The sequence below is a fragment of the Hyphomicrobium denitrificans ATCC 51888 genome (genome assembly GCF_000143145.1).
GTDB lineage: Bacteria > Pseudomonadota > Alphaproteobacteria > Rhizobiales > Hyphomicrobiaceae > Hyphomicrobium_B > Hyphomicrobium_B denitrificans.
Genome location: NC_014313.1, coordinates 2,728,126 through 2,785,002, shown reverse-complemented (window position 1 = coordinate 2,785,002; position 56,877 = coordinate 2,728,126). Strand labels below are relative to the sequence as shown.

Here is a 56,877-nt window from a genome sequence, read left to right as displayed (position 1 = left end):
AACGGAAGCTTCGGTAAATCCGTCTGCGATCGTCTGCCCCGGAGCCATCTTGAGGCGTTCGACAATGGCGTCGGGAAGGATGTTTCGCAGGACCGTTTCGGTTTCCGCCTTGGCCGTCTCGACGAGGCCGAACGCATAATAGACGCACGCCGCGATCAGCCCGAACGTCGTGATCGCACCCTGCACGTAAAGGGAATCGATGACCTTCTGATCGGCGTGCAGCCGCGCGGCTTCCATCGGAAACTGGAACCAGGCGATGAGATGCAGCACAAGCGCCGACACCACGATGACGAAGACGAGCCAGAACCGCCGCGCTTCGAAAATCACGAAAGGCGCCGCTGCCGCCACGACGTACTGCAGCGGCGCGCCGCCCAATCGTCCGAAGTAGGACGTAAACCCGATGAGCGCGGAAAATTCAGCCACAACCAGCAGCAGCCCGCCCGCCATCTCGTTGAACCTGTGCATCAGCGGCACGAACGACAGAATGACGGCGAGGGCGAGATTGATGAAGACGACGGGCATCATCGTTTCGTCGCCCGACATCCAAAGCTGGATCGCATAGATGAAGGTCGTGACGACGACGAGAAACGAGAACACGTTGACGATCTTCAGCCGCCGCTGCGTGTCGGGGGGATAGTCCTTGATCCCGATGCACGCGATCGCACCGAACATCGCTTTGACCGGGCGTACGATTTGCTTGAGCAAGACGACGCAGCCTTGCAGCCAGCTGCGTGGCTCGCCTCGTTGCCCGCGTCGTTGATTGTCTCGATCGGCGATCGTCATGCGATGGGATCCGGAAGCTGCGGAGATCGTCTGCCGCTAGTCTTTGTCGTCAAGACGGCCGATGCCGCTCAAAGCCGCAATATCGCAGATGACTTGCTGTCCCCGCCGCTCGATGGCCCCTTCCGACTCGAGAAGCTGCAGCGCGGCGTTGACTTTGGGACGGCTCGCGCCGACCAGAAGCGCCAACTCGCTTTGCGAAATCGGCAGAGCCAGCGTCACTTTCTCGGATTTCCCGGCAGGGTCTTTTTGCCGGACGGACGCCAGGAAGAACCGCGCCAACCGCGCCTCGATCGGGTGCAGCGCGATGGCTTCGAGCTGCTCGTCCGCGTCGCGCAGCCTGCCGGCGAGAAAACGTACAGCCGCCTCGCCGACCGACGGATGCGACTCGAGCAGGCGAAGAAACGCCGACTTTGAAAGCAGCAGCGTCTCGACTTTGTTCACAGCCGTTGCATCGGCCGAACGCGAACGTCCGTCAAAAATTGCAAGCTCGCCGAAAATCGACGGAGTCTCCACATGTGCGAAGGAAAGCTCGCGGCCGTCCGATGTCAGAACTGAAAGCCGGATGCGCCCTTTGCTCACGATGTGAAGATCTGAGCCCGCATCGCCGCGCGAGAAAATGACTTGCCCAGGCTCGTAGGACGCTTCACGCAATTCGCCCGCAACGGCCTTGCGGCTCGCTTCGTCCAGCCCAGCGAACAGCGGGGTTCGAGCAAGAAGGCCGGCTGTGTCGGGTTTCAGAGCCATTGTCGCTATCATAGCCGCTCGATTGTGCGGCGCTATTCATGCCCTGTTTTCCGGTTGCTCGCAACGCACCGGGGCCTTGCTAAAAGTCTGCGGCTTGCCCATTGTCCGCCCTTATTTTCTGGTGTCGAGACGCTTCGCACCCTTGCAGGCCACTCATGATGTCTTCGCTGAAATCCGCCCTTCTTCCCGGCTTCGCCCGTTCCGACGCTCCGAGCCGGGAAACGTTGCGGCGATCGATGGCGCGCGAACGGGCGTCCTCGAAGGCTGAGATCGAGCGGCCAAGGCTCGTTCTCGCCAGTGCCAGCCCCCGCCGGGTCACGCTTCTCGCGCAGATCGGGGTAACGCCGGACGCGCTCCGTCCCGCATCGATCGACGAAAGCGCACGCCGTGGAGAAATGCCTCGCGCGCTTGTCACCCGCCTGGCAAAAGCCAAAGCCGAAGTCGCGCGCAATCAGATCGCCAACGACCCCGACCTCGCCGATTCCTATGTGCTCGCCGCCGATACGGTCGTCGCCATGGGCCGCAAGATTCTGATGAAGCCTGCGCACGTCGAAGAGGCGATGGCGTCGCTACAACTCTTGTCGGGTCGCACGCATAAGGTGCAGACGTGCGTCTGCCTCATCACGCCGGACGACCGTGTTCGCACGAAGATCGTCGATACCCGCGTCCGCTTCCGTTACATCAGCCGCGCGGAACTGGAATCCTATATCGCCTCGCGCGAGTGGCGCGGCAAAGCCGGTGGGTACGCCATTCAGGGCCTCGCCGGCTGTTTCGTGCAGCGCCTGATCGGGTCTTATACCAACGTCGTCGGGCTGCCGCTGACCGAGGTCGTCGCCCTGCTCAATTCGGAGAAGTTTCCGATCCAGTACAATTGGCTGCGATACGCCGAAGTCGATCGCGCCTGAGCGGTTTGATCCTATGTGTCCGTCTTCCGAACCTGCCAGCAAGCCCGTGCGCTGCCCGATCTGCCGTAAACCGGCGGCCGAAGCCTATCGCCCCTTCTGCTCGAAACGGTGCGCCGACATCGATCTCGCCAAATGGCTCGGCGGTGCCTACGCGGTGCCTGGCCGCGAAGAGGACGAGGGCGACGGCGATCGGCCCCGGGGTGGAGACATGGGGCCTGGGAGCGAAGAAGAATAAAGCCGGGCAACGCGTTTTCGTCGCGCTTGCATCAACGCAAACGCCTCTCTATAAGGGCCGGACTTCGCATGGGCCCCTGGCCGCGGAGGCAAGCCCAGGTAGCTCAGTTGGTAGAGCATGCGACTGAAAATCGCAGTGTCGCTGGTTCAATTCCGGCCCTGGGCACCATTTGCCCTTCCCCCGTACTAAATCCCTCAACGTCTGCAGTTTTCGCTCAATGCCTTCGCACCGACAAAAGCGCGGCGCTGGGTATAGCAGTCTGCCTGCGTTATAGCGGGCGACGCTGCTGGAGTGTGACGGGTGAGGGACGGACATCTCGGATATCGACCCGAACTCGACGGTCTGAGGGCCGTCGCGGTCGTCTCCGTGTTTCTCTGCCACCTCGGCATGAAGCCATTCTCCGGCGGTTACGTCGGCGTCGACGTGTTCTTCGTGCTCTCCGGATTTCTGATCACCCAGATCATTGCCGCCGATCTGCGCGCGGGCAGGTTCAGCCTCGCGAACTTTTACGAGCGGCGCATCCGTCGGATCGTCCCGGCTCTGGTCTTTGTCTGCGCCTTTTCGACGGTCGCCGCCGTCGCCGTTCTGCTACCGAGTGAATTGAAGGCGTATGCCGCGAGCCTCCTGGCGGCGGCACTCTCGGTGAGCAACGTCTGGTTCTCGAGCATGACCGGGTATTTCGACCCGGCCGCCGCGACGCAGCCGCTACTGCACACGTGGAGCCTCGGCGTCGAAGAGCAGTTCTATGTTGCGTTTCCGCTTCTGCTCTCGTTCGCTTATCGGTTCGGACGGAAAGGCGTATCACTTTTCGTCTGCGGCGCATTCGTGATCTCGCTCGCCATGAGTATTGCGCTGACACCTGATAATAACCGCTCCGCGTATTTCCTGATCCACACCCGCGCTTGGGAACTGCTGCTGGGCAGTGTCATCGCGCTCGGGCTTATTCCCGCTCCGGCGCGGACGTGGCAGCGGGAAAGCGCAAGCACCATCGGACTGTTCGCTATTGCCGTGGCCGTTATCTGCTTCGGTGAGAAGACCCCGTTCCCAGGATATGCCGCCTTGCTGCCATGCCTCGGCGCAGCGCTGATCATTTGGGCGGGCGGCACCACGATCGTCGCGCGCGGCTTGAGCTTTGCGCCGATCGTGTTCGTCGGTCTGATTTCCTACAGCCTGTACCTCTGGCACTGGCCGCTGATCGTCTTCGCGAAGCTGCTGCTCGTGCAGCCGTTCACGCCAACTCAGCAACTGACTTTGATCGCGGTGGCAACCGCACTTTCGATCCTGACGTGGCGCTTCGTCGAAACGCCGTTCCGCCGCCGTGCAGGCGCGATGTCGAGCAGGAAAGCGGTATTCGCGGGCGGCGGATTGAGTCTCGGAGCGCTGGCGGCGTCGGCGGCGATGCTCGTGAGCGTACAGGGAATGCCAAAGCGTTTCCCGGAAGAAATTCTGAGCATCGCGGCGGGAGCCCAGGACGCCAGCGCCCGGCGCACCGACTGCCATTTCGACGGCACGCTCGCCGGCGACTTCGACAAATCCTGTGTTCTCGGAGCGCCCGTCGCGCCGGCCACCATCGTCTATGGCGACAGCCACGGCGCCGAGTTGGCCGTCGCGCTGGGCGCGCTCGCAGAACTCAGGAATGAGAGCGTCCGCGAATTGACCGCATCAGGCTGTCCGCCCGCGCTCGATTTTACATACCCTGGCAAAGGCGAATGCCCCGCGTATAACGCGAAAACGATCGAGCATCTGGTTGCGCTTGCGCCGACGACGATCGTTGTGGCGGCAAACGCGGTCGCGTGGACGCAGGAGTATTCGGTCGACTTCACGCGAGGTCTGGAAGCGGCGCTCCGGGCGATGTCGTCTGCTGGCCACCGCGTCATTCTGTTTGGTCAGGTGCCGCCGCACCCGAACCAGCTACCCGTCCCGGCCACGCTCGCGCGACAAGCCATGCTCGGAACAAAGCCCGAGACATATGCTTTTCGCCCCGACATGAAGGCCTTGCGGACACTCGACGCCACCCTTGCCGGGATCGCGACGGCCGCCGGCGCGACCTATATTTCCTTGCTTCCGGCGCTCTGCAATGAGAACGAATGCAAGGCGGCGATCGATGGTGCGGTCCTCTATTTCGATGATAACCACTTGACCGTCGCCGGTGAGAAGCTGATAGCGGCGAAACTCCTCGCTCCGGTCTTATGGCCTGGCGAAACGGCGGCCCAGTCAATCGAAAGCGGGAAGCCTGGCACCCTGCCATGAAGCCCTCATGCGGCGTCAACATACGAAAACGAATAACGAGTTCACGACACGATGATTGATCAAGCAGCGCGCACGACGGTCGCCGCGTTTTACAAATTCGTCGATATCGATGACCCCGCAGCCCTGCAGCGCGAGCTTCGCGCATTCTGCGTGGAGTGCGACGTCAAGGGAACGATCCTCATCGCGCCTGAAGGCATCAACGCCACGATTTCTGGACCCGACGCCGACATCGCGGCCGTTATCACCAGACTTCGATCAGACGCTCGTTTCGCGACTCTCGGCGTCAAATATTCTTACGCGGCCGCGCATCCGTTCAAGCGCTTCAAGGTAAAGGTCAAACGAGAGATCGTCACCTTCGGCGTTCCCGGTCTGCGTCCGTCGACGTTGACCGGTCACCTCGTCGAACCGAAAGATTGGAACGCGCTGATCTCCGACCCTGATGTGGTCGTCATCGACACGCGCAACGATTACGAATTCGGCATCGGAACGTTCGAAGGCGCACGCAATCCACGCACGCGCTCGTTCAGCGCATTCCGCGAGTACATATCGTCCGAACTCGACAGCACGCCGGACAAGAAAATCGCGATGTTCTGCACTGGTGGCATCCGTTGCGAGAAGGCAAGCTCGTATCTCCTCGCGCAAGGGTTCACCGACGTTCATCAACTGAGCGGCGGCATTCTCAAGTACCTCCAGGAAATCCCTGCTGACGAAAGCCTATGGCGCGGCGAGTGTTTCGTCTTCGACGAACGCGTCGCGCTGGAGCACGGCGTCCATCGGGGCCATCACGAACTCTGCGCCCGGTGTGGAAGCCCGCGCCGCGCCGGAGACGCGCAGTGCGACGACCACCTCTGCGCCGCCTGCAACGGAGCCATTCAATCGGCGTGAATTGTCGGGCGAGCGCTGATGCAACGACCGCCTGCCGCCATGCCGATTTGGTTAGCAGCGATTAATTTGAAATTTCGTCCGCTAAAATTATCGGCGCGAGGAAAAAACCGGCTGAATGGCGTCGAAAGAGGCACCTAAGTTCTTAGGGACGCTCGCAAATGCCATCGCGATTGCGACCTCGGGCCTCTCTGACTGCCGGCCAAAGGTGCTATAGGAGCGTTTTGGACTCTGTAGCGCGGTCCGAAACCGGGTAAATGTTGCCAATGGCATCTCGCGATTCTGAAAATTCATTTGACGGCCAGGCCGCTCCGATCTCGCTGACGCAATTGATACGCTGGAGGCGCGACGTGCGCCGGTTCAAGTCGGACCCAGTGCCTGACGCGCTGATCGATCGGCTGCTGCGTCTCGCCGATCTATCGCCCTCCGTCGGCAACAGCCAGCCGTGGCGCATCGTGAATATCAAAGACAGCGCGGTGCGCGCCGCGGTCGTCGAAAACTTCGAATCGCAGCGTCGCAAATCGGCTGAGGCGTACAGCGATGAACGAGCCAATCTGTACAACAAATTGAAGCTCGCGGGTTTCGACGCGGCTCCGGTCCATCTCGCGGTCTTTTGCGATCATGATGCTGCGCAAGGCCACGGCCTCGGCCGTCAGACGATGCCTGAAACGCTCGAAAGCTCGTGCGCGTGCATGGTCACGACACTCTGGCTCGCGGCGCGCGAGGCTGGGCTCGGCATGGGCTGGGTGTCGATTGTCGATCCAGCGATAATCTCGGCGATGCTCGGCGCTCCGGCGCACTGGAAATTCATCGGCTACCTGCTTCTCGGCTGGCCCGAGGAAGAGCACCTCGATCCGGAGCTTGAGCGCCTCGGATGGCAACCGCGCACGCCATTTGAAACGAGATATTCGGAACTGGGGTCGTCGGCGAGCGCTGTCGGCGCGAGCGAGTCCGGTCAGCGGGCGAAGATGGGAACCGTCACCCTCGTCGGCGCAGGCCCGGGCGATCCTGACCTGCTGACCGTCAAAGCCTTGCGCGCATTGCAATCGGCCGACGCTGTTCTCTTCGATGATCTCGTCGCGAAGCCCATCCTTGCGTGCGTGCGCCCCGGCGCGCAGCTGATCGACGTCGGCAAGCGCGGCTATCGCAAATCCTGCAAGCAACCCGACATCAACGCCGAAATCATCCGCTTGGCGCGCGAGGGCTTGAGCGTCGTGCGGCTGAAATCCGGCGATCCTCTGATCTTCGGCCGGGCAGGGGAAGAAATATCCGCGTGCCAGGAAGCCGGCGTTCCCATTTCCGTCGTTGCGGGCGTGACCTCGGCGCAGGGCGCCGCAGCCGGTCTGAAGGTCGCGCTGACACATCGCGATTATGCCCGCCGCTTGCAGTTCATCACCGCGCATGACCGGCGCGGCCATCTGCCCGCCGACATCGATTGGGCATCCGTTGCGGACGTTGCAGCAACGACGGTCGTCTATATGCCGAAGCGCACCCTCAGCGAATTGACCGAGGCTGCGATCTCGCACGGCCTCGATCCTAACACGCCCGCCATTGCCGTCGCGAATGCCACGCGCCCCGATGAGCAAGTCTTTCTCTCCTCCGTTGGAAAGATCGCGGCGGAGCTTGACGCCGCGCATCCGGACGGCCCCGTCTTGGTCATGATCGGCGAAGCTCTGCGCCATGCGACGACGGCCGACGCCAAGGAGGCGAGCACGCTTGCATCCGCTATCGGCGGCCTGCCGATCGCCAGCTGATGCAATGAGATCTCGCTCTTTCCTTTCGCAGGCTCGATAGCGGTCATGTCGCTCGCGACGACATTGATTATTCTTGTCGCCGCGCTCGGAGTCGAAGCGCTGTTCGGCTATCCGCAGCGACTTTATAAGCTCATTGGACATCCGGTCACCTGGATCGGCGCACTGATTTCAAAACTCGACCGCGACCTCAATCGCGACGATGAAAGCCGAGCCGCGCGCAAGGCATCCGGCGTGCTTGCGCTGATCGTCCTCGTTGCGATCCCTGCCGGTCTCGCGTGGATCGTTCAAATCACGTTGGCTTCGACGTGGCTCGGAAATATCGCGCTTGTCCTGATTGCCTCGACGATGCTCGCGAGCCGCAGCCTCTACGACCACGTTCGCGATGTCGCGCAGGCTCTGCGCAACGAAGGGCTCGACGCCGGGCGCACGATGGTCGGCCGTATCGTCGGACGTAATCCCGAAACGCTGGACGAGCACGGCGTCGCGCGCGCTGCGATCGAAAGTCTTGCCGAGAACGCTTCCGACGGCATCACCGCGCCTGTTGTCTGGTTCGCGCTGCTCGGATTACCCGGCCTTGCCGCTTATAAGGCGATCAACACGGCAGACAGCATGATCGGCCACCGCACGCCGCGTCACGAGGCATTCGGCTGGGCGGCGGCGCGCCTCGATGATCTCGTCAATCTGCCCGCGTCGCGCTTGACCGGATTTCTGTTCGCGCTGGCGGCGCGGTTCATCCCGAATGGCTCGATGGACAACGCGTTCCGTGCCATGCGTCGCGACGCGCATCGCCATCGCTCGCCGAACGCAGGTTGGCCGGAAAGCGCGATGGCGGGCGCCCTCGGTCTCAAGCTCAACGGCCCGAAGACTTACGGCGCAACGCACGTCGAAGATGCCTATATGGGCGACGGACGGCGCGAGGCGACGGCGGACGACATCGAGCGTGCATTGCGCCTCGCGGGCGTCGCGTGGGCGCTGATGATCGCAGGTCTTTCAGGGATCGTACTTATTTTGCAAGCTTGAGAAGCTGTTCGAAATCGATGTGCTTCGCGAGATGATCCGCAAGACGGTCGAGAACCCGATCGACGGTCGCCTCGTAGCTTTCGCCCGTCGCACTCACGCCAAGCTCCGAAAGAAACGCAGCCCGCGCCGCATCCGATGAAAACAGCCCGTGGACGTAGCAACCAGCAATGCGTCCGTCTTGCGAGATCGCGCCATCGTTTCGCCCGTCCGAAAACGTCAGGAACGGGCGCTCGAGATCGGCGCCGGTCGTCTCGCCGACGTGCATCTCATAGCCCGAGAACGGAGCCCCACTTGCGCGGAGCGTGCCTTCGACGTTCGCCAGTCGTTTCTCCGGCCCAAGCGTCGTCTCGACATCGAGCACTCCAAGCCCCTCGACGCTACGCGCTAGGCCTTCAATGCCGTGCGGATCGGAAATCGACGTGCCGAGCATCTGATAGCCGCCGCACAGCCCAAGCACGCGTCCACCGCGCCGAACGTGCGCTTTGATATCAATGTCCCAGCCTTCCGCACGTAGCGCCGCCAGATCGTCGATCGTCGATTTCGAGCCCGGCAGCAGAATGAGATCGGCATTCGCCGGAATGGCGCGACCGCGTTCGATCATCTCAACGCTGACATCCGGCTCGTTTCTGAGCGGATCGAGATCGTCGAAGTTCGAGATGCGCGGCAGCATCGGCACGGCAATCGTCAGCTTTCCGTTGCGCGCGGGCGAACCTGACTTCAACAGATCGCGCAGCCCGAGCGCGTCCTCGGCCGGAAGCTTACGCGCCTCGTCGAAATAGGGAACGAGCCCAAGCGGAGCCCAATCCGTCAGCCGCGCAATCGCCGTCATCCCATCCGCGAACAGCGAAGCGTCGCCGCGCATTTTGTTCACGATAAAGCCGCGGATCATCGCCGCGTCTTCAGAATCGAGCACATGCTTCGTACCGACGAGGCTCGCGATGACTCCGCCCCGGTCGATATCGCCGATCAACACGACCGGAACATCCGCCGCTCGCGCGAACCCGATGTTGGCGATGTCGTTGGCGCGCAGATTGATTTCCGACGCGCTGCCCGCGCCTTCGACGAGTACGAGTTCTGCGTTCGCCTTGAGATGCGCGAAACTTTCCAGCACGGCCGGCAACAGATCACGCTTCTTCGTCTGAAAATCACGCGCAGCCGCCGATCCGGCCATGCGTCCCTGCACGATGATCTGTGCGCCCGTCTCGCTCTGCGGTTTCAGCAGCACGGGATTCATATGTACGGAAACCGCGACGCGTGCGGCGCGCGCCTGCAACGCCTGTGCGCGACCGATCTCGCCGCCGTCTGCCGTCACCGCCGCGTTGTTCGACATGTTCTGCGGCTTGAACGGCACGACGCGCACGCCGCGATTGGCGAACAGGCGACAGAGCCCGGCCACGATCAGCGATTTGCCGACATCCGATCCCGTCCCCAAAAACATCAACGCCCGCGCGGCCATGTCTTTTCTCAACATCTAGAGAGAGTCACAGGCACTCGCACCTTGGGTTTTCTCCACTAATTCCCCTCCCCTTAACGGGGAGGGGTTAGGGGTGGGGTGAAGCCCCAGGCGGCTGGCCGGCGGTCGTATTCGAATCGAGACGCATCGATGCGTGCGAAAAGCGACCCCACTAAAATTCGATGCCTTCCTGCGCCTTGATGCCAGCCGCGAAGTGATGCTTGACGGCACCCATGTCGGTGACGCCATCGGCAAGCGCGATAAGCTCGGGCTTTGCATTCCGTCCCGTGACGACGACATGCAGATCACTTCGCCGGTCACGCAACGCCGCGACAACTTCGTCGATCGGCAGATAATCGTAGCGGAGCGCGATATTCAATTCGTCGAGGATCAACAGACGGATCGTCGGGTCGGCCATCAACTCGCGAGCCTTTGCAAACGCACGCGTCGCGGCAGCAATGTCGCGCTCACGGTCCTGCGTCTCCCAGGTGAAGCCCTCGCCCATCGTGTGCCAGGAAACCTGATCGCCGAAACGCATCAGCGCATCGCGTTCGCCGGTCTGCCAAGCGCCCTTGATGAACTGCACGACGCCGATCCGCCAGCCGTGGCCAAGCGCGCGAAGTGCGAGCCCAAACGCCGCCGTCGACTTTCCCTTGCCGGGGCCAGTGTGAACGAGCAGCACGCCCTTCTTGATCGTCTTGCTCGCGACCTCGGCGTCTTGCACGGCCTTGCGCTTCGCCATTTTCGACTTGTGACGTTCGGCTTCGTCCGTGGACGTTTCTGGAGCGCTCATCATCAACCTTTCAAAGTCATCGGTAGTCCGGCGGCAACGAAGACGACGCAATCCGCAACCGCTGCGATGCGCTGATTGAGCCAGCCGGCTTCATCGCGAAACCGCCGCGCCAGAGCATTGTCCGGCACGATGCCGAGCCCGACCTCGTTCGAGACCATGATACAGGGTGCGGACCGTTTCGAAAGCGCGTCGACGAGCGCGCTTGTTTCGCACGCGATATCCCGCTCGGCGTGCATCAGGTTCGAGAGCCAGAGCGTCAGGCAATCGACGAGGCACGGCTGATCGGCGGCCTCTCCCGCAAGCGTCGCGGCGATGTCCAGCGGGGTCTCGTATTGAACCCAATCCGGTCCGCGCCGCGCCTGATGATGCGCAATGCGCTGACGCATTTCCTCGTCGAACGCTTCCGCCGTCGCGACATACGCCCACGGCCGCGGCAACGCCGAGATCAGCCCTTCCGCATACGAGCTTTTGCCGGACCGCGCGCCTCCGAGCACAAGGGTTAAAGGCGGCAGGATGGCATCGGACATAATGGCCTTTCGATCGATGTGTAGGGCGCGTTGGGCGATTGACGAAGCACGGGGTGTCACTTATCGATTGGGCTGATGGTCCCTCGCAAGAGGGTTTCGAAGGGAATGCGGTTGAACTCCGCAGCTGCCCCCGCAACTGTAAGCGGCGAGCACATGGCAAAAGTACCACTGGGAGATCCCGGGAAGGTTGCCAGATGCCGCGACCCGTGAGCCAGGAAACCTGCCGTCGGATACCCAACTCGAACCGGCGCCGGCGGGGCGCGGAAAGGTTAAGATGCAGCACACGGCATGTCTCGCGCCATTCGGTGCGCTCCCCTAGGCGGCGAAATCTGAAGTCGCCGCACGGCCCCGCGCATGCGTCGCCGTTCTCAATTTGAAAGTTTGCATCGGGAGCACCGAATGTCCGCACGTAAAGTTCCAGTCACCATCGTCACGGGTTTCCTCGGCGCAGGCAAAACCACGCTTGTCCGTCACGCCATTGAAACTGCCGAAGGCCGCCGCCTCGCGCTGATCGTCAACGAGTTCGGCGACGTCGGCGTTGACGGCACGATCCTGCGTTCATGCGGTATCAAGAACTGTCCGGAAGAAAACATCGTCGAGCTGACCAACGGCTGCATCTGCTGCACCGTCGCCGACGATTTCATTCCAACGCTCGAAACGCTGCTGTCGCGCCAGCCCGCGCCCGAGCACATCATCATCGAAACGTCGGGGCTCGCGCTGCCGAAGCCGCTGGTCAAGGCGTTCGAGTGGCCCGATATCCGCAACCGCGTGACCGTCGATGGCGTAGTGACCGTCGTCGATGGACCGGCCGTCAAGGCAGGCCGCTTCGTGGACGATCCGGAGAAGGTCGCGGCGCAGCGCGCAGCCGATCCTTCGGTCGATCACGAAAACCCGTTGGAAGAAGTGTATGAGGATCAGTTGCTCTGCGCGGACCTCGTCGTGCTGAACAAGGCCGACTTGTTGTCGGACGACGACATCAAGACGCTGTCGGACGAAATCAAGCGCAGCATTCCGCGTGCGATCAAAATCGTCGCCGCGCGCGAAGGGCAGGTGCCTGCGGGCGTCCTGCTCGGATTGTCAGCTGCCGCCGAGGACGACCTCGCGGCGCGTCCCTCGCATCACGACAATGAGGCCGAGCACGATCACGACGACTTCGAAACCTTCATCGTCGACGTGCCGGAAGTCGCAACGCCGGATGATCTCGCATCGCGCGCCAAGGCCATCGCCAACGCCCACGACGTTCTACGCGTCAAAGGCTACGCGGCGATCGGCGGCAAACCGATGCGGCTGCTGCTGCAAGGCGTGGGCGAGCGCGTCGACACGCGTTACGAGCGCGCCTGGCAGCCCGATGAAGCGCGCGTCGGCCGCCTCGTCGTCATCGGACAAAAAGGTCTCGACCGCGACGCCATCGTCCGCACGCTGACAGGCGAGAGCTGATGCACATCGTTGTCCGCGAGGCACGAGAGCTTGACGAGGCTGCCGCCGTGCAGGACCTCGGTCTCTCGCCCGCGGACATTCTGGTTCTTTCGTTTTCGGATTCGGATTTGGCGATGGCCGCCGCCGCATTCCGCGACGTGCCCGAAGCACAACGGCCGAGCTTGCGCGTCGTCAACTTAAGCGCGCTCCGCCATCCGATGTCCGTCGATCTTTTCATCGATGCGACGATGAACGGCTCGAAGGCCATTCTCGTGCGCTTGCTCGGCGGCCTCGACTATTGGCGCTACGGCGGCGAGCAACTGAGCAAGCGCTGCCGCGAGCTTGGCATCGCGTTGGCGATCGTTCCCGGCGACGGGCGGCCGGACTTGCGTCTCGCGGCGCTCTCGACACTTCCCGCCGATGACTTGGCCAATCTCGAAGCTCTGCTCGACGAGGGCGGCATCGAGAACACCCGTGCGGCGCTCAGCTCCGTATTGGCGCGTGCCGGTGGCAGCACCGAGGCTTTGCCGCGCGTTCGCGCGATACCCGCTTACGGCGTCTATCGCGAAAGCCTGCAAAGGTCCGCACGTGGCTCCGCCATCATCGTCTTCTATCGATCGCACCTGTTGGCGGGCGACGTTGCACCCATCGATGCGATTGCCGATGCCTTGGAGCAACGCGGCCTCGCGACAACGGCGATATTCGTTCCGAGCCTCAAGGCGCCTGATGCCGCCGACTGGCTACGCGCCGCCATGAAATCGATGACGCCCGACATCATCATCAACGCCACGGCCTTCGCCGCGCGCGATAGCGATCATGCCTCTCCGCTCGATACCGCCGACTGTCCGGTCTTGCAGGTTGCGCTTACGAATGCGTCGCGCGCGCTCTGGGACCGCTCGCAACGCGGCGCCAGCGCTTCTGATCTGGCGATGCATGTCGTGCTGCCCGAACTCGATGGACGCCTGTTCGCGGGCGTCGTCTCGTTCAAGGAGCCCGACGAGACGGTCAACGAGGTGGGTATCTCGCTTCTGAAGCATGCGCCCTATGATCATGGCATCGCGCACGTCACGGACCTCGCACGCGCATGGGTCCATCTTCGTGCAACGCCCCGGAGTGAGCGCCGCGTCGGCTTGCTTCTGTCGACCTATCCCGGACGACCGGACCAGATTGCGCACGCCGTCGGACTTGACGGCTTTGAAAGCACGCAGCGCATCCTCTCGCGCTTGCTGAACGATGGCTATGGCGTAACCGACGCGCCACGATCGGCACGGGACGTGGTCGAAAGCCTCGCCGAGACAAATCAAATCCGCTGGCCGCTCGAAGACTACAAGACCGCATTTCAAAACTTGCCGCAGGGCTTTCGCGATTTGGTCACGTCGGCATGGGGTGCGCCCGAGACGGACGCATCCTGCGTGAACGGCGCATTCGCATTTCGCGCCGCTCCGTTCGGCAATGTGATCGTCGGATTGCAGCCCGAGCGCGGACAGCCGCAAGATCGCAAGGCGGAGTATCACGATCCGTCAACGCCGCCGCGCCACAGCTACGTCGCGTTTTATCTTTGGCTGCGTCACGTCGCGAAGATCGATGCGTTGATGCATCTCGGCGCGCACGGCACGCTCGAGTGGCTGCCCGGCAAAGCCATCGCCGCAAGCGAGGCCTGCGCGCCGCGTGCGATCCTCGGATCTCTGCCGCTCGTCTACCCGTTCATCGTCAACGATCCGGGCGAGGCCGCGCAAGCCAAGCGGCGCATCGCTGCGATCACGCTCGGACATAAGCCACCGCCGATGACGGAGGCCGGAATTTCCGGCCCGTTGAGCGACGTCGAACGTCTTGTTGATGAGTTCTCATCTGCAGACGGCCTCGATCCGCGCCGCAGGAAAGCCTTGTCGGAACAGATCGTCGACGCCGCCGTGCGCGCCGGAATTGCCGAGCGTTGCGGCTTGACTGCGGGCATGCCGACGAACGACGCGCTGATGCGCATCGACGCGTTTCTCTGCGACGTGAAGGAATTGAGCATTCGCGACGGTCTGCACGTGCTCGACGATATCGAGCTCGATGCCATTGTCCGTGCGCTCGACGGCAAGTTCATCGAGCCAGGCCCCGCAGGCGCACCGAGCCGTGGCCGATCCGACGTTCTCCCGACCGGACGCAATCTCTTCAGCGTCGATCCGCGTGCCGTGCCGACACCGACCGCGTGGGCGAACGGCAAGCGCGCCGCAAAGGCGATCCTCGAACGCTACGTCTCCGACCACGGCGAGTGGCCGCGCGCGATTGTGCTCGATCTCTGGGGCAGCGCCACGCTGCGCACGGGCGGCGAAGAACTTGCGACGGCGCTGGCGTTGCTTGGCGTGCGTCCGGCGTGGGACGAGCGTTCCTATCGCGTCACCGGAGTCGAAACGGAATCGATCGCGGAACTCGGGCGGCCGCGCGTCGACGTCACGCTCCGGATATCGGGGCTATTCCGCGACATGTTCGGCGCGCAGCTCGCGCTGTTCGACTCGGCCGTCGCTCTCGTCGCCCAACTTAAAGAAGACGCAGGCGACAACCCTCTCGTCGAATGCGCGAAGATCGCGCCGCGCCTGGATCGCATTTTCGGGCCCGCAGACGGCAGCTTCGGCGCCGGCGTCATGCAGTTGATCGACCGCGGCTCGTGGAAAAATCAATCCGACCTCGGCGCGTCCTACATCGAAAGCTCCGCGCATACCTACAACGCCGACGGCACCTCCGAAGCTGCAAAAGACAATTTTGAATCGCGCGTTAAAAGCGCCGACGCCTTCGTGCACATCCAGGATCATCGCGAGATCGATCTGCTGACCGGCGGCGATTTCGCGGCGCATGAGGGCGGCTTCGCCGCCGCTGCTGCCTCCGTCGGAAACGACAAAGTTTCCCTCTATCACGGCGACACCGGCACGCCCGACGCGCCGCGCGTTCGCACGCTCGCCGAGGAATGCGCCCGCGTCGTGCACGGACGCGCCGCGAATTCGCGCTGGATCGATGGCCAGATGCGGCACGGCTTTCGCGGCGCCGCCGAGATGGCGCAAAGCGTCGATGCCGCGTTCGCCTTTGCGGCAACGGCGAAGGCTGTCGATGATGGCGCATTCGAACGGCTGTATCAGGCTTATCTCGGCGATCCTGCCGTCGCCGCATTCATCGCGCGCGAGAACCCCGCTGCGATCGACGCGATGCGCCGCCGCTTCGAGGACGCCATCGCGCGCGGCCTCTGGCATCCGCGCCGCAACGACATCGGCGTGCGTAATCCTTCCTCGCAGGAGGCCGCAGAATGACGTCGCGGTCGTTATTGCGCAAAGGCTGGTGTCCGGGTGCGTTGCGGCCGATGCAGTCGGGCGACGGACTGATATTGCGGGTCAGGCCGCGCGTCGGAACGCTGCGCATCGCGGATTTGTTGACGATCGCGAAAGTCGCCGCTGAGTTCGGCTCCGGCGAAATCGATTTGACCAATCGCGGCAATCTGCAATTGCGCGGCCTCACCACCGCAAGCCATTCGCAAGCGCTGGTGGCGCTGAGCGAAACCGGTCTGATCGATGCCGATGAAGGCGCCGAAGCGATCCGCAATATCATCGTCGATCCGCTGAGCGGCATGGATCCGGCACGCGCCGACGTCCAGCCTCTGGCAGCCGCGCTCGAAAAGGTTCTGCTGACGAACAGCATGTTCTGGCAACTGCCGGCGAAGTTCGGTTGGAGCTTTTCCGCCACAAGGGATGTGCGCGTCGGCGATCGCGCGACCGACGTCATGGTGTCGTCGATCGCCCCCGACACCTATGCGGTGTTTCTCGATGGCGCTGCGGAAATAGGCGTGCGGTTGCCGTCGAACCATGTTGTCGAAGCCGTCACGCGGCTCGCGGCTGTCTTCCTTGAGCTTCGCATCCGTGATCAGTCCATCTCGCGGATGAAAGATGCGGTTGCGCGCAGCGGCAGCGCAACGATCTACACGGCTGCGGGCCTGGAGTCGGAAATGCTCCCCGCCGTCGCGCCGGATTCCCTTCCGGTTCCACCGGTCGGCGCGCACAAACACAGCGGACAGATTTTTGCCGTTGGCGTCGGACTTCCATTCGGACGTATCGATGCGCATCAGCTCCAAGATTTGTGTGCCGCCGCGGCACATGCAGGAGCCGGCGTTGTCCGCATGAGCCCGCAGCGCGTTCTCGTCTTTCCGGTCGCGGACGATACACGCCGCCACGAGGTTCTGACGGAAGCAGAACGCCTCGGCCTAATCACGGAGCCGGACGATCCGCGCCTCTTTTTCGACGTCTGCCCCGGCTCACGCGGATGCGCGAACGCGACGACGGATACCCGGCAGGACGCCCGCCGCCTCGCCGATCGCCTCCGCAGGCAAGCAATTTTACCGTCGGTTCATGTTTCGGGCTGCGAAAAAGGGTGTGCGCGGCGCGGAGCCGCCGCATTGACACTCGTCGCGCGCGATGGCCGTTACGACCTGATCTGTGATGACGGACCGGCAGGCCGCGTCGCCCTCGCAGCCGTAAGTCCAGCAGACATAGAATCCGCCGTCGCCCGTTACCTTCTCGAGCATGCCCGATGACGAGCACCAAGACGACCCAAGACTACATTCGCGACGGCGCTGCGATCTATGCGCGGTCGTTTGCGATCATCCGCGCGGAAGCTGATCTTGCCGGTCTCTCACCCGAGGAAGAGCGCGTCGCGGTTCGCATCGTGCATGCCTGCGGCATGGTCGATATCGTGCGCGACCTTGTCATGTCGTCGACCTTCGCGGCGTCAGCATCAACGGCGCTGAAGAACGGCGCTCCGATTCTTTGCGACTCGATGATGGTCGCAGACGGCGTGACGCGCGCGCGCCTCCCGGCAAAGAACGACGTCATCTGCACGTTGCGCGATCCGTGCGTTACAGAGATCGCAGCGGAAATCGGCAACACGCGAACGGCAGCCGCGATGGAGCTTTGGCGCCCGCATCTCGCCGGATCGCTCGTCGTCGTCGGCAATGCGCCGACCGCGCTCTTCCGGCTCTTCGAAATGCTTGACGAGGGCGTTCCGAAACCGGCCGCCGTCATCGGAATGCCGGTTGGTTTCGTCGGCGCGGCGGAATCGAAAGACGCGCTTGCGGCTGACGGCCGTGTTCCGTTCGCGATCATCAAAGGCCGCAAAGGCGGAAGCGCGATGGCCGCTGCCGCCGTCAATGCGCTTGCAAGCGAGGCCGAATGACGGTCAATCCGACGGGAACATTGTATGGCGTCGGTCTTGGTCCGGGAGACCCCGACCTCGTGACGCTGAAAGCGGCGCGCATCCTGAAAACCGCGCCGGTCATTGCGCATTTTCGCAAGAAGGGCCGGGCGGGTCATGCCTGGACCATCGCCGCGCCGCACTTGAACGGCGATGCGAGCGAAGCCGCATTCGAATATCCGGTGACGACCGAAATCGATTTCCGCGAAGACGCCTACGTCGACGCGATCCGCGATTTCTACACGGCGAGCGCGCAGGCAATCATGCAGCATCTCGCCGAAGGGCGCGACGTTGCGCTGCTCTGCGAAGGCGATCCATTTTTCTACGGCTCGTTCCTTCACATGTACGACCGCATCAGAAGCGCTTACCCCGTTCGCGTCGTTCCGGGCATCACGGGCATGTCGGGATGCTGGACGGCGGCGGCCGCTCCGATCACCTACGGCGACGATATCCTGATGGTGCTGCCCGGAACGCTCGACGGTGCCGCTCTTGCGTCGCATCTGAGGACGGCCGACGCCGCGGTGATCATGAAGGTCGGCCACAACATCGATAAGATCAAGCGCGCGCTGCACGACGCCGGCCGCGCCGCAGACGCGATCTATGTCGAACGCGGAACGATGCAGGGCGAACGGGTCGTGCCGCTTGCGGAACTCGAAGACTGCGCCGTGCCCTATTTTTCGATCATTCTTTTGCCCGGCGGGCGAGGACGGCGCATCGCATGAACGGACAATTGACGATCGTCGGATTGGGACCAGGCCCGTCCGAATGGATTACGCCCGCCGCCGATGCAACCATCTCGACCGCTGACGTCGTGCTCGGATACGAGAGCTATCTCGCGCGACTGACGCCGCGTCGCGGGCAAATCTTCGAAGCTTCCGACAATCGCGAGGAGCTTGCGCGCGCCAAGCGGGCTCTCGAAATCGCATCGTCCGGCAAACGCGTCGTCGTCGTTTCCGGCGGCGATCCCGGCGTCTTCGCAATGGCCGCAGCGGTATTCGAAGCGGTCGACAATGCGCCGGATCTCGCGAACGATATCGACATTCGCGTCGAGCCGGGCGTTACCGCAATGCTGGCGGCGGCAGCGCGCATCGGCGCGCCATTGGGCCACGACTTCTGCGCGATTTCGCTCTCGGATAATCTCAAGCCCTGGGCGACGATTGAGAAACGTCTGCGGCTTGCGGCGGAAGCGGATTTCGTTATTGCGCTTTATAATCCGGCCTCGAAAGCCCGGCCCGAGCAGATCCAGGAAGCGTTCCGGATTCTGAGCACGATCCGCGCGCCGGAAACAATTGTCGCGTTTGCGCGTGCCGTCGGCCGCGCCGACGAGTCGATCGAGATCACGACATTGGCCAACGCGGCGAAGGCGACATGCGATATGCGCACGGTTGTCCTCGTCGGCTCGCCGTCGACGCGCGCCGTACAAGGTAGCCACGGCCGCACATGGGTTTATACGCCGCGTTTCGTACGGGACGCATGATGATGCGCGGTCCAGGACAGCGCTTCGTCGCTTGTCGTGACGGTATGCCGTTTCGCGATGTCCGGCCGTTTGACGATGTGGACGGGCAACTGCAATGCGCGCGCCGCCTCGATTTTCGAGTACGCGGCATCTCCGCCGGCGTTCTTCGCCAGCACGCGCGCAATCCGATATTCACGAAACAAAGCGATATCGTCTTCCGTCCGGAACGGGCCGCGTGCAGAAATGACGACGGCCTCCGGCAGCTCCGCGGGCGGCGCGCTCGGATCGACGACACGGATGACGTAACGATGCTGCGGCTTCGCGCAAAGCAAAGGGATCGCCGAGCGGCCGAGCGCCGAGAAGACCGTGCTTGGAGCGTCGGGCAAGGCCGCGATCGCATCTTCGGCGATCGCATGCTCGATCCAAATATCGCGAGCAGTCCGCTGCCACGGCGGCCGTTCGATTGCGAGCAACGGCACGTTCGCCTTCGCGCAAGCCGCGATCGCGTTGTTGCTGATTTGAGCCGCGAACGGATGCGTCGCATCGACGACGATGTCGACGCCGTTCTGAACCAGATAATGCGCAAGGCCTTCAACACCGCCGAAGCCGCCCACACGAACCGGCACGGGACTCGGAGCAGCCTTGCTTGTTCGTCCCGCGAGCGAGAGCACGGCCGCGACGCCGGGCATCTGCGCGATGTCCTTCGCAAGGCGCGTGGCCTCGCTCGTTCCTCCGAGCAGAAGCAGCTTGAGCGGTTGCTGTGTCGTCGCGTCCATGATGAAAGCCCAATGCCATGAGCGGGCGCTGGTTGTCCATCATCGGCATTGGTGAAGACGGCCGCGCGGGTCTCGGATCGGCGGCAAACGCCTTGATCGATGCCGCCGAACTGATCGTTGGCGGCGAACGCCATCTCGCGCTCGTCGGCGACACCCGCGGCGAGAAGATGCAGTGGCGCACGCCGCTCGATGCGACGAGCCAGGATATATTGGCGCGGCGCGGCAAGCCGGTCGCCGTGCTCGTCTCGGGTGATCCATTCTGGTTCGGCGCGGGCGTCACGCTGACGCGCGCGATTCCAATCGACGAGATGCTGGTCGTCACGTCGCCGTCGAGTTTTTCGCTCGCTGCGTCACGGCTCGGGTGGGCGCTGCAGGATACGGTGACGCTCGGCCTTAACATGCGTGGCTTGACGCCGCTTTTGCGCCGCCACGTGCATCACGGACGCAGGATCTTGGCGCTCGCGTTGAATGGCGAGACGCCGGGCGAGGTCGCGAAATTGCTGACGTCGGCGGGATATGGCCCGAGTACGATCACCGTCCTCGAAGCGCTCGGCGGTCCGCGCGAGCGCATTCGTTCGACGACGGCAGAAGCATTCGCTCTGACTGACGTCGATCCGTTGAACGTGATCGCCATCGACGTCGTCGCCGGTCCCGAAGCGATGCCGATCCCTTACGCTGCGGGCTTGCCGGACACATACTTCGAGAACGACGGACAGTTGACCAAGCGTGAGGTGCGCGCGGTGACGCTATCGTCGTTGCAACCGGGTGCTGGCGAACTGTTGTGGGACATCGGCGCGGGCAGCGGATCGGTGGGCATCGAATGGATGCTCGCACATCCCGCCAACCGCGCCATCGGCATCGAGCGAGACGAGACGCGCGCCGCTCGCGCTGTACGCAATGCCGTCACGCTCGGCGTGCCGCAACTCGATATCCGCAAAGGCGCCGCACCGGACGCGCTCGACGGCTTGCCTTCGCCCGACGCAATTTTCATCGGTTGCGGCTCGGCCGACCGCGATCTGATCGGCACGTGCTGGAACGCGCTGAAACCCGGTGGCCGCATCGTCGTCAACAGTGTGACGCTCGAATCGGAGCTTGCGGTGCTTGCGGCCTACCATGCGCACGGCGGAACGCTGACGCGGTTCGCTGTGGAGCGCGCCGAACCGCTCGGCAAGCGCATGACATGGCGGCCCGCGCTGCCGATCATTCAGTGGGTCAGCCGCAAGCCGGGGGCCGGGGCATGATCGCCATCGGAGTAGGCGCCAACAGCAAAGCGCGCGACGAGGACTTTGCCTCAGCTCTCGCAAGCATTCGTGCTGAAACTGGCGGCGACGTCGTCGCGACATTCGAAGACGCACCGTTTCGCGCGCCGCTGCAAACGGCTGCCTCGCGGCAGTCGCTGGCGCATCGCACATTGCCGCTTGCGGATCTGCGAAAAAGAAATGACGATTGCATGACGCGCTCGGAGCGATCGCTCGCACTCTACGGAGTCGCCTCGATCGCTGAAGCTTCGGCGCTCGCAGCCGCAGGCCCGCGCTCGGAATTGATCGCTGCGAGACGCATCATCGGCAATGTCACAGTCGCAGCGGCCAAGTCCGCCGATACGAAAGAAAGCCCGACATGACAGTGCATTTCATCGGAGCAGGTCCGGGTGCCGCCGATCTCATTACGATACGCGGCCGCGATTTGATCGCGCGCTCGCCGGTCTGCCTTTATGCCGGTTCGCTGGTGCCGCAAGCACTTCTCAGTCACTGTCCGGCCGGAGCCGAGATCGTCGACACCGCGCCGATGACGCTCGACGAAATCGTTGCCCGCATCGAGAAGGCAACCGGCGAAGGCAAGGACGTGGCGCGTTTGCATTCCGGCGATCTCTCGATCTGGAGCGCGCTCGGCGAGCAGCTGCGTCGCCTCGATCAACTGAAAATTCCGTACACGATCACGCCTGGCGTTCCGGCTTTTGCAGCTGCGTCGGCGGCCCTCGCACGCGAACTGACGTTGCCCGAGGTCGCGCAATCGGTTGTCCTGACGCGCACGTCCGGCCGCGCGTCGTCGATGCCCGGAACGGAAACGCTCGAAGCTTTCGCAGCGACGCGTGCGACGCTCGCGGTACATCTTTCAATCCATACGATCGCTGATGTCGTGCAGCGCGTGCTGCCGTACTATGGCGCCGATTGCCCGGCCGCCGTCGTCTATCGCGCGACCTGGCCCGAAGAGAAGATTGTGCGCGGGACGCTCGCAACGATTGTCGCGCAAGCGTCCGAAATGTCCGTTGAGCGAACCGCGCTGATTCTTATCGGCGAGGCGCTTGGGCGCGAGGACTTCCGAGAAAGCGCGCTCTATAGCGTCGACTACCGGCGCCGGTTTCGCGGCGGTTGATGTGGGTTGAAACATGGCTGAGACATCACCGCTCCCGCCTGGCTTGATCATCGGCGCACCGCGATCGGGATCGGGCAAGACGACAGTCACGCTCGGCTTATTGCGCGCATTGAAACGGCGCGGCCATGCCGTGCAGCCTTTCAAATGCGGCCCGGATTACATCGACCCGGCTTTCCATGTCGCCGCCGCTGGCCGCGAGTCCTACAATGTCGATAGCTGGGCGATGCGCTGGCCGCGCGTGGCTGGTCTTCTCTCACAAGCTTCAAACGGCGCCGATATTGTGATCGTGGAAGGTTTGATGGGCTTCTACGACGGCGTCGTGCAACCGGGACATTGGGGCAACGGCGCGAGTTCGGATCTCGCTGCGGCAACGGGATGGCCTGCGATCCTCGTGCTCGACGTCTCCGGCCAATCCCAAACGGCCGCCGCCGTCGCGCGCGGCTTCATGAACTTTCGCGATCGCGTCGAGATCGCAGGCGTCATTCTCAATCGCGTCGGCAGCGCGCGTCATACCCGCTTCGTGTCGGAAGCGCTGACGGCGGTCGGTTTGCCCGTCGTCGGAGCATTGCCGCGCGAGGCGAACCTCGTTCTGCCCGAGCGGCACTTGGGGCTCGTGCAAGCCGAGGAAACAGCTGAGCTTGAGAGCCGCCTCGAGACGCTTGCGGATTTCATCGACGCCAACGTCGACATGGCCCGCATCGTCCAACTCGCAAAGCCAGGCTCCGTGGACTCCGGTCCAGCCGTCTCAATCCGTCCGCCCGGGCAGCGCATCGCGCTGGCACGCGATGCTGCGTTCTCATTCGTTTATCCGCACCTGCTCGCCGCCTGGCGTGAGGCGGGAGCGGAGATCTTCGCATTCTCACCGCTTGCCGACGAAGTCCCCGATGCGACTGCGGACGTGGCCTGGATGCCGGGCGGCTATCCCGAACTGCACGCGGGCCGCTTGGCCGCCGCGGATCGTTTCAAATCGGCGATGAGAAAGTTCGCCGAGACGCGACCCGTCCACGGCGAGTGCGGTGGCTACATGACCCTCGGAACCGGCCTCGTCGACGCGTCGGGCGAGCGCCACGAGATGATCGGGCTTTTGGGATTGGAGACGTCTTTCGCGAAACGGAAGCTCAATCTCGGCTACAGAAAAGCCGAAATCGTCGAGCCATGTGTACTCGGGAACCCCGGCGACCAGCTGACCGGGCACGAGTTTCATTACGCGAGCGTCCTATCGTCCCCTGACGCGCCGCTGTTCCATCTCCGCGATTCAGACGGCAACATCCTCGCCCAACGCGGCAGCCGTCGCGGCTTGACCACCGGCTCGTTCCTTCACGTCGTCGACGTCTAAGCCTCGTAACTTACTGATAAAAAGTACTAAAGTTTAAAAGTTGGCAGTCATTGATAAGCTGCGGAACTTTTTCGCGCATCCATGCATTTAAGTCTAGACGACTAGTGGATCCGAGGTGCCTTCCAACCGCATGAATGGGTCCGAATCCAAGGGGTTTCACAATATGGGCGCGAGCAGTGCCTCCAAACTGGGGGAATTAACGCCGTCGCAAACGCAGTTGCCTGCCGAGCTTCAAGGGCAGATCGGCCAGCGCCTGCGTGAAGCTTACAACGAGCTGATCAGCGAGCCGGTTCCTGACCGCTTCATCAACCTGCTGCAGCAGTTGAAAGACCGGGAAGACAAAAGCCCGGACGATCATCAGGAACAAGGTCAAGGGGGCAAAACGTGACCAAGCCCACGGACGACCTTCAGACGTTGTTGATTGCTTCTGTTCCGAACCTTCGAGCGTTCGCGAATTCGTTGTGTGGCGATCCAACGCGTGCTGACGATCTCGTTCAGGATACGCTCGTCAAAGCCTGGACCAATCTCGAGAGCTTTGAAAAAGGCTCCAATCTCAAGGCATGGCTGTTCACGATTTTGCGCAACACGTACTTCTCGGAGCTGCGCAAACGTCGCCGCGAAGTGGAAGACGCTGACAACGCGCTTGCCGAACGGATGTCGATTTTGCCCGACCAGCATGTCCATATGGACCTGATCGACTTCAAAAAAGCATTTGGAGTTCTGAGTGACGACCAGAAGGAAGTTCTCTTGCTCGTTGGAGCAGAAGGATTCTCATATGAAGAAGCAGCCGAAATCACCGGCGCAGCCGTCGGTACGGTCAAGAGCAGGGTCAATCGAGCCCGGGTCGCATTGACCAAGGCACTAGGTCTCGAGTCGGGTGAGGATTTCACATCCAATCCGGAATTCATGGGGCTTGTTCGGCTTGGGCAGTCTGTCGTGCGCGGCTAGCTCTGACCACGACTGCGTTGCCACACCACCAAGTCCGCAAAATTTGGAAGTCATGAACGCGCGAGGTTCACCATGTCGATCGCAGAATCCATCGCTCCCCATCTGCCTTATCTGCGCCGTTACGCACGATCTTTGACGGGCAGCCAGCACTCAGGCGACAACTACGTTGCAGCCGTGCTTGAGGCTCTGATCGCGGATTCAAGCTCATTCGACAGGACACTGTCGCCACGCGCAGCGCTCTATCGCGCTTTCACGAAGGTTTGGAATTCGGTCCCCGTCAATCAAGAGAGAGACGAGCAGGCGGCATCTGAGAAATCCTTGCCGGAGCGTCGGCTTGAATCGATAACGCCGCTGCCGAGACAGGCTTTCCTGCTCGTGTCCGTCGAGGGGTTTACGACTGCGGAAGCCGCGCAAATCCTCGATTGCACCCCGGCGCACATCACTGAACTCCTGCAGATGGCAGGCTCCGAAATTGCAGAGCAGCTTTCGGCCGACGTTCTCATCATCGAGGACGAACCGCTGATCGCGATGGATCTCGAGGCGCTCGTCGTCGATATCGGCCATCGCGTTCAGGGCGTCGCGCGCACGCACAAGGAAGCGGTCGCCGAAGTCGCGAAGAAAGCGCCTTCGCTGGTCCTCGCCGATATCCACCTCGCGGATGGTAGTTCGGGTCTGGAAGCCGTGAATGAAATTCTCGAAACGATCAGCGTGCCCGTGATCTTCATCACCTCGTTCCCGGAGCGCCTGTTGACGGGCACCAAGCCCGAACCGGTTTTCCTCATCACCAAGCCGTTCGAGCCTGCGGTCGTGAAGGCAATGATCAGCCAATCGCTATTCTTTGGTCTGCGCTCGACGAAGTCGGGCCAGCGCGCAGCCTAATATTCAAGCCGGCGAAAATAGTAAGGGCGCAGCGGTCTTAACCGTTGCGCCCTTTTTCACGTTCGCATGCGCTGCAAAGCTCGGAAGCGATCAGGCCCGTCGCACGAAGTTCGCGACCAGTGCCACGACGAACAGAACGATCGCGACCCAGAACAACAGGCGCGCACCTTCCATCGCAGTTCCAGCCACGCCGCCAAATCCGAAAAGCGCCGCAACGATTGCTACGATGAGGAAGACGATGGCGTAATGCAGAAGATTGCCCATTCGTGAAGCTCCACTTTCCGTTGTGGGCATGAAACGTCGAAGGCTTGCACGCAGTTCCGTATTTTGCCCTGTAATCCGATGTTTACTGCCCAATCGTCAGTCAATGGCGCGACTGGACATCGTAAAAATAACGAGCCCGCGACGCTCGGGGGAAAGCGTGCGGGCTCATAAAACGCGCCGTACCTTGGGCCACGGGGGGAGTGGGAGGGAGTAACGGGCACGGTCGCAACACTACAACTCGCCCATAACTAAACGGTTCCTGCCGACGGCCGGTCCTAGCCAGAATATTTTCACGTCTCAGTGTGCGGCCCCGAGAGTGACGGCGCCTTTGCGCTAGGAAGGGGCGTCGAGTGCATGCCGATGTTCGCCAATGGCCCTTCCATCGTCCACGTCATGTTTTCGCCGTCGCTCATTATGCAAGAATCGAGCTTTAAACCTTGACCTGAAAAGCGCTCGATAACCGAGAGACTGTACCCCTTCGCGTGATCGACATTGTAGGGAGGCCCACCGGTTTCCCTCCACGAGATCCGCACTGTCGAAGCGTTCGGAAACGACCACTGCAGCGTGACTTCGCCTGACGCGACCGAAAGTGCGCCGTGTGCTGTTGCATTCAAAGCCAGCTCGGTAACGATCATGCCGAGTGTCTGCGCGGCTTCCGGCGTGACGAGTAGCGGAGGGCCGGAAATCTTGACACGGGACGCATCGGAGCGCGCGACGGCTTCAATCTCTGCTGATGCCAGCCTTGCAAAATCGACGCTTTGCCAGTCTGCCGCGACGATCAGGTCTTGCGAGGCCGAAAGTCCTGCAACGCGCAAGGCAAATTCTTTCAGGTGCGATTTGACATCGACCGCGTCGCGCGCCGTAAGCCGCGCCATGGCGAGGATCAACGCCAGCATGTTCTTTGAACGATGCGAGACTTCGCGAAGCAAGGCATCCGTGCGCGACAATCCGCGTTTCTGATCGGTGACATCGTTTGCGGTGCCGACGAACCCGAGAACCTGCGATCCTTCACCTCGGATGGTATTGGCGCGCAGCGCGATCCATCGTTGTTCGCCGTCAAAGCACGTTAGCCTGACGTCGATCGAGAGCGGCCGTCCGTCTGCAAGAGCGATCCGGATCGAATGTAGCAGGCGGCGGCGTTCCTGAGGAAAAGTACGCCGGAGAAGTGCGCGCACGCTGGGCGGTGGCGCGTCTGGCGGTTGCCTCAGTAGCGCGGCCGGAGAATTCTCCCATAAGATCGTGTTGGCCGGCCGGCGCCACTCCCAGATGCAAATGCCGCCCGCAACGAGCGCTTGATGCAGGCGCTCCTCGTCGAGGCCTCGCCCGCGGTTGATCCTTACCTCCGGCGAACCTCCTCCGGTTTTCCTCACGCGATCCTCTGCGGAGGCCATCGTTGCGCGATGCGGCGTCGATAAAGCCAATTCAGGTTGCCCATCTGCGGTTTTGCTCACGCGTTTCAGAAACGTCGGTCTATCGATAGCCAGGGATAGCGCTGTCAGAACACACGTAACGATGAAGAAGCTGGTCCAGTTTCGCCGGCTCTGATCGTCGAGAGGCGCGAGGGGCGTCATGGCGCGAATTCGGAATGCGAACAACGAGGGTTCCGACGTGCCTACCGCATACAAGTCAGCCTCAGAGAAAAGGTTAAACAATCCCGCGGACGCGCTGTTGATTGCAGCTTGCTTAACGTCCTGCGCCCCGAAGCTCGCCAGCACCGATCCATCGGGATCGATCACGATCATGTCCCACTTGCCTTGCGAGCCCATGATCTGCATCGAGCTTTGAAATGCAGAATCCGGCAGGCGGGACTGCAACAGCACGCGATCGCTCCCATCTCTCGAGAACGGGACCCACAGATCAAGCGTACGGCTTCCTTCCGCACCGAGGGACGACATCACCCGAGGCGTGTTCGCCGCGAGCGTCGACTTTGCGGCGGACAGTGTCTTCTCATCGAGTATCGATGCTTCCGTGCCTTCGGCGGATACCGGCGCAATGACAGTCGGCCAATTTTCAAGCGCTTTAGGTCGTACGCGGAGATCTGGAGCATTCGGGTCTGCTGAGGTGTCTGCGCGGCCACTCTGATTGGCAGTCTCCTGCGAGCGCTGCATAGATTGGACCAGACTGCGGAGTTCCTGATCAAGAAGCGCAGCCGAGGCCGACGCGCGCAATCGGGCTTCGAGTTCGAGAGCGCTCCTCGCCTGCCCATCGATCTTGTTCAGCAGAATTGTCCCGAGCGCGAACCAAGGCACAAGAAAAAGAACGGCCAGGGGAAACCGGAGCCGTATCCCGGAAGGAGTGGACTCGCCGCCGCCAGGCTGCCGGCGGCGCCAAAACCTTAAAAATCCGTAGTTTCTCCTTATCGGCACAGTTTGATACTTTATATTATTCCGAACTTCTGCCAGAGTCCTGCACCACTACAATCGCTCAGAAGGCCCGAATTGTTCCGGCCTTGGTCGCCTTTGCGTCGATAGTCCCCGTCGAACGAACATTTTCGCCACGATGGTGACACACGAAGGGGTGACTCACGGCAAGGAACAGAGTTGCGCTCGGCAATGAAAATTCTGCGAAATCGCTTCGGGCTCGCCGTGCTGACGCTTCTGGCGTTCAGCGTGCAGATCGCTGTTGCAGCGCTCCATCATCACGAGGTTAATCGCCGATCGGACTTCGCTGCGCGCGCCATGACGGCGGGTCTCTGCGCGCCGGCGTCGAAGGGGCCTTGCGATCAGGATCGCGGCCGGCATGCCCATGATGATTGCGTTCTGTGCTGGGCCGCCGCGATGGCCCACAATTCGTTGGAGCCGCCGTCACCGGCCGAGCTTACGCGTCCACCACTTCGCTCGGGCACCCGTTTCGAGCCGCGCGATACGCGCGTCGTCGATGTCATTCATCGCGATAATTTCCAGGCGCGGGGTCCTCCAGCTTCAGCACGCGCATAAGCGTTGACGAAGGTCGCTCGCAGGACGAGCTACGTCGATGACGCGCCGCCCTCGCCACGCGCCAAGACGCCCCGGCTCATTGCGATCATGGCCTCAACGCCGCTTGCACATGCCGGGCATGGCAACACTCAATCACGATTATGGAGATCATCATGTTGAAGTCGCTGACCGGCCTCGCGGCCGCAGTTTTTGTTCTGACGTCGCCCGCCGTCGCGGACGAGGCCGGGCACAGACAACTCGGCCCGCACGTTCATGGACAGGGCACGCTCGATATCGCCATCGAAGGCAAGAAGATCGCGATGGAACTCGTCGTTCCTGGAATGGATATCGTTGGCTTCGAACACGTGCCGACAACCGACGCGCAGAAGGCGGAGGTCGAAAAAGGCAAGGCCAAGTTGACGGACGTTCTGAGCGTCTTCAAGTTTCCGGCCTCCGCAAAATGCAAGGCGGATTCCGCAAACGTCGAAAACCGTAAGGAAACGCATCATCCGGGCGAAAAAGACGATGACGATGACAAGCCCGGCGAGCCCGAGCACGCGGAATTCCACGCAACTTACTCGATCACGTGCGAGGCGCCGGAAAGCGTGACCGGTCTTGAGACATCATACTTTACGAGCTTCTCGGGCGCGCAACTCCTGAACGTGAACATAGCGACCTCGAAAGGTCAAACGCAGGCACAGATGACGCGCGATAAGCCGACGCTCGATCTCGCCGGTGTGATGTAGCGCATGAGCGAGAGTCTGACCGCCGACGTCGGACGGCAGGGGGAGAGCGCTAGCTCTCCCGATGCTGTTTCGTTCGCGAACGTGGAATACACATGGTCCGGTTCGTCGCCATTCACGCTCGCGATCGCGGATTTCAAATTGGCGCGCGGAGAAAAGCTGCTGCTGCTCGGGCCATCGGGCAGCGGCAAGAGTACGTTTCTAAGCCTGCTCGCCGGCATCGTCGTTCCCGGCAAAGGCAAGATCGACGTGCTCGGAACGGATATGGCGCGGCTGAGCGGCGCCGCGCGCGACCGCTTCCGCGTCGAGCATTTCGGCATCATTTTTCAGATGTTCAATCTGCTGCCCTACGGATCGCTGATCGATAACGTGCTCCTGCCGCTGCACTTCTCACGCACGCGCCGAGATCGCGCGCGGGCCGATGGCGCGCTCGACGATGTCGCGACCGATCTTCTCGCGACGCTTGGCATCGACCGCACGGTCATCGCGACAGCGAAAACGGCAAACTTGAGCGTCGGTCAGCAACAGCGCGTCGCAGCCGCACGCGCTCTGATCGGCGCGCCACAGATTATCGTCGCTGACGAACCGACATCCGCGCTGGATCGCAATACCGAAGGCGCGTTCTTGAATCTGCTTTTTGCGCAAAGCGGTGCGGCGGGAGCGAGCGTGATCATGGTCAGCCACGACGAAAGCCTCGCGCGCTATTTCGACCGCGTCGTGCGACTTGACGACATCGCTGTCGCAACACGAGGAGCGCGCTCGCAATGATCATGCGCCTCGCACTTCAGTCGCTCCGCAATCGCTGGGTAACGGCACTACTGACGGTGCTCGCCATCGCGGTCAGCGTCATGCTTCTTCTCGGCGTCGAGAAAGTCCGCACCGGCGCCAGACAGAGTTTCGCCGATACGATATCCGGCACCGATCTGATTGTCGGCGCCCGCAGCGGCAGCCTGAACCTGCTGCTCTATTCCGTCTTCCGCATCGGCAATGCGACCAACAACGTGACTTGGAAAAGTTACGAGGACATCGCCAAGCTGCCGGACGTCTCGTGGATCGTGCCGCTATCGCTGGGTGACAGTCACCATGGCTTCCGCGTGCTCGGAACCAACTCAGACTATTTCACGCATTACAAATTTCGCCGCGGCCAAAGCATGAGCTTCGTGGCGGGCGGACCGTTCAAGGATCTGTTCGACGCCGTCATCGGCTCAGACGTCGCCGACACGCTGCACTACAAGGTCGGCGACAACATCGTGATCGCGCATGGCGTCGGAAGCATCTCGTTCGTCGAGCACGCCGACAAGCCGTTTCGCGTCGCCGGCATTCTCGCAAAAACGGGAACGCCGATCGATCGCACCGTGCACGTCAGTCTTGAAGCTATCGAAGCCATTCACATCGATTGGCAGAGCGGCGCACCGGTTCCTGGCCAAAGCGTCACTCCCGACGAAGTGCGCAAGATGGATCTGACGCCGCGAGCGATCACCGCCGCGATGGTTGGTCTCAACTCGAAGCTCGCGACATTCAAAATTCAGCGCGCCATCAACAATTATTCGGAAGAACCGCTGTCCGCAATCATGCCGGGCGTCGCGCTGCAGGAGCTATGGGGTCTGATCGGCACAGCGGAAACGGCGTTATCGGCTGTGTCGGCGATGGTCGTCGTGACGGCCCTTCTCGGCATGGTGACGATGATCCTGACGACGTTGAACGAGCGCCGTCGAGAGATGGCGATCTTGCGTTCCGTCGGTGCGACGCCAGCTACAGTGCTCGGTCTGCTGGCCGCGGAAGGCGGACTGCTGACGCTTGCGGGTGTCGTGCTCGGTACGGTCGCGCTTTACGTTGGACTGTATTTCGCGCGGCCCTATATCGATCACGCTTACGGATTGAGTCTCGCGATCGACCCGCCACGAGCCGATGAATGGGTGAAGCTTGCGCTGATCGTCGCCGCCGGATTCGTCGCCGGGCTGCTGCCCGCGCTCAGAGCATACCGGCTGTCGCTTGCAGATGGAATGATGATCAGAACGTGATCGAACAGAGCCGCGTTGAGAGGGATAGACCATGACGGCACGACACAGAGCAGGGTTGCGGGCGGCGCTGGTATCTGCCGCAATCATCGGAGCCGCTTCATCTGCAGCGGCTGAGGCAGCCCGGCAGCTCAAATGGGCTGACCTGATCCCAAAGGCGACGGCGTCAGCGACCGATGCGCTGCGCGGCAAAACATTCTTCGGCGGATCGACACCCGCGCCGGATAACGGTGCGCCGCCTCCGCCGCTCGCGGAAGGCCAGTTCATGTCGGTCAAGCGCCGCCAGCCCGGAAATGATCGTCCGCCCGCAGTCGTTCCTGAGCTGGACGGTCAGAGCGTCTCGATCGGCGGCTATGTCGTGCCTCTCGATTTCGACGCGACGACGGTGAAGGAATTTCTATTGGTGCCGTTTGTCGGAGCATGCATTCATGTGCCGCCGCCGCCTGCGAACCAGATCATCTACGTGAAAACGGAAAAAGGCTTCGAGGTTGGCGGCCAGTTCGATCCTGTCACGGTGACCGGAAAGATCAACACGGCGGTCGCATTCACCGGCTTGGCCGATGCCGGCTACACGATCACCGCAGACACCGTTGAACCTCGCACCAAGTGATGCGGCTGAAAGTACACAGCGTTCGGATTACGGGCGCGTTCGCCACTGCAATGGAAGTGCACGAATTCCGGCATTTTGGATCGACTACGATGCCGGGTTGAATATCGCGCGTGTACAGGCGGACGTAGATTGCAATTTTAGCGAATGCTGACAGCCCGTAATTCCATTGCAGGCAGCAGACATTCTAATAAGCTCAGCAATTCTTCTTCGTTCGCGGATGCGAGATCGGCAAATACCCTCGCTCTCAGGTTAACACATCTTGAGAGGTTGATATGCCCTTCACAACTCTAACGCGCCGTTCGGCGCTCGTCGCTGCATTCGGCCTCGGCATCGCCGGCCTTGCAGGCCCGGCACCGTCCGCATTCGCAAAAGACATCACGCTGCTCAACGTGTCCTACGATCCGACGCGTGAGCTTTATGCAGCTTACGACAAGGAATTCTCGAAATTCTGGAAGGCGAAGACAGGCGATGACGTCACCGTCAAGCAATCGCACGGTGGATCGGGCAAGCAGGCACGAGCCGTGATCGACGGCCTCGAAGCCGATGTCGTAACGCTGGCGTTGGCTGCCGACATCGACGCGCTTCACAAGAATGGCGGCCTGGTGAAGGCCGATTGGATCAAGCACTTCGCCGACAACTCCGCTCCTTATACCTCGACCATCGTTTTCCTGGTTCGCAAGGGCAATCCGAAAGGCATCAAGGATTGGTCTGACCTCGTGAAGGACGGCGTCGAAATCGTAACGCCCAACCCCAAGACGTCAGGCGGTGCGCGCTGGAATTATCTCGCAGCCTGGGGATATGCGCTGAAGCAGCCCGGCGGCAGCGCCGAAAAGGCCAAGGCATTCGTTGCCGATATTTATAAGCACACGAAGGTCCTGGACTCAGGCGCGCGTGGATCGACGACGACGTTTGTCGAACGCGGTATCGGTGACGTTCTGCTGGCCTGGGAGAACGAAGCTTATCTCTCGCTGAAGGAATTCGGCCCCGACAAGTTCGAGATCGTCACGCCGTCGATCTCGATCCTCGCTGAACCTAACGTCGCGATCGTCGACAAGGTCGTCGACAAGCGCGGTACGCGCGAGGTTGCGGAAGCTTACTTGAAGCATCTCTATAGCCCCGAAGGCCAGGAAATCGCCGCCCAGAACTTCTATCGTCCGCGTGACGCGAAGGTTGCCGAGAAGTACGCGAGCCAGTTCGGACCGATCAAAACCTTCACGATTGACGAGGTCTTCGGCGGCTGGGGCAAAGCGCAGGCTGTCCACTTCGGGGATGGCGGTATCTTCGATCAGATCTACGCACCTGGCAACAAGAGCTGATCGCTGACTGGTCACTAAAGAATCGTGCGCCGCTCGTCGTAGAGCAGGAACTCCTCCAATCGTCCGGGCATGAAGCCGGGCGGCGCACGAAACAGGTCCCCGGTGCGGAGATCACAACGATGCTGATCAGAGAGATGTGTAGCGGTGCGTGCTCCTGAAGGAGACGCCCGAATTTTGCTTCGGAACCGGCGCAGCGCGCAGAGCGGATCCGAAGTCACCTCAAGCATCGAAGGACAATCTCTGATGACGACCCTGATCGTTCCCGGCCTGAAATCAAGCGGACCCACCCACTGGCAGACATGGCTCGAGCACCGCGTCGCCGGCAGTCTGCGCGTCACCCAACGCGATTGGAATGACCCGCATCTGCCGGACTGGTCGAGCCGCATACGGCGCGAAATTGCGCGCGCAACCGACCCTGTTTTCATCGTCGCGCATTCGTTCGGAGCATTGGCTGCCGTGCAGGCGGCGAGCGATCACAGGGAGCGCATCGCAGGCGTGATGCTCGTTGCGCCGGCTGATCCAGATCGATTCGGTGTTGCCGAGTTCCTGCCGGCAAAGCCTTTGGGATTCCCGGCTATCGTCGTTGCAAGTACAAACGACGCCTGGATGGCATTTGATCGCGCAGCGCATTGGGCGCGACTCTGGAAAGCCGATTTCATCAGTCTCGGCGAAGCCGGTCACATCAATGCCGATGCGGGCTTCGGTCCGTGGCCGGAGGCGCTGGCGCTGCTTCAGCGTCTGACGCGCGCTGCGGAATTTCGTCTGGCGGCGGAACGGGTTGCCGCCTTCCGGCTGTCGCGGTCAGGACAGCTGCGCGGGCAGCAGTGGGCGTCGTGAACGTCTTATGAGTGCGCCCTGAACAATCGTTCGAACACGGAATATCTCCGGGTTCGTTTTGGCGCCGCTTCTCCATGAGAACAGCCAGTGCGATCGCATGCGAAGCCGCACGTGATGTACGAGAGTGACGATAATATAACAGATAGAGCGATGAAAATGCTTGTTAATTGACATTCGCAAGCAAATCCAAAAAATCAAACTACGGAGTCGGGCAACACAAACAAAAAGCACCGGCTACCAAAAAAATTTGATGGACGGGGTCTAATATCATGACGCGAAGATTAGGGCTTCGGCATGCGCTATGCCTTGGAGTGGCAGGCGCGCTGATCGGTGGATGGGTGCTGCCTGCGAACTCTGCAGACCTCGGGGGTAACTGCTGCGCCGATCTCGAAGAGCGCATTGCTGAACTTGAGGCCACGACGGCCCGCAAAGGCAATCGCAAGGTCAGCCTGACGGTCTCCGGATGGATAAGCGAGCAAGTCGCTTTCTGGGATGATGGCACGAAAAGCAACGTCTACGTCGGCACGAACCCGGTCGAGCAGTCGCGCGTTCGCTTCATCGGCGAAGCCAAGATCGACAAGGACTGGTCGGCTGGCTACGTGATCGAGCTTGGCGTCTTCGGAGGCAACGGCGGCAAGTGGGACCAGAACACGCCCGACGGCACCAACCCGAACAGCGTCTCGGTTCGTAAAAGCAGCTGGTTCCTGAAAAACAACCAGCTCGGAAAGGTCACCATCGGACAGGACGGAACGTCGACATACCATCTGCTCGACGATGCCGACACGACGATGACCCGGAATTTCTTCGACGGCGAAGGTCCGCCCGACTATCAGGCAAGCTTCTTCGCGCGCTCGGGCGGCAGCTTTATTCCAGGCCCTGCCGGTGGCAGCAACTTGCGATGGTCCGACATCGCGCGCGGCTTCAACAACTCGACGCCGGGCGACAACGGCCGCCGCAACATCGTCAGATACGATTCACCGACCATCGCCGGCTTCTCGTACACCGCCTCCTGGGGCGAAGACGACATCTGGGATACGGCGCTGATCTACAAGGGCGGCTTTGGCGACTTCGAAATCAACGGCCGCGCCGGTTATGGCCACTCATCCGATGAAACGAACAACCTTTGCCACACCGGCCCCGCCGGATTCCGCGCGGACTGCGAATGGTGGGGCGTGTCCGGCTTCATCCAGCATAAGCCGACGGGTCTTTTCCTTTTCTCGGGCTACGGTCAGCAGATCGACAACACGCGTGCTGCCGACGTCACGACCGGTAATCCGGCGCTCGTGGATAAGACCGATGATACCTGGTTCGTGCAGGGTGGCATCGAAACCAAATGGATCGCCCTCGGCAAGACGAATCTGTTCGTGAACTATCGCCACGACTCGCCGGGCTCAAACGTCGCCAAAGGAACGCTGCGCACCGAGGACGCTGAGATCGATTACATTTCGGGCGGTGTAGCTCAGTACCTCGAGGCAGCGGAAACGATGCTGTATCTCGTTTATCAACACGCTGATGGCGACGTGCAGGTGGCGGGCGAAGCAAACCGCACGAACATCGACAGCCTGCAGCAGGTCATCGCGGGCGCGAAGGTGAATTTCTGAAAATGATGATCGGCGGCTGAGCTGTTGATCTGAACTTTGCGGAAAGCGCGGCTCAACATGCCGCCCTTTTTCACGCTCGGATCTCGATGGGCATACCTTCTCGCGTGATGCGGCTCATCGCGCCGTAATCTTCCGCCGCGTCGGAGGATTAGGGCATCTGATTTCGAGACGTCTCCCTTCGCATCCAGACGAGCCACTCGCATAAGCTCAGCAATTTTTCTTCGTTCCGCCGATATGCTGGGCCGGTTATCCGTACTTGCAGAGGGGCATTGAGCAAGAGGCGGCCTACCATGGTGATGATCGGAAAGCAGGTTCACGCTGACCCGCAGCACTCTGAGAGCGTCGCGACCAAACTCTCGATCATCGTTGGAGAAAACCTCCGGCACCTTCGTCGCAAATCTGGCCTTTCTCTTGAGCAATTGGCAGCAAAATCAGGCGTCAGCCGCGCTATGCTTGGTCAGATCGAGACCGGAAAAAGCGCGCCGACCATCAATCTTCTCGGGCGTATCGCTGAGGCACTGCAGGTTTCGGTGCCGAGCCTTATCTCTCATCCGGCGGCGGGCGGCACCGTTATCGTTCCGCGCGACCGGGCAACCGTGCTCGCATCGAGCAACGGCGGCTTCACGTGTCGCGCGTTGTTTCCTTGGGGCGATCCGCAGAGCATCGAAATCTATGAAGTGACGATCATCGCCCACCATAGTGAAGATGTCGCGGCCTTCGAGCCTGGAGTTAAGAAAGCGCTTGTCGTGCTCACCGGTGAGATCGAGCTGACGATCGCGGAGGATTCTCCGGCACGCCTCTCCGAAGGTGATTCAATTATCTTCAACGCGGATTCGCCGCACACGCTTCACAATCCTGGCAATGCAGACGCGAAAGCATTCCTCGTCGTGGCGCCGGTTGATCGCACCAGAATACACCCGCGCGGCTTCTAGCACGCGGCCGCACCTCGCCCATTCCCCGGTAATCCTAAAACGAGAATATCAATTCCATGTCTTCTTCGTTCGAAGACGTGCGCCTCTCGCATAGTGTGCAGAACATTCGCTTTCCTGGAAATTCCGAGGGTCGGACACGATGAGCGCTGGCGTTAACAAGAGAGTTTTGCCGGGATTCGGGCTGTCACTCGGCTTCACCCTCGTTTACCTCTCGCTGATTGTTCTTATCCCGCTTTCCGCAGTGTTCCTGAAGTCGTCGGCGATGACGTGGGACGAATTTTGGAGTGCGGTGACGGCGCCGCGCGTTGTCGCGTCCTATCAGCTGACGTTCGGAGCATCGTTTCTCGCCGCTTGCGTCAACGCAGTTTTCGGCCTGCTGCTGGCATGGGGACTGACGCGCTACACATTTCCGGGACGAAAGATCGTCGATGCGTTGATCGACTTGCCGTTCGCTCTGCCGACGGCTGTCGCAGGCATCGCGCTGACCGCGATTTACGCCAAGAATGGCTGGATCGGCAGCCTGCTCGATCCGCTTGGGATCAAGATTGCATTTGGCCCTGCCGGCGTCCTCGTCGCTCTCATATTCATCGGTTTGCCGTTCGTCGTGCGCACCGTGCAGCCTGTTCTCGAGGATCTCGAAACGGAATTCGAGGAAGCTGCAGCAAGCCTCGGCGCCAATCGCTGGACCGCTTTCAAGCGCGTTGTTTTCCCCACTCTGTTGCCTGCATTGACGACCGGATTCGCTCTCGCCTTTGCGCGCGCCGTCGGCGAATACGGCTCGGTGATCTTCATCGCAGGCAACATTCCAATGGTGTCGGAGATTACGCCGCTGATCATTATCACCAAGCTTGAGCAATTCGATTATCGCGGCGCGACCGCCATTGCTGCCGTGATGCTCGTCATCTCGTTCATCATGCTTCTCATCGTAAACGCGCTGCAGGCCTGGAATGCCCGCCGCTTTGGAAGGACGGTCTGATGGCTGCTGCCGCAACTATCGATGCGCGCTTGCACGGCGCGGGAAAATTCGAAGCAAACCCTGCCACGCGGGACTCGCGATGGGTCAAGATCGCCGTTCTCGGCGTTGGCCTGACGTACTTCCTGATCTTTCTTCTGCTTCCGCTCATCGCGGTCTTTGCGGAAGCGTTCCGCAAAGGCGCCGAGACTTACTTTTCCGCACTCGTCGAGCCCGACGCGCTCTCGGCCGTCAAGTTGACGTTGCTTGCGGCAGCGATCGCGGTTCCTTTGAATCTGGTTTTCGGCTTGGCGGCGGCGTGGGCGATCGCGAAGTTCGAGTTCCCGGGCAAAAATCTGCTGATCACGCTGATCGACTTGCCCTTCTCGGTTTCGCCCGTCGTCGCGGGTCTAATTTACGTTCTCGTGTTCGGACGTCAGGGCTGGTTCGGTCCATGGCTGCTCGATCACGACATCAAGATCATTTTCGCCGTCCCCGCGATCGTTCTCGCGACGATTTTCGTGACCTTCCCATTCATCGCGCGTGAGCTCATTCCGTTGATGCAGGCGCAGGGAAAGGACGAAGAGGAAGCCGCAATCTCGCTCGGCGCGTCCGGAATTCAAACCTTCCTGCGCGTCACCATTCCTAACGTGAAGTGGGCGCTTCTCTACGGTGTCATTCTCTGCAACGCGCGTGCGATGGGAGAATTCGGCGCGGTCTCCGTCGTGTCGGGACATATCCGCGGGGAGACCAACACGATGCCGCTCTACGTCGAAATTCTTTACAACGAATATCAATTCGCAGCCGCCTTCGCGGTGGCTTCGCTCCTCGCTCTCTTGGCTCTGGTGACGCTGGCGCTGAAGACTTACGTCGAGTGGCGCGCAAATAAACATGTGGTGGAAGGGCAAGGCCAATGAGCATCGAGGTTCGCAACGTCAACAAAACGTTCGGCACGTTCAAGGCGCTCGATGACGTCTCGCTGAACTTTCCGGATGGCGAGCTGGTTGCTCTGCTCGGTCCATCGGGCTGCGGGAAGACGACGCTGCTGCGCGTGATCGCCGGCCTCGAACATGCCGACAGCGGCCGCATCATCCTCGATGGCGATGACGCGACGACCAAGGATGTCCGCCAGCGCCGCGTCGGATTTGTCTTCCAGCACTACGCGCTGTTCCGGCATCTGACGGTGTTCGAGAACATCGCGTTCGGTCTGCGCGTCCGCCCGCGAGGCCAACGGCCGAGCGAGAAAGACATTCGCGCCAAGGTCGGGCAGCTTCTGGAACTCGTGCAGTTGTCGTGGGTCGCGAACCGCTTTCCTTCGCAGCTCTCGGGCGGACAGAGACAGCGCATCGCGTTGGCGCGCGCACTGGCCGTCGAACCGCGCGTGCTTCTGCTCGACGAGCCCTTCGGTGCGCTGGATGCAAAGGTTCGCAAAGAACTTCGGCGCTGGCTCCGCACGCTCCACGACGAACTCCACATCTCATCGATCTTCGTCACTCACGACCAGGAAGAAGCTCTCGAGGTCTCCGACCGGATCGTGCTGATCAACAAGGGGCGCGTCGAGCAGATCGGCCCGCCGAAAGAGATTTACGAAACCCCGGCGACGGCGTTCGCTTACGGCTTCATGGGTACCGTTAATGAATTCCGCGGCCGTATCGAGGGCGACTATGTGCGCGTCGGCGACGAGCGCATTCGCCATCATGCCGGACATTTCCGGGACGGACAGGAGGTCGTGGCGTTCGTGCGTCCGCATGAAACCGAGATCGTGCCGGATGTTTCATCCGACGACGGCATCACCGCAAAAGTCCATCGCATTCTTGGCACGGGTGCCGTTGCGCGTGTAGAATTGGTGGCGAATGGTGATGCACGTCAGGGTCGAAAAGACTTCTTTGAAGTCGAAATCCCGGGGACTGAGGCAACCTCGCTTGGCCTCGCAACGGGTCAGCGCGTGAAAATCAGAAGCCGCCGCCTCAGCGTCTTCCCAGAACAGAACGGGACAGTCGCGTCGTGAACTTTCAGCAGCTCCGCATTATCAGAGAAACATTACGGCGCAACTTTAACCTCACGGAAGTCGCGAACGCACTGTACACGTCGCAGTCCGGAGTTTCGAAGCACATCAAGGATCTTGAAGACGAACTGGGTGTCGAGCTTTTCATTCGGCGCGGTAAACGGCTTCTGGGACTGACCGAGCCCGGCAAGGAACTCGCGCAGATCGTCGAACGCATCCTGCTCGACACGGCAAACATCAAACGCCTAGCCGATCAGTTCGCAAAATCCGATCGCGGCGAGATCACCATCGCGACGACGCATACGCAGGCCCGCTATGCGCTCCCCGGCCCGATTGCGGCATTCCGAAAGGAATTTCCGAACGTCCATCTCGTGCTCCAGCAAGGTTCGCCGAAAGAGATCGCGTCCATGCTGAATGATGGCCTGGCTGACATCGGCATTGCGACCGAGGCGCTGGAAAATTCGCCCGAGGTCGTTTCGTTTCCGTATTATTCCTGGCACCACGGCATCATCGTGCCGAAGGGGCACGCCCTGGAAAGCGTCAAACCGCTGACGATCGAGAAGATCGCCGAGTGGCCGATCATTACCTATCACGAGGGCTTCACCGGTCGTCCCGGCGTCGACGCAACGTTTGCGAAAGCGGGATTGACCCCGGACATCGTGATGGTCGCGCTCGATGCCGACGTCATCAAGACGTACGTCGAGGTCGGGCTCGGCATCGGCATCGTCGCCTCGATGGCCTACGATAAGGATCGCGACACGGGGCTCCGGCTGCTCGACAACAGTCACCTTTTCCCCAAGACGACGACGCGCATCGCGTTGCGTCGCGGGCGTTTCCTTCGCCGCTTCGCCTATCGCTTTATCGAACTCTGCGCGCCGGATCTGACCGAAAAGGTCGTCAAGGCCGGTACCGAAGCCACCGCCGAAGCTTGACGTCTGTTGGAACTCAGATCGTCGGCGCTTTCAGTTTGCGCCACCACTGCAGGCTGTCGGATGTCGACGAGCGAGGTTTGTATTCGCAGCCGATCCAGCCCTTGTAGCCGATACGGTCGAGGTGATCGAACACGAACGGGAAGTTGATCTCACCCGTTCCAGGCTCGTGCCGCCCTGGCGTATCGGCGATCTGCACATGACCGATGAGCGGCAGATATTTGTCGATCGTCGGCGTCAGATCGCCTTCCATGATCTGCATATGATAGACATCGTATTGCAGCCGAAGATTGGGCGCACCGACGCTTTCAATGACGTCCGCCGCCTTCGCTGTGGAGTCGAGGAAGTAATTCGGAACGTCGCGCGTGTTGATCGCTTCGATGAGGAGCGTCATGCCCTCGTCAGCAAGGGCGCCCGCCGCGAACGTCAGATTTTCGATGTAGGTTTTGCGCATTTGACGGTGATCGGCACCGGGCGGCGCGGTGCCCGCCAGGCAATGGAGCTGCTTGCAGCCGAGCGCCTTCGCGTATTTGACGGCGCGCTGAACGCTTTCGCGAAATTCTCCGGTCAAGTTCGGATAGATCGCGATGCCCCGGTCGCCGGCGGCCCAGTTTCCCGCGGAAAGGTTGAACAGCACTTGCGTGAGCCCGTTCGCCTTCAAGCGCGCGGCGAGATCGTCGGTCTCGTACTCATAGGGAAAGAGAAATTCGACGCCCTCGAAGCCTGCCGAAGCCGCCGCGTCGAAACGGTCGAGAAACGGCAGCTCCGTGAAGAGCATCGACAGGTTTGCCGCGAATTTCGGCATGCATTTGCTTTCGATGAGAAAAGCGCGAGCCTAGACGGCGAGACGTGCCTCGCGCGCCTCCCGAAGACGACGAAAATCATCGCCCGCGTGGTAGGATGAGCGCGTGAGCGGCGATGCTGAGACCTGGAGGAAGCCCTTGGCATAAGCAGTCGTTGCCAGCGCCTCGAACTCCTCCGGCGTGACGTAGCGCTCGATAGCGGCGTGCTTTCGCGTCGGCTGCAGATACTGCCCGATCGTCAGGAAATCGACGTCGGCAGACCGGAGGTCATCCATCACCTGCAACACGGCTTCGCGCGTTTCGCCAAGCCCCACCATGATGCCGGACTTCGTGAACGTCCGCGCATCGATTTCTTTCGCCCGCTGCAACAGGCGCAGCGAATGGAAGTAGCGCGCGCCGGGTCGGATTTTCGGATAAAGGCCGGGGACCGTCTCGAGGTTATGATTGAACACGTCGGGACGCGCGGCGATGACCACGTCCAGCGCGCCGTCCTTGCGCAGGAAATCGGGCGTCAAAACCTCGATGGTCGTCTGCGGCGCGAGCCTGCGGATTGCCGCGATCGTTTCCGAGAAATGCTGTGCTCCGCCGTCGGCGAGATCATCGCGATCGACCGATGTGACGACGACGTGCTCGAGGCCGAGACGCGCCACCGCATCGCCGACACGCGCGGGCTCGTCCGCATCAAGCTGCCCGGGCCGTCCCGTGGCGACATTGCAGAACGCGCAGGCACGCGTGCAGATGTCGCCCATGATCATCATCGTGGCGTGACGCTTCTCCCAGCATTCGCCGATGTTGGGGCAGGCCGCTTCCTCGCAGACCGTAGTGAGGCTGTGATCGCGCATAATTTTATGCGTGTGCGAGAAACCCTGTGAGCCGGGCGCCCGAACGCGCAGCCAAGGTGGCTTCGGCAAATACGGGGTGTCTGGCCGCGACGCCTTTTCTGGATGACGCAGGCGCGGCTTGGGGTCGGTCGTATCGAGGAGCGTTACCAAGGCTGTGCAACTCAAGTAAGGAGCGAATGCGGGATGATACCCCGTCCGTCGCTATCGTACATCCTGGCATGGCGGACGGATAGGCCGCAGACAACCCCGACTATATAGCTAAAGAGCATACGAAAACGGGCGGCCCTTGGGCCGCCCGCTGAATTCCAGTCCGCCGGCAGGCGTCAGGATGATTTCGCCGGATGCTCGACCATCGACGATTTGGTCGGCGTCGGATCGGCCGGAGCGGCCTCGCGCGGCTTGACCGGATCGGGAACCGAGCGAGAGTGAGCTGGTGCCGGCGTCGAAACAGACTTCTTCTCGACGACGGCAGGCTTCTTCTTCTTCGGTTCGACCGGTTTAGCCTCGGATTGCGTAGAGACGGCCGCGGTCTTCTTTTTCGCGGGCTGCTCGATGGGTTCGTCGATCGTCGCATCGACGCCCTCGCCTGAATAGATGGAGTCGCTTGGCTCTTCCGAACGAACGCTGGCGCGCTGAGTGCGCGGCGGCGCATCGTCATCCGAATAGAAGAGTGCGTTCGAATTGCTCTGCGGCTGGGTGTAGGTCGCGCGGGTGGGCGCCATAGTCTGCGCGTAGCCGCTATTGCTCGATGCCTTTTCGGCCTGATCGTCACCGTAACGCGGATAGGATTTGCTGGAAATCGCCGATCCCGTCTTGAACTGCTGCCAAGTGACGGTCACACGCATGCCGACCGGCACGCGCGGATAAAGATCGAGAACGTCCTGGTTCGTCATACGGATGCAGCCGCTGGAGACGGCCTGACCGATCGTCCACGGCGCGTCGGTGCCGTGAATGCGGTAGGTGCTGGACCCGAGATACAAGGCGCGAATGCCGAGCGGGTTCATCGGATGACCGCCAGGGACCCACCGCGGCAGGCGCGGATTTGAGCGCACCATGTCCGGAGTCGGCGTCCAAGGGGGATTGACGCGCTTATTTGTAACGGAGGTCACGCCCTGCCAGCGCGCGTCGCCCTTGGGAACAGCGACCGGATAGGTGATCGCTTCGCCCTGCTTCGTAATGAAATACAGCCGGCGATCGGAAAACGAGACGATGATCTGCCCGGGCTTGTACTTCGAATCGAAGGAAACCACGCGACGTCCGCCACCGTATTCTTCGCTTCCGCCCCAAAGGAAATTGATGAGATCTTCGGCTTGGACTGATGTCGTTGAGGCCAGTCCCCCAGCCATGATCAGGGCGGCGACGGCGACTCGACTCAAACGGCGTTTAACGGTCATCGGGGGGTGCTCCAATGGCAGCAAATTCAAAAGCACAGGGTTACGGGGGTTATCCTGTTCTTGATTAGTGAAAGGCGGGTATAAATCAGTCCCGTTTTCACCGGCAGAGCAGGGAAGTCACAGTTCAATCACGATTCCTCCCTTGCGCCTGAGTTTATTGATGTTTTCGATATTTTCCGACGTCACATGTTGCCATTTGACGACGCTCCGCCCGCAGTTCGTTTTTTGTCTCTTACCTTTGGATGCTCGAGCCGTCCGGATTGAAACAAAAATAGAACGAGCCGATGCACGGCATATCCCAAAAAAGCCACCGCTGCCGCGGTGCGATGGCGAATTCCGCGTCTGAGACGGCTGCAGACACAACTCCACCGATGCCATCGCAAGCAATGGTTAATGATGTTTGTCGGGGATCGAAGTCGCCGCGCCCTCGGCACCGATGTACACGACGAACAGCTTCATGATGCCAGTGCCGGTGTTTCGGCCATTATGCGGAATGCTGATCGCTTCGGCGACCGACTGCCCTTTTTTATACGTTCGCGTGCCCTTGGCGCCATAATCGACCGTCAACTCGCCGTCGAGGATCAGTCCTGTCAGCGGCACGCCATGCGTATGCCACCCGGTTTCCGCGCCCGGCTGCATTTCGACGATTGCCGCCGTGAGCTTTGCCGGTGAGCCGGTCGGATAGACGATCGGCTCGTCCATCACCGTTTTTCCGGTCGAAAGAAGCTGGGTCACACGCGTCGTCGCGTCGAGGGCTCTCGTGCTCGCGGCCCCGGCTGCAAACAGTCCGAGCGCGGCGATGCCAAGCCCGATGTGACGGCCGTTCAAATAGGACATATGTCTCTCTCGCGACTTTGATCTAAGAACGCGACGATGAGGTATGTTCGTAGTCTCGTCCATCGCCAACTGTGCGCCGCGCGCCTTCAGGGAATACGAATGACTTTCCGAGTTCTGGCTGCTCTGTTGTGTCTCCTCGCGGGTGCGTCGGCCTCGGCGGCGGAGCAAATCCGGCCCGCACCGGAAGGTCCGTCCGCCACGACGGCGAAGTCTCTCGTCGTGGCGCAGCGGCAGATGATCGTCGCGGCCGACCCGCTCGCCGCCGAAGCCGGTCGTGAAATTATGCGCCAGGGCGGATCGGCGGCCGATGCGGCCATCGCGGCCGAACTCGTTCTCGGGCTTGTCGAACCTCAGTCCTCTGGTTTGGGCGGCGGCGCGTTTCTTGTTTATTGGGATGCGCAGTCGCGTTCGCTCGCGACATTCGATGGCCGCGAGACGGCACCCGCCGCCGCAAAGCCCGACCGCTTCCTGCGCGACGGCAAGCCGATGCCGTTCGAGGCGGCAGTGCGCTCAGGCCTGAGCGTCGGCGTTCCCGGCCTCATGCGTACCCTCGAGGCCGTCCACAGGCGCTTCGGAAAACTTTCCTGGGCGTCGCTCTTTGCGCCTGCGATCAAGCTTGCGGAGGAAGGCTTCGCGGTATCGCCGAGGCTCGCGGCTCTGCTCGCTGCAAGTAAAGCCGAAAACTTTTCCGCCGGGGCGCGCGCCCGCTTTTTCGACGAGAACGACACGCCGATCCCGGCAGGCGACGTGATGACGAATGCAGCTTACGCGGCGACGCTGAAGGCGATTGCCGAAAAGGGCGCAGATGCATTTTATTCCGGGCCGATCGCGGACGCGATCGTAAAGGCCGTCCAGGGTGCGACGAGCATTCCGGGCGATATGACGGCGGCCGACCTCGCAGGCTACGTCGCGAAGGAACGCGACCCCGTATGCGTTGACTACCGGGCCAGAAAAATCTGCGGCATGGGCCCGCCATCGTCTGGAGCGATGACGGTCGGCTCGGTTCTGAAGCTGATCGAACCGTTTCCTGAGGTGCAAGGCTCGGCCGCTATGATGAGTGCGCCCGCGCTCCACATCATCGCCGAAGCTGAAAAGCTCGCCTACGCCGATCGCAATCGCTACATCGCTGATCCAGACCGGATTTCGGTCCCGTCAGGGCTGATGGACGACGCCTATCTCGCCGAGCGCCGCAAGCTGATCGACCTGCAGAAGGCGATGGACAAAGCGGAGCCCGGTATCCCGCCAGGCCTGGCGAAGAAGACGTTCGGCAAGGACTTCACCAACGAGGTGCCAGGCACGACGCACATGTCGATCATCGACGCGGACGGCAACGCCCTCGCGATGACGGCAACCATCGAGAGCGCGTTCGGCTCGCACCTCTGGGCTGCAGGGTTCTTTTTGAACAACGAGCTGACCGATTTCTCCTTCGTACCCTTCGACGAAAAAGGCATGCCCGTCGCCAACGCCGTCGCGGGAGGCAAACGCCCGCGCAGCTCGATGGCGCCGACGATCGTGCTCGATGCGCAAGGCACGCCCGAGATCGTGACTGGATCGCCAGGCGGATCGCAGATCATCCTCTATGTCGTCAAAACGCTTGTGGGATTGATCGACTGGGGCCTCGACGCGCAGAAGTCCGCCGCCCTGGCGAATTTCGGAAGTCAAGGCGGAGCTTTTATCATCGAGTATTCTCCGTACTACGTCTGGCCCGCGTTCGATCTCACAGCCTACGGACACGCCATCGGCAATGCGACGATGACGTCTGGCGTCCACACGATCGTGCGCAAGGACGGACATCTGGAAGGCGGCGCTGATCCGCGTCGCGAAGGCGTGGCGCTCGGCGATTGATGCGAAGTATCGGCGCACAACTGGGAGAAGAATGTTGAGCAAACTATCAATAGCTGTTGTCGGCGCCGGCATCACAGGACTCTGGCAGGCCTTTACGCACGCACGCGCGGGCCATCGTGTTCGCCTCGTCGAGCGAAGCAGCGAGCCTTTTTCCTCCTGCGCGAGTCGCTTGGCGGCGGCGATGATTGCCCCCGAATGCGAGGCAGAGGGCGCACCGCCAATCGTTCGCGATCTCGGCCGCGAAAGTATCGCGCTGTGGCACAAGGCTTATCCCGCGACCGTCGTCAACGGCACGCTCGTCGTCGCGCCGCCGCGTGATGGCGCCGACCTCACCCGCTTCGAACAGATGACCGAACGGCACGAGGTCGTTGCCGCGCAGCGCATCGCGAAGCTCGAACCGGATCTCGCCGGACGCTTCGAGCGCGGGCTCTTCTATCCGGACGAAGCCCACGTCGTGGCGACGGAAGCACTGCGATGGCTGCTGTCTGAAGGACGCGCGCTGGGCGTGACGACCGAGTTCGGCCAGCCTTACAAACCCAACGGCGAGGATGTGACGATCGATTGCCGCGGAATTGGCGCAAGGCAAGATATTCCGTCGCTTCGCGGTGTCCGCGGTGAGCGCATTCTTATTCAATCGCGCGAACTCGGCTTGTCGCGCCCAGTGCGGCTACTGCATCCGCGCCAGTCGATCTACATCGTGCCGCAGGGCGACGGCCGATACGTTATCGGCGCAAGTTTGCTGGAGCGCGAGGACGACATTCCGATGACGGTGAAGTCGGCGCTCGATCTCCTGGGCTCCGCTTACGCATTGCACCCTGCATTCGGCGAAGCGTCGATCCTCGACATGGGCGCGGGCATCCGGCCAGCCTTCCCGGACAACATCCCGCGCGCGATCATCGAAGACGGCGGCAAGACGATCCGTGTGAACGGCACCTACCGCCACGGATTTCTTCTCGCGCCCGCGCTGGCAAAAGCCGTGTCTGGATTTCTGTCAGACGGCCGACGTGACAGCCCGCTCTTCGACAGCCCCGGCGCTTGATCCAGCCTTTTCCGCTATCGCCTTTTTCGCCAGTTCGAGCGACGCGACATAGTCCGGCTTACCCGAGCCGAGCAGCGGAATTTTGCTGACGACAAGAATATCGGCGGGGATCATCAGCTCCGTCGCTCCCTTGCGCCGCGCGAACTGAATGAACGCCTCGCGCGTGCACTTTGGATCGGTCGTCAGCAGGGCCAACCGTTCCCCCTTGCGCGCGTCGGGAAGCGCTACGACGAGGGTGATCAAGGTCGGCCAAAGCTCGGCAGCCAGCGCCTCGACCGCCGACAGCGACACCATCTCGCCCGCGATTTTCGCGAACCGCTTCGCTCGGCCCTTGATCGTGATGAAGCCTTGCGCATCGATTTCGACGATGTCGCCGGTATCGTACCAGCCGTTGGAAGGCGGTTCGAGAACGCCGGGATTCTCGGTGCGATAATAGCCGAGCATCACGTTCGGTCCGCGCACGTAAAGCCGCCCGCCCATCTCTATTCCCGGCACAGGATCGAGACGCGCCTGCATCAGCGGCGACAGGCGGCCGACGGTGCCGGCCTTGTTGGCGAGCGGCGTGTTGATGGCGAGCACAGGCGCAGTTTCGGTCACGCCGTAGCCCTCGAGAATGCGCACGCCGAAGCGGTCCATGTAGAGCTGTCGCGTTCGTTCCTTGACGGCTTCCGCGCCTGCGAGCACGAGGCGCACGCGCGCAAAGTCATAAGGATGCGCAACGCGCGCATATCCGGCGAGGAACGTATCCGTACCGAACATGATCGTCGCGTTCGAGCCGTAGACGAGTTCCGGAATGATGCGGTAGTGCAGCGGCGTCGGATAGAGATAGACCGGCACGCCCGCGACCAGCGGCATCAGCAGTCCGGCCGTCAGACCGAACGAATGAAACACCGGCAGCGCGTTGAAAACCTTGTCGCTGCCGTTGCACGCGACGCGCGTCAGGCTTTGCGCGCAGTTGGCGAGCAGATTTCGGTGGGAAAGAACGACGCCCTTGGGCAAACCTTCCGACCCTGACGTGAATAGGATCGCAGCCGGTGCATTGCAGTCGCGCTCGACCTGCGGCTTGCCGCCTTGCGCCAGGCCTTTGATCTTATCGGCGAACGTAACGGTCGCGCGCACGTCTTCGAGATAGATGATCCGCGCGACCGTGCTGATCGCCTGCACGAGCGGTTCGAAATGCCCCTTCTCGACGAACACGCGCGAGGTCAGAACCACAGTGACGTTTGCCGCTTTGCACGCCGCGATGACATTCGCGGCGCCAGCCGTGAAGTTCAGCATCGCCGGAACGCGACCGGTCGTTTGAAGGGCGAAGAACGTCACCGCGACGCCGGCCGAATTCGGCAGAAGCACGCCGACCGATTGTCCGGGCTCCGGCAGCATCGGCGCGAGCTTCGCACCCAGCACTTGGGCTCCAACGATGAGCTTCTTGTACGAAAGCTTTGTGCCGAGCGGGTCCTGGATCGCGGGCTTTCCGGTGTCGCGCGTGTGTCGCGCCTGCACGAGCGCCTCGAACAGCGTCTGGTCGATCGGCGTCGTCAGAACTGCGGAGTCCGTCATCACGTCCTGCAAAGCCGCGCCCGCCGCCAAGCGCCGTTGCTTGCCGCGCAGGTTCGGATCGATGTTCAGCTTGACCGGCGGCAGGATCGTCACCGTCGTTTTCGGAAACCACGCCTTTTTGGTTTGCGCTTTGCTCAGGTATCCGAAATGCGAGCGCTCGAGGCCGTCGATGCGCACCGGAATGACCGGCGCATCCGCCTTGTCCGCGATCATCGCGGTGCCATCGTAGACTTTCATCAGGCCGCCGGTGACCGTCAGCCGCCCTTCGGGGAAAATGACGAGCGACGAGCCGTCCTTCACGTCCTGAATGAGATGCCGCATGCCGAGCGGCCGCGTCGGATCGATGGCGTAGGATTTGGCGAGCTTCAGGAACGGCTTCACCCACCACGTATTCGCCATGCCGGTGTCGATGGCGAACGTCGCATGCGACGGCAGCAGCGCATGCATCAAGGCCGCATCGAGAAGACTGACGTGATTGGGCGCGATGATCGCCTTCTCGCCGGGAGCGGGAAGATTCTCGAGGCCCTTCACCTCCAGGCCGAACAACGTCTTGAACAGGAAGACGCCGACATCCTTGACGCCCTCCGCGCCCCACGCGCGCAAGACGAGCGCAACGACGATGAGATTGGCAACGCCGATGCCCGCATAGAGCAGCGCAACGGAGACTTTCTCGTATTGAAGCGTTGCGACCGCGAGTCCAGCGAACGTCATGAATGCAGCCGAAAGCACATTACATCCGGCGATTACGCGCGAGCGGCGCTCGACGGGCGACCACGCCTGCACGGCGGCGAACGACGGCACGATGAAAAGTCCGCCTGCAAACGCGATGCCTGCGAGATCGAGCAGCATGTGAATGCCGCTGAACGACGCCAGCAGTTCCGAAACGCCGATCGGTTGCGGCGCTGGCGTGATCCGCGACGCCAGCAGCGCGAGATCGATGAGGAACAGGCCCATCAGCAGCGCGCCGATCGGAACGAGTGCCAGATTCGGACGGTTCTTGCTTGCGCTTGCGGCGACCATCGATCCCGCCGCGACCGATACCGCGAATGTAAAGAGCGCGAGCGTGTAGACCGAGGGAGCGCCGTTCAGCGTGTGCGGAATGAGGTTCTGCAACAGCGCCAGCACGACTGCGCCGACAAGCCAGAACCAGGACGTGATGAGCGCGCCCTGCCAGATGCGCCTGTCGCTGCGCAGGTCCTTGATGAGCGTCACCGTCGACGTGACGATGTTTTTGTCGACGACAAGGTCTGAAACTGTCGACGGCGCTGCAGGAATAAGTCGCGCGCACAGCCAGCCCGCGATCGAGATCGCGACGATGGCGGCGGCGACGAGGCCGATCTCCCGGTCGCCTCCGGAAGCAAAATTGCCACCGATCGTGCCGAGCAGGATCGCGATGAACGTCGCGCCTTCGATCAGCGCGTTGCCCGCCGGAAGCTCCTTAAGTTCGAGATGCGTCGGCAGCAGTCCGTATTTCACCGGCCCGAAGAAAGCGCTGAGCGTTCCGAACAGGATCAGTGCCACGAATAGCAACGGCACCGAAGGCAGCAGAAACCCGACGGCCGCCGCCAGCGCGATCGGGATTTCGAACAGTCTGACGCGCGCCGCCACCCGCGCTTTATCGAACTTATCGGCATATTGACCTGCGAGCGCGGAAAATAGAAAAAACGGCACGATCAGCGCCGCGCCCGCCAGCGTCCCGATCGCCGGACCGTTTTCCATTGCGAGGCGATAGACGACCAGCATCGCCAGCGCGTTCTTGAGGAGGTTGTCGTTCAACGCCGCGAGCAGCTGGCTCCAGAACAGCGGAGCAAAGCGGCGGGAAGCCATCAGGTGCGAAAACATCCGGGTCATCCTCAATGGGAACGTGCGGTAGGCTGGCGGGAAGGAACGTAGGCAATACGGCAGATTGGCGGTGCTTTGACCCGTTCACCGCGTTTACGCTAATAAATCAGAAAATCCTCTAGCAAACGCCGCGAAAAGGCCTACTTGCAGCAGGTGCACGAGGACGAGCCAATGTTGAACGCGATGCCGAAAATTGAACTGATCGTCAATGGCCGCAAGTCCGAAACGCGAGCACAAACGCTGGCCGCGCTTCTGGATGAGCAGGAGCTGTCTGATGCCAAAGTCGCAACCGCGCTGAACGGTCATTTCGTGTCCGCGGCGAAGCGTGGTACGACGCCCCTCAAAGCCGGCGATAGCGTCGAGATCGTCTCCGCGCGCCAGGGCGGCTGAATGAGTACCTCGCAATCGATGAACGTCCGGGATCAACGTCTGCATAAAGAGCAATTGCTGTCGCTTTATGGCGTGTCGGTGCCCTCACGACTTCTTCTCGGCACGGCAGGATACCCATCGCCCGCAATTCTCGCCGACGCGGCGACAGCTTCGCGAGCGTCGATCGTGACGGTCTCTTTGCGTCGCGAGGCGGCGGGGGGGAAAATCGGCGAGCGCTTTCTCGACATCATCAAAAATCTTGGCGTCCGCGTTCTTCCCAACACCGCCGGATGCCGCACGGCGCGCGACGCGATCGCGACGGCTGAAATGGCACGCGAACTGTTCGGCACCGATTGGGTCAAGCTCGAAGTCATCGCCAACGACGACACGTTGCAGCCGGACGTGTTCGGACTCGTCGAAGCCGCGCGCATCCTCAATACCAACGGCTTCAAGGTCTTTCCCTATACGACGGAAGATCTCTCCGTGGCCGAACGCCTGCAGCAGGCGGGCTGCGAGGTCATCATGCCGTGGGCGGCGCCGATCGGCAGCGGCCGTGGTCTGGCGAACGTCGCCGCGCTCAAAAGTTTGAGAGCCTATTTTCCCGACGCAAAACTCATAATCGACGCAGGTATCGGCGCGCCCTCGCATGCGGCCCACGCGATGGAGCTTGGCTATGACGCCGTGTTGCTCAACACCGCTGTCGCCAAAGCTGCCGATCCGGTCCGCATGGCGGAAGCCTTCGCCAATGCCATCGTTGCCGGACGCATCGGCTACGACGCCGGTCTGATGCCCGCGCGCGACATGGCCGTACCATCGACGCCGGTTGCGGGCACGCCATTCTTTGACATCGAATAGACTGGATTTGAATCGAATGCCGGTGAAGCTCGCGCCGTTCTACCCCATCGTCCCCGATATCGGCTGGCTCGAACGCATCGTGCCGCTCGGCGTCAAGCTGGTGCAACTCAGGATCAAGGATGCGGCGCGGGACGACGTCATCGATCAGACACGGCGAGCGCTCGCCGTGACGCGGGCGCACGGCTGCCAACTGGTCGTGAACGACTATTGGGACGTCGCCATCGAAGCCGGCGCCGATTTCATCCATCTTGGTCAAGATGACCTTGAGACCGCCGACCTCGCCGCGCTGCGGCAAGCCGGAGTTCGGTTCGGCGTCTCGACACATGACGAAGCGGAACTCGCGAAGGCTCTGTCGGTAAACCCTGATTACGTCGCGCTCGGCCCGATCTACCCGACCAAGCTGAAGGTCATGCCTTGGGCGCCGCAAGGCCTTGAACGGATTAAGTTATGGCGCAGCAAAATCGGGGCGCTACCACTTGTCGCGATCGGAGGGCTGACGCCGGATCGAGCCGATGGCGCGGTCGACGCGGGTGCGAATAGCTTGGCGGTGATTACCGATTTTGTAACCGCCGAGGACGCAAATGCGCGGGTCAAAGAATGGCTCGCATGGGCGGCCGGCAGACAAAACTGACTGGCGCGTTCGCCTCGGCTGATTTGACAGAAGCGCCCGTTCCGGTGGAATAATTCCCCGCCCAACTCCCCGACAACCCTGAAGGTGCCTCGCGCTCATGCCGTACAGGTTCAAGATCGACGAGCCGGTTGAGAAGGGATTTCGGCGTATCGCGCGCGAGCAGCTCGATTTGGCTTTGCAGGAACTCGCCGCTCAGGAAGTGCAACCCAAAGGCGTGCACGAAAGCCGGAAAGCTCTGAAGCGTCTGCGCGCGCTCGTGCGATTGGCTGCGCCCGCGCTCGGTGCGGACAGGGCGCGCAAGCGCAACAATACCCTGAGCGAGATCGCACAACTTCTTGCCGGACACCGCGATCAGGCGGTGATGCTCGATACGCTGAAGAAGCTCGGGGAAGAGAATGGTCCGGATGGCGCGGCAACGCTTGCTCCGCTCACGGCGCATTTCGCCAAGGCGTCTGCCGATGCGCAGCAACCGCTCGATCCCGGTTCCGCCGCGCAGGCCCGCTTGATGCTTCTGCGCGAAGCCAAGAAATTCGCGCGCGTCCGTATTCGCAAAAGAGGTTTTGCAGCTCTCGAAGGGGGGCTCGAGAAGAGCTATCGCCACGCGCGCAAGTCCTTGAAAATCGCCTACAGCGAACCAGCGGACGAAACATTCCATACGTTGCGCAAATCGGTGCAATGGCATTGGCGGCAGATGAGCCTGCTGGCGCGCGCCTGGCCCGAAGAATTCGCGATCCGGGTCGCTGACGCTCGCGAGCTGTCGCAACTCCTCGGCGACGATCATGATTTGGCGCTGCTCATTGCCGAAACCGCGAATGCGGACGATATTTCGGCCGACCAGAAGGAAGACATCGTCGCCTTGTGCCGCCGAAAGCAACAGACGTTGCGTCTTGAAGCGGAGTTCCGCGCCAAACGGCTTTTCGCGGAGATGCCTCAGCCATTTATCAAGCGGATGCGGGCCTACTGGAAGTTCGGCAGCGGGATGCGTGCTCGCGAACTCCCTCATCTGACGCATGCGGAAGAACCGCAGGCGCTGCATCTGGCATCCTCGGAAACTCCGAAAAGCCACGGCGAGATCAAGCCCGCCCTGGGCAAGCCCAGGCTTGCGGCGAAAGAAGAGCCCGCGTCGCCTTCGCAACGCCGCGCTTGATCCGCTGATTTGTAGATTCCATTGTTGAACGGGACGCGGATGAACGAAGCGCCGAAATCGATAACTCCTGCGGATACGGCGTCGGCCTTTCCGCCGGGCCATAAGAACGTCGCACACGGACGTATCGGCGTCCTGTTGCTCAACCTCGGTACGCCCGATGGCACCGGTTATTGGCCGATGCGGCGCTATTTGAAGGAATTCCTCTCCGACGAGCGCGTCATCGAGGAGCCGCGCTGGAAGTGGTGGCCGATCCTCAATCTCATCATTCTGACCGTCCGTCCCGGCCGCAAGGGCAAGGACTACGCGACGATCTGGAATAACGAGAAGAATGAAAGCCCGATCAAGACGATCAGTCGGAACCAGGCCGTCGAACTCGCAGAACGTCTGAAAGACCACGACGGCATCATCGTCGATTGGGCGATGCGTTACGCCAATCCGTCGACGGAAAGCCGCATTCAGGCGCTGAAAGACCAGGGCTGCGACCGCATTCTGCTGCTCCCTCTCTATCCGCAATACGCCGCGCCGACGACTGCGACCGCCGCCGATCAGGCCTTTCGCGCTTTGATGAAAATGCGTTGGCAGCCCGCGATCCGCCTGGCACCCGCCTACTACGACGATCCCGCGTATATCGACGCCCTCGCGCGTTCGATGCGGCAAAGCCTTGCGAAGCTCGACTTCGAGCCGGAGAAAATCATCGCGACGTTTCACGGCATGCCCGAGAAATATTTCGCGGCGGGCGATCCGTATCATTGCCAATGCCAGAAGACGTCGAGGCTATTGCGCGAGGCACTCGGCATCGCGCCGGATCGCTGGCTGACGACATTCCAGTCGCGCTTCGGCAATGATCCGTGGCTGCAGCCTTATACGGACAAGACGGTCGAAGCTCTCGCCAAATCCGGAACGAAAAGGCTCGCGCTCGTGGCGCCGGGATTTTCCGCCGATTGCCTCGAGACGCTCGAAGAACTCGACAGCGAGAACCGGCATTACTTTGAATCGAACGGGGGCGAGAAATTCGCCTATCTGCCGGCGCTCAACGACAGCCCCGAAGGCATAGACGTCATCGAGGCGGTTGTGCGGCGTGAGTTGCAAGGCTGGATCTGACAGCCGTCGTCGATCCCGCTTACGCCGCGCCGTTCAAGCGACTCCGAGACGCAGCAGGTCGTGAATGTGCACGAGGCCAACCGGCTTCTGCTTCTCGACCACGAACAGCGCCGTGATCGACGACGCGTTGATGAGTTCGAGCGCCGCTGAAGCGAGCATCGTCGGCGAAATCGTTTTCGGCTTCGCCGTCATGATCTGATCGACGCTGGCCCGGACGAGATCAGCGCCCATATGCCGGCGCAAGTCGCCGTCGGTGATGACCCCGATGAGTCGGCCGCGCTTTTCGACGACGCCGACGCAGCCGAAGCTCTTCTCGGTCATCGTGACCAGCGCATTGGCCATCGTCTCGCCGCTCTTGATCAGCGGCAGCCGTTCGCCCTTGTGCATGATGTCCGAGACGTACTTGAGGTTTGCGCCGAGCGACCCGCCGGGATGGAAAATCTTGAAGTCGTGCGCGGTGAATCCGCGGGCTTCGAGTAGGGCGATCGCGAGGCTGTCGCCGAGCGCGAGCTGCATCGTCGTCGACGTCGTCGGCGCGAGCCCGTGCGGGCAGGCCTCCTTCGTGCGCGGCAGAAGCAGAACGACATCGGCCTGTTCGCCGAGCGCCGACTTCGCCTGCGACGTGATCGCGATCAGCGGCACGGCAAAGCGGCGCGAATACGTGATGATCGGCTTGAGCTCGACCGTCTCGCCCGACCACGACAACGCCAGGATCAAGTCCGAGCGCGTGACCATCCCGAGATCGCCGTGCGACGCTTCGCTCGGATGCACGAAAAATGCGGGCGTCCCGGTCGATGCGAACGTGGCCGCGATCTTCTGCCCAACGTGGCCGCTCTTGCCGATGCCGGTGACGATGACGCGTCCCTTGACCGCAACGAGACGGCGCATCGCCTCCTCGAATGGTCCGGCGAGATCGCCGTTCAGTTCGCTGGCGAGCTGAACGAGCCCTTCCGACTCGAGGTTGAGCGTCCTCACCGCCGAAGCGACACTGGCTTTGAGGCCTGACTTTGTGCTCGAAGCAGCAGGCCGGGCGCTGGAACCGCGGAACGGGACCACTTTGGTCATTGGTGAGACGAGTCCTTCCCCCGTTGAGGCGCGTCCTGAGCCGAGCCCGCAAAACATGCCCTGATCTTATCAATTCCGCGCCGACGCCGCCATGCCGGAGCCGCGCTTTACCCCCGGCTTTAAAGGCACATTAACCAACGGTTTCTACGGTGAACGCGTTCAATTGTTTGCGTTCACGTGATTCTTTCATGGGGGCGCTCGCAAATGAGCGACCGGCGTCATGGCTGGTTTTATTGGAGCTTGGTCGTAGCGGTACTTTTAGTGCCCGCCGGCGCGCGGTTCGCGCATGCCCAAAGCGCAGCCCGGCAAAATCTGACCAACATCGAAGACCCCGCCGCCTCTGACGCATCCGAGCCCGGATCGGACGACGCCAATTCCGACGGCAGCGAGAGCGGCGATCCCACTTCCGCAGCTCCGACCGACGCTGACGGCAACCCGGCCGCGACGGACGATACGAGCGACCCGGACGACACGAATTCGTCCGCTGACCAAAACGATGCCGAAGAAAGCCCGCCGCAAGCTGGCACGCGCGACCCGGGCGAGGCCAACCCCGGCGACCTCGCCAACGGCGAGCCTCTGACGCCGCCGCAAGGCATCGACGTCTCTTCCGCAAGCGCGCGCGATCCAGCCGAAATCGACTTGCCAGATCAGCGCGCCGCGCGCCGCGATCCGCTGCTCTATCAA

At 61.7% G+C, this 56,877-nt stretch carries 54 protein-coding genes, 1 tRNA gene and 1 riboswitch (2 of these 56 cut by a window edge); of the genes, 41 read left to right on the top strand and 14 right to left on the bottom strand.

Annotated elements, in window-relative coordinates:
* Positions 1-783, bottom strand: partial view of an adenylate/guanylate cyclase domain-containing protein gene (locus HDEN_RS13395; RefSeq protein WP_013216666.1) — the 5' portion only. It extends 546 nt beyond the left edge of the window; 783 of the gene's 1,329 nt are visible here — the first part of the coding sequence; its start codon is at positions 781-783; the stop codon falls past the left edge of the window.
* 36 nt (positions 784-819) lie between these two features.
* Positions 820-1,527: a Crp/Fnr family transcriptional regulator gene (locus HDEN_RS13390; RefSeq protein ID WP_245256642.1), complete on the bottom strand. Its 708-nt coding sequence runs from the start codon at positions 1,525-1,527 to the stop codon at positions 820-822.
* Between the two features lie 155 nt (positions 1,528-1,682).
* On the opposite strand from HDEN_RS13390, the gene HDEN_RS13385 reads away from it, so the two are divergent.
* The 7 genes from HDEN_RS13385 to cbiB all read left to right on the top strand — a co-directional run bounded on the left by HDEN_RS13385 (position 1,683) and on the right by cbiB (position 8,573).
* Positions 1,683-2,432 carry a Maf family nucleotide pyrophosphatase gene (locus HDEN_RS13385; protein ID WP_013216664.1) on the top strand — a complete coding sequence of 250 codons (750 nt, stop codon included), beginning with the start codon at positions 1,683-1,685 and terminating at the stop codon, positions 2,430-2,432.
* Between the two features lie 13 nt (positions 2,433-2,445).
* A complete protein-coding gene (locus tag HDEN_RS13380) occupies positions 2,446-2,667 on the top strand; it encodes a DNA gyrase inhibitor YacG (RefSeq protein ID WP_013216663.1) in 222 nt (73 codons plus the stop codon).
* Positions 2,668-2,759: 92 nt separating this feature from the next.
* Positions 2,760-2,835 (top strand) — tRNA-Phe (locus HDEN_RS13375).
* A 132-nt stretch (positions 2,836-2,967) separates the two neighbouring features.
* On the top strand, positions 2,968-4,917 hold the full coding sequence (locus tag HDEN_RS13370; RefSeq protein ID WP_013216662.1) for an acyltransferase family protein: 1,950 nt from the start codon (positions 2,968-2,970) through the stop codon (positions 4,915-4,917).
* 51 nt (positions 4,918-4,968) lie between these two features.
* A complete protein-coding gene (gene trhO, locus HDEN_RS13365) occupies positions 4,969-5,802 on the top strand; it encodes an oxygen-dependent tRNA uridine(34) hydroxylase TrhO (protein WP_013216661.1) in 834 nt (277 codons plus the stop codon).
* A gap of 263 nt (positions 5,803-6,065) precedes the next feature.
* Entirely contained in the window at positions 6,066-7,553 is a 1,488-nt protein-coding gene (gene cobA, locus HDEN_RS13360) for a uroporphyrinogen-III C-methyltransferase (RefSeq protein WP_049775320.1), read from the top strand.
* Positions 7,554-7,598: 45 nt separating this feature from the next.
* A complete protein-coding gene (gene cbiB, locus HDEN_RS13355; RefSeq protein WP_013216659.1) occupies positions 7,599-8,573 on the top strand; it encodes an adenosylcobinamide-phosphate synthase CbiB in 975 nt (324 codons plus the stop codon).
* Here the strand turns inward: cbiB and HDEN_RS13350 are convergent.
* From HDEN_RS13350 to cobU, 3 genes are all read right to left on the bottom strand, one after another.
* Positions 8,557-10,029 (bottom strand): cobyric acid synthase, encoded by a 1,473-nt coding sequence (locus HDEN_RS13350; protein WP_013216658.1) that lies wholly within the window; start codon positions 10,027-10,029, stop codon positions 8,557-8,559. The genes cbiB and HDEN_RS13350 overlap by 17 nt on opposite strands.
* 169 nt (positions 10,030-10,198) lie before the next feature.
* Positions 10,199-10,819: a cob(I)yrinic acid a,c-diamide adenosyltransferase gene (cobO, locus tag HDEN_RS13345; RefSeq protein ID WP_013216657.1), complete on the bottom strand. Its 621-nt coding sequence runs from the start codon at positions 10,817-10,819 to the stop codon at positions 10,199-10,201.
* A 2-nt stretch (positions 10,820-10,821) separates the two neighbouring features.
* Positions 10,822-11,346, bottom strand: coding sequence for a bifunctional adenosylcobinamide kinase/adenosylcobinamide-phosphate guanylyltransferase (gene cobU, locus HDEN_RS13340; RefSeq protein WP_013216656.1), 525 nt, complete (start codon positions 11,344-11,346; stop codon positions 10,822-10,824).
* 59 nt (positions 11,347-11,405) lie between these two features.
* Positions 11,406-11,588: riboswitch (cobalamin riboswitch) on the top strand.
* Positions 11,589-11,745: 157 nt separating this feature from the next.
* Here cobU and cobW point away from each other — a divergent pair.
* The 6 genes from cobW to cobJ are packed head-to-tail and all read left to right on the top strand — an operon-like array spanning position 11,746 to position 19,453.
* Positions 11,746-12,783: a cobalamin biosynthesis protein CobW gene (gene cobW, locus HDEN_RS13335; RefSeq protein ID WP_013216655.1), complete on the top strand. Its 1,038-nt coding sequence runs from the start codon at positions 11,746-11,748 to the stop codon at positions 12,781-12,783.
* Entirely contained in the window at positions 12,783-16,046 is a 3,264-nt protein-coding gene (gene cobN / locus HDEN_RS13330) for a cobaltochelatase subunit CobN (RefSeq protein ID WP_013216654.1), read from the top strand. The genes cobW and cobN overlap by 1 nt, the downstream gene beginning before the upstream one ends.
* Positions 16,043-17,320, top strand: coding sequence for a precorrin-3B synthase (gene cobG / locus HDEN_RS13325; protein ID WP_013216653.1), 1,278 nt, complete (start codon positions 16,043-16,045; stop codon positions 17,318-17,320). The genes cobN and cobG overlap by 4 nt, the downstream gene beginning before the upstream one ends.
* On the top strand, positions 17,317-17,958 hold the full coding sequence (locus HDEN_RS13320) for a precorrin-8X methylmutase (RefSeq protein WP_013216652.1): 642 nt from the start codon (positions 17,317-17,319) through the stop codon (positions 17,956-17,958). Before cobG ends, HDEN_RS13320 begins: the two co-directional genes overlap by 4 nt.
* Complete coding sequence (locus tag HDEN_RS13315; protein ID WP_013216651.1) at positions 17,955-18,698, top strand: precorrin-2 C(20)-methyltransferase; 744 nt, start codon at positions 17,955-17,957, stop codon at positions 18,696-18,698. Before HDEN_RS13320 ends, HDEN_RS13315 begins: the two co-directional genes overlap by 4 nt.
* A complete protein-coding gene (gene cobJ / locus HDEN_RS13310; RefSeq protein WP_013216650.1) occupies positions 18,695-19,453 on the top strand; it encodes a precorrin-3B C(17)-methyltransferase in 759 nt (252 codons plus the stop codon). Before HDEN_RS13315 ends, cobJ begins: the two co-directional genes overlap by 4 nt.
* Here cobJ and HDEN_RS13305 read toward each other — a convergent pair.
* Positions 19,423-20,208, bottom strand: coding sequence for a cobalt-precorrin-6A reductase (locus HDEN_RS13305; RefSeq protein ID WP_013216649.1), 786 nt, complete (start codon positions 20,206-20,208; stop codon positions 19,423-19,425). The genes cobJ and HDEN_RS13305 overlap by 31 nt on opposite strands.
* 17 nt (positions 20,209-20,225) lie before the next feature.
* Between HDEN_RS13305 and HDEN_RS13300 the strand changes: the two genes are divergently transcribed.
* The 7 genes from HDEN_RS13300 (at position 20,226) to HDEN_RS13270 (ending at position 25,744) form a co-directional block, all read left to right on the top strand.
* A complete protein-coding gene (locus HDEN_RS13300; RefSeq protein WP_013216648.1) occupies positions 20,226-21,449 on the top strand; it encodes a bifunctional cobalt-precorrin-7 (C(5))-methyltransferase/cobalt-precorrin-6B (C(15))-methyltransferase in 1,224 nt (407 codons plus the stop codon).
* The gene (locus HDEN_RS13295) at positions 21,446-21,829 is read left to right on the top strand and encodes a cobalamin biosynthesis protein (protein ID WP_013216647.1); all 384 of its coding nucleotides are present in this window, start codon (positions 21,446-21,448) and stop codon (positions 21,827-21,829) included. The genes HDEN_RS13300 and HDEN_RS13295 overlap by 4 nt, the downstream gene beginning before the upstream one ends.
* A complete protein-coding gene (gene cobM / locus HDEN_RS13290) occupies positions 21,826-22,581 on the top strand; it encodes a precorrin-4 C(11)-methyltransferase (RefSeq protein ID WP_013216646.1) in 756 nt (251 codons plus the stop codon). Before HDEN_RS13295 ends, cobM begins: the two co-directional genes overlap by 4 nt.
* A gap of 13 nt (positions 22,582-22,594) precedes the next feature.
* Positions 22,595-23,917: a cobyrinic acid a,c-diamide synthase CobB gene (locus HDEN_RS13285; RefSeq protein WP_013216645.1), complete on the top strand. Its 1,323-nt coding sequence runs from the start codon at positions 22,595-22,597 to the stop codon at positions 23,915-23,917.
* Positions 23,918-24,080: 163 nt separating this feature from the next.
* Positions 24,081-24,305, top strand: coding sequence for a NepR family anti-sigma factor (locus tag HDEN_RS13280; RefSeq protein ID WP_041921667.1), 225 nt, complete (start codon positions 24,081-24,083; stop codon positions 24,303-24,305).
* Complete coding sequence (locus HDEN_RS13275) at positions 24,302-24,865, top strand: sigma-70 family RNA polymerase sigma factor (RefSeq protein ID WP_013216643.1); 564 nt, start codon at positions 24,302-24,304, stop codon at positions 24,863-24,865. The genes HDEN_RS13280 and HDEN_RS13275 overlap by 4 nt, the downstream gene beginning before the upstream one ends.
* Before the next feature lie 72 nt (positions 24,866-24,937).
* A complete protein-coding gene (locus HDEN_RS13270) occupies positions 24,938-25,744 on the top strand; it encodes a response regulator (protein WP_013216642.1) in 807 nt (268 codons plus the stop codon).
* 90 nt (positions 25,745-25,834) lie between these two features.
* On the opposite strand, the gene HDEN_RS18015 is transcribed toward HDEN_RS13270, so the two are convergent.
* Together HDEN_RS18015 and HDEN_RS13260 are read right to left on the bottom strand one after the other, a co-directional pair.
* Complete coding sequence (locus tag HDEN_RS18015) at positions 25,835-26,008, bottom strand: DUF1328 domain-containing protein (RefSeq protein ID WP_013216641.1); 174 nt, start codon at positions 26,006-26,008, stop codon at positions 25,835-25,837.
* A gap of 290 nt (positions 26,009-26,298) precedes the next feature.
* Positions 26,299-28,257, bottom strand: a complete 1,959-nt coding sequence (locus tag HDEN_RS13260; protein ID WP_013216640.1) for a sensor histidine kinase — start codon at positions 28,255-28,257, stop codon at positions 26,299-26,301.
* Positions 28,258-28,560: 303 nt separating this feature from the next.
* On the opposite strand from HDEN_RS13260, the gene HDEN_RS13255 reads away from it, so the two are divergent.
* From HDEN_RS13255 to HDEN_RS13195, 13 genes are all read left to right on the top strand, one after another.
* Entirely contained in the window at positions 28,561-28,944 is a 384-nt protein-coding gene (locus HDEN_RS13255; RefSeq protein WP_013216639.1) for a hypothetical protein, read from the top strand.
* A gap of 152 nt (positions 28,945-29,096) precedes the next feature.
* Entirely contained in the window at positions 29,097-29,669 is a 573-nt protein-coding gene (locus HDEN_RS13250) for a DUF2796 domain-containing protein (RefSeq protein ID WP_013216638.1), read from the top strand.
* A 3-nt stretch (positions 29,670-29,672) separates the two neighbouring features.
* Positions 29,673-30,434 carry an ABC transporter ATP-binding protein gene (locus tag HDEN_RS13245; protein ID WP_013216637.1) on the top strand — a complete coding sequence of 254 codons (762 nt, stop codon included), beginning with the start codon at positions 29,673-29,675 and terminating at the stop codon, positions 30,432-30,434.
* Positions 30,431-31,687 (top strand): ABC transporter permease, encoded by a 1,257-nt coding sequence (locus tag HDEN_RS13240; RefSeq protein ID WP_013216636.1) that lies wholly within the window; start codon positions 30,431-30,433, stop codon positions 31,685-31,687. Before HDEN_RS13245 ends, HDEN_RS13240 begins: the two co-directional genes overlap by 4 nt.
* Before the next feature lie 31 nt (positions 31,688-31,718).
* Positions 31,719-32,294: a DUF3299 domain-containing protein gene (locus HDEN_RS13235; protein ID WP_013216635.1), complete on the top strand. Its 576-nt coding sequence runs from the start codon at positions 31,719-31,721 to the stop codon at positions 32,292-32,294.
* A gap of 272 nt (positions 32,295-32,566) precedes the next feature.
* Positions 32,567-33,610, top strand: coding sequence for a sulfate ABC transporter substrate-binding protein (locus HDEN_RS13230; protein ID WP_013216634.1), 1,044 nt, complete (start codon positions 32,567-32,569; stop codon positions 33,608-33,610).
* A gap of 243 nt (positions 33,611-33,853) precedes the next feature.
* Positions 33,854-34,447, top strand: coding sequence for an RBBP9/YdeN family alpha/beta hydrolase (locus tag HDEN_RS13225; RefSeq protein WP_245256641.1), 594 nt, complete (start codon positions 33,854-33,856; stop codon positions 34,445-34,447).
* Positions 34,448-34,716: 269 nt separating this feature from the next.
* Positions 34,717-36,048, top strand: coding sequence for a porin (locus HDEN_RS13220; protein ID WP_013216632.1), 1,332 nt, complete (start codon positions 34,717-34,719; stop codon positions 36,046-36,048).
* Between the two features lie 290 nt (positions 36,049-36,338).
* Positions 36,339-36,980, top strand: coding sequence for a helix-turn-helix domain-containing protein (locus HDEN_RS13215; RefSeq protein ID WP_013216631.1), 642 nt, complete (start codon positions 36,339-36,341; stop codon positions 36,978-36,980).
* 139 nt (positions 36,981-37,119) lie between these two features.
* A complete protein-coding gene (gene cysT, locus HDEN_RS13210; RefSeq protein WP_013216630.1) occupies positions 37,120-37,956 on the top strand; it encodes a sulfate ABC transporter permease subunit CysT in 837 nt (278 codons plus the stop codon).
* Positions 37,956-38,849, top strand: a complete 894-nt coding sequence (gene cysW / locus HDEN_RS13205; RefSeq protein WP_013216629.1) for a sulfate ABC transporter permease subunit CysW — start codon at positions 37,956-37,958, stop codon at positions 38,847-38,849. Before cysT ends, cysW begins: the two co-directional genes overlap by 1 nt.
* Complete coding sequence (locus HDEN_RS13200; protein ID WP_013216628.1) at positions 38,846-39,940, top strand: sulfate/molybdate ABC transporter ATP-binding protein; 1,095 nt, start codon at positions 38,846-38,848, stop codon at positions 39,938-39,940. Before cysW ends, HDEN_RS13200 begins: the two co-directional genes overlap by 4 nt.
* The gene (locus HDEN_RS13195) at positions 39,937-40,869 is read left to right on the top strand and encodes a CysB family HTH-type transcriptional regulator (protein ID WP_013216627.1); all 933 of its coding nucleotides are present in this window, start codon (positions 39,937-39,939) and stop codon (positions 40,867-40,869) included. The genes HDEN_RS13200 and HDEN_RS13195 overlap by 4 nt, the downstream gene beginning before the upstream one ends.
* A gap of 13 nt (positions 40,870-40,882) precedes the next feature.
* On the opposite strand, the gene hyi is transcribed toward HDEN_RS13195, so the two are convergent.
* From hyi to HDEN_RS13175, 4 genes are all read right to left on the bottom strand, one after another.
* A complete protein-coding gene (gene hyi / locus HDEN_RS13190) occupies positions 40,883-41,671 on the bottom strand; it encodes a hydroxypyruvate isomerase (protein WP_013216626.1) in 789 nt (262 codons plus the stop codon).
* 30 nt (positions 41,672-41,701) lie between these two features.
* Entirely contained in the window at positions 41,702-42,661 is a 960-nt protein-coding gene (lipA, locus tag HDEN_RS13185; protein ID WP_013216625.1) for a lipoyl synthase, read from the bottom strand.
* A gap of 173 nt (positions 42,662-42,834) precedes the next feature.
* Positions 42,835-43,905 carry a L,D-transpeptidase gene (locus HDEN_RS13180; RefSeq protein WP_013216624.1) on the bottom strand — a complete coding sequence of 357 codons (1,071 nt, stop codon included), beginning with the start codon at positions 43,903-43,905 and terminating at the stop codon, positions 42,835-42,837.
* A 390-nt stretch (positions 43,906-44,295) separates the two neighbouring features.
* A complete protein-coding gene (locus HDEN_RS13175) occupies positions 44,296-44,742 on the bottom strand; it encodes a cupin domain-containing protein (protein WP_013216623.1) in 447 nt (148 codons plus the stop codon).
* A 99-nt stretch (positions 44,743-44,841) separates the two neighbouring features.
* Here HDEN_RS13175 and ggt point away from each other — a divergent pair, with 99 nt between their 5' ends.
* Positions 44,842-46,587: a gamma-glutamyltransferase gene (ggt, locus tag HDEN_RS13170; protein ID WP_013216622.1), complete on the top strand. Its 1,746-nt coding sequence runs from the start codon at positions 44,842-44,844 to the stop codon at positions 46,585-46,587.
* Positions 46,588-46,618: 31 nt separating this feature from the next.
* On the top strand, positions 46,619-47,626 hold the full coding sequence (locus HDEN_RS13165; RefSeq protein WP_013216621.1) for an FAD-dependent oxidoreductase: 1,008 nt from the start codon (positions 46,619-46,621) through the stop codon (positions 47,624-47,626).
* Here HDEN_RS13165 and HDEN_RS13160 read toward each other — a convergent pair.
* Positions 47,579-51,025: an acyl-[ACP]--phospholipid O-acyltransferase gene (locus HDEN_RS13160; RefSeq protein ID WP_013216620.1), complete on the bottom strand. Its 3,447-nt coding sequence runs from the start codon at positions 51,023-51,025 to the stop codon at positions 47,579-47,581. The two genes, HDEN_RS13165 and HDEN_RS13160, sit on opposite strands and share 48 nt — an antisense overlap.
* 171 nt (positions 51,026-51,196) lie before the next feature.
* Between HDEN_RS13160 and thiS the strand changes: the two genes are divergently transcribed.
* From thiS to hemH, 5 genes are all read left to right on the top strand, one after another.
* Positions 51,197-51,415 (top strand): sulfur carrier protein ThiS, encoded by a 219-nt coding sequence (gene thiS, locus HDEN_RS13155; protein ID WP_013216619.1) that lies wholly within the window; start codon positions 51,197-51,199, stop codon positions 51,413-51,415.
* Positions 51,416-51,433: 18 nt separating this feature from the next.
* On the top strand, positions 51,434-52,249 hold the full coding sequence (locus tag HDEN_RS13150; protein WP_049775319.1) for a thiazole synthase: 816 nt from the start codon (positions 51,434-51,436) through the stop codon (positions 52,247-52,249).
* Between the two features lie 22 nt (positions 52,250-52,271).
* Entirely contained in the window at positions 52,272-52,880 is a 609-nt protein-coding gene (locus HDEN_RS13145; protein ID WP_041922035.1) for a thiamine phosphate synthase, read from the top strand.
* A 97-nt stretch (positions 52,881-52,977) separates the two neighbouring features.
* Complete coding sequence (locus tag HDEN_RS13140; RefSeq protein WP_013216616.1) at positions 52,978-54,027, top strand: CHAD domain-containing protein; 1,050 nt, start codon at positions 52,978-52,980, stop codon at positions 54,025-54,027.
* A 39-nt stretch (positions 54,028-54,066) separates the two neighbouring features.
* Positions 54,067-55,128, top strand: a complete 1,062-nt coding sequence (gene hemH, locus HDEN_RS13135) for a ferrochelatase (protein ID WP_013216615.1) — start codon at positions 54,067-54,069, stop codon at positions 55,126-55,128.
* Between the two features lie 33 nt (positions 55,129-55,161).
* Here the strand turns inward: hemH and HDEN_RS13130 are convergent, their stop codons facing one another.
* On the bottom strand, positions 55,162-56,193 hold the full coding sequence (locus tag HDEN_RS13130) for a KpsF/GutQ family sugar-phosphate isomerase (RefSeq protein WP_013216614.1): 1,032 nt from the start codon (positions 56,191-56,193) through the stop codon (positions 55,162-55,164).
* Positions 56,194-56,397: 204 nt separating this feature from the next.
* On the opposite strand from HDEN_RS13130, the gene HDEN_RS13125 reads away from it, so the two are divergent.
* Positions 56,398-56,877 carry the 5' end (the start) of an outer membrane beta-barrel protein gene (locus tag HDEN_RS13125; protein ID WP_013216613.1) on the top strand. It continues 1,188 nt past the right edge of the window, so 480 of the gene's 1,668 nt are visible here — the first part of the coding sequence; it begins with the start codon at positions 56,398-56,400; its stop codon lies beyond the right edge, outside the window.

What these genes read in the sequence shown, in the direction of transcription:
- HDEN_RS13390 (WP_245256642.1), bottom strand. Translation starts at nt 1,527, where the DNA reads ATGGCTCTGAAACCCGACACAGCCGGCCTTCTTGCTCGAACCCCGCTG.
- HDEN_RS13385 (WP_013216664.1), top strand. Translation starts at nt 1,683, where the DNA reads ATGATGTCTTCGCTGAAATCCGCCCTTCTTCCCGGCTTCGCCCGTTCC.
- HDEN_RS13380 (WP_013216663.1), top strand. Translation starts at nt 2,446, where the DNA reads ATGTGTCCGTCTTCCGAACCTGCCAGCAAGCCCGTGCGCTGCCCGATC.
- trhO (WP_013216661.1), top strand. Translation starts at nt 4,969, where the DNA reads ATGATTGATCAAGCAGCGCGCACGACGGTCGCCGCGTTTTACAAATTC.
- cobA (WP_049775320.1), top strand. Translation starts at nt 6,066, where the DNA reads ATGGCATCTCGCGATTCTGAAAATTCATTTGACGGCCAGGCCGCTCCG.
- cbiB (WP_013216659.1), top strand. Translation starts at nt 7,599, where the DNA reads ATGTCGCTCGCGACGACATTGATTATTCTTGTCGCCGCGCTCGGAGTC.
- HDEN_RS13350 (WP_013216658.1), bottom strand. Translation starts at nt 10,029, where the DNA reads ATGGCCGCGCGGGCGTTGATGTTTTTGGGGACGGGATCGGATGTCGGC.
- cobO (WP_013216657.1), bottom strand. Translation starts at nt 10,819, where the DNA reads ATGAGCGCTCCAGAAACGTCCACGGACGAAGCCGAACGTCACAAGTCG.
- cobU (WP_013216656.1), bottom strand. Translation starts at nt 11,346, where the DNA reads ATGTCCGATGCCATCCTGCCGCCTTTAACCCTTGTGCTCGGAGGCGCG.
- cobW (WP_013216655.1), top strand. Translation starts at nt 11,746, where the DNA reads ATGTCCGCACGTAAAGTTCCAGTCACCATCGTCACGGGTTTCCTCGGC.
- cobN (WP_013216654.1), top strand. Translation starts at nt 12,783, where the DNA reads ATGCACATCGTTGTCCGCGAGGCACGAGAGCTTGACGAGGCTGCCGCC.
- cobG (WP_013216653.1), top strand. Translation starts at nt 16,043, where the DNA reads ATGACGTCGCGGTCGTTATTGCGCAAAGGCTGGTGTCCGGGTGCGTTG.
- HDEN_RS13320 (WP_013216652.1), top strand. Translation starts at nt 17,317, where the DNA reads ATGACGAGCACCAAGACGACCCAAGACTACATTCGCGACGGCGCTGCG.
- HDEN_RS13315 (WP_013216651.1), top strand. Translation starts at nt 17,955, where the DNA reads ATGACGGTCAATCCGACGGGAACATTGTATGGCGTCGGTCTTGGTCCG.
- cobJ (WP_013216650.1), top strand. Translation starts at nt 18,695, where the DNA reads ATGAACGGACAATTGACGATCGTCGGATTGGGACCAGGCCCGTCCGAA.
- HDEN_RS13305 (WP_013216649.1), bottom strand. Translation starts at nt 20,208, where the DNA reads ATGGACGCGACGACACAGCAACCGCTCAAGCTGCTTCTGCTCGGAGGA.
- HDEN_RS13300 (WP_013216648.1), top strand. Translation starts at nt 20,226, where the DNA reads ATGAGCGGGCGCTGGTTGTCCATCATCGGCATTGGTGAAGACGGCCGC.
- HDEN_RS13295 (WP_013216647.1), top strand. Translation starts at nt 21,446, where the DNA reads ATGATCGCCATCGGAGTAGGCGCCAACAGCAAAGCGCGCGACGAGGAC.
- cobM (WP_013216646.1), top strand. Translation starts at nt 21,826, where the DNA reads ATGACAGTGCATTTCATCGGAGCAGGTCCGGGTGCCGCCGATCTCATT.
- HDEN_RS13285 (WP_013216645.1), top strand. Translation starts at nt 22,595, where the DNA reads ATGGCTGAGACATCACCGCTCCCGCCTGGCTTGATCATCGGCGCACCG.
- HDEN_RS13280 (WP_041921667.1), top strand. Translation starts at nt 24,081, where the DNA reads ATGGGCGCGAGCAGTGCCTCCAAACTGGGGGAATTAACGCCGTCGCAA.
- HDEN_RS13270 (WP_013216642.1), top strand. Translation starts at nt 24,938, where the DNA reads ATGTCGATCGCAGAATCCATCGCTCCCCATCTGCCTTATCTGCGCCGT.
- HDEN_RS18015 (WP_013216641.1), bottom strand. Translation starts at nt 26,008, where the DNA reads ATGGGCAATCTTCTGCATTACGCCATCGTCTTCCTCATCGTAGCAATC.
- HDEN_RS13255 (WP_013216639.1), top strand. Translation starts at nt 28,561, where the DNA reads ATGAAAATTCTGCGAAATCGCTTCGGGCTCGCCGTGCTGACGCTTCTG.
- HDEN_RS13250 (WP_013216638.1), top strand. Translation starts at nt 29,097, where the DNA reads ATGTTGAAGTCGCTGACCGGCCTCGCGGCCGCAGTTTTTGTTCTGACG.
- HDEN_RS13245 (WP_013216637.1), top strand. Translation starts at nt 29,673, where the DNA reads ATGAGCGAGAGTCTGACCGCCGACGTCGGACGGCAGGGGGAGAGCGCT.
- HDEN_RS13240 (WP_013216636.1), top strand. Translation starts at nt 30,431, where the DNA reads ATGATCATGCGCCTCGCACTTCAGTCGCTCCGCAATCGCTGGGTAACG.
- HDEN_RS13235 (WP_013216635.1), top strand. Translation starts at nt 31,719, where the DNA reads ATGACGGCACGACACAGAGCAGGGTTGCGGGCGGCGCTGGTATCTGCC.
- HDEN_RS13230 (WP_013216634.1), top strand. Translation starts at nt 32,567, where the DNA reads ATGCCCTTCACAACTCTAACGCGCCGTTCGGCGCTCGTCGCTGCATTC.
- HDEN_RS13225 (WP_245256641.1), top strand. Translation starts at nt 33,854, where the DNA reads ATGACGACCCTGATCGTTCCCGGCCTGAAATCAAGCGGACCCACCCAC.
- HDEN_RS13220 (WP_013216632.1), top strand. Translation starts at nt 34,717, where the DNA reads ATGACGCGAAGATTAGGGCTTCGGCATGCGCTATGCCTTGGAGTGGCA.
- HDEN_RS13215 (WP_013216631.1), top strand. Translation starts at nt 36,339, where the DNA reads ATGGTGATGATCGGAAAGCAGGTTCACGCTGACCCGCAGCACTCTGAG.
- cysT (WP_013216630.1), top strand. Translation starts at nt 37,120, where the DNA reads ATGAGCGCTGGCGTTAACAAGAGAGTTTTGCCGGGATTCGGGCTGTCA.
- cysW (WP_013216629.1), top strand. Translation starts at nt 37,956, where the DNA reads ATGGCTGCTGCCGCAACTATCGATGCGCGCTTGCACGGCGCGGGAAAA.
- HDEN_RS13200 (WP_013216628.1), top strand. Translation starts at nt 38,846, where the DNA reads ATGAGCATCGAGGTTCGCAACGTCAACAAAACGTTCGGCACGTTCAAG.
- hyi (WP_013216626.1), bottom strand. Translation starts at nt 41,671, where the DNA reads ATGCCGAAATTCGCGGCAAACCTGTCGATGCTCTTCACGGAGCTGCCG.
- HDEN_RS13180 (WP_013216624.1), bottom strand. Translation starts at nt 43,905, where the DNA reads ATGACCGTTAAACGCCGTTTGAGTCGAGTCGCCGTCGCCGCCCTGATC.
- HDEN_RS13175 (WP_013216623.1), bottom strand. Translation starts at nt 44,742, where the DNA reads ATGTCCTATTTGAACGGCCGTCACATCGGGCTTGGCATCGCCGCGCTC.
- ggt (WP_013216622.1), top strand. Translation starts at nt 44,842, where the DNA reads ATGACTTTCCGAGTTCTGGCTGCTCTGTTGTGTCTCCTCGCGGGTGCG.
- HDEN_RS13165 (WP_013216621.1), top strand. Translation starts at nt 46,619, where the DNA reads ATGTTGAGCAAACTATCAATAGCTGTTGTCGGCGCCGGCATCACAGGA.
- HDEN_RS13160 (WP_013216620.1), bottom strand. Translation starts at nt 51,025, where the DNA reads ATGTTTTCGCACCTGATGGCTTCCCGCCGCTTTGCTCCGCTGTTCTGG.
- thiS (WP_013216619.1), top strand. Translation starts at nt 51,197, where the DNA reads ATGTTGAACGCGATGCCGAAAATTGAACTGATCGTCAATGGCCGCAAG.
- HDEN_RS13150 (WP_049775319.1), top strand. Translation starts at nt 51,434, where the DNA reads ATGAACGTCCGGGATCAACGTCTGCATAAAGAGCAATTGCTGTCGCTT.
- HDEN_RS13140 (WP_013216616.1), top strand. Translation starts at nt 52,978, where the DNA reads ATGCCGTACAGGTTCAAGATCGACGAGCCGGTTGAGAAGGGATTTCGG.
- hemH (WP_013216615.1), top strand. Translation starts at nt 54,067, where the DNA reads ATGAACGAAGCGCCGAAATCGATAACTCCTGCGGATACGGCGTCGGCC.
- HDEN_RS13130 (WP_013216614.1), bottom strand. Translation starts at nt 56,193, where the DNA reads ATGACCAAAGTGGTCCCGTTCCGCGGTTCCAGCGCCCGGCCTGCTGCT.